48 protein-coding genes and 1 riboswitch (2 of these 49 running past the window's edge) are annotated in these 57,671 nt (G+C 72.3%); of the genes, 23 read left to right on the top strand and 25 right to left on the bottom strand.

All coding sequences use genetic code 11. The features are described from left to right. Positions 1-376, top strand: partial view of a hypothetical protein gene (locus JK364_RS25615; RefSeq protein WP_201853604.1) — the 3' portion only. It extends 335 nt beyond the left edge of the window; only the last 376 of its 711 coding nucleotides appear in the window; the start codon falls outside the window, past its left edge; its stop codon occupies positions 374-376. A 57-nt stretch (positions 377-433) separates the two neighbouring features. Here the strand turns inward: JK364_RS25615 and JK364_RS25610 are convergent, their stop codons facing one another. Together JK364_RS25610 and JK364_RS25605 are read right to left on the bottom strand one after the other, a co-directional pair. Continuing rightward, complete coding sequence (locus JK364_RS25610; protein ID WP_201853603.1) at positions 434-925, bottom strand: response regulator; 492 nt, start codon at positions 923-925, stop codon at positions 434-436. Beyond that, complete coding sequence (locus JK364_RS25605; RefSeq protein ID WP_201853602.1) at positions 922-5,322, bottom strand: HAMP domain-containing protein; 4,401 nt, start codon at positions 5,320-5,322, stop codon at positions 922-924. Before JK364_RS25605 ends, JK364_RS25610 begins: the two co-directional genes overlap by 4 nt. Before the next feature lie 93 nt (positions 5,323-5,415). On the opposite strand from JK364_RS25605, the gene JK364_RS25600 reads away from it, so the two are divergent. Continuing rightward, complete coding sequence (locus JK364_RS25600; RefSeq protein ID WP_201853601.1) at positions 5,416-7,317, top strand: ATP-binding SpoIIE family protein phosphatase; 1,902 nt, start codon at positions 5,416-5,418, stop codon at positions 7,315-7,317. Positions 7,318-7,453: 136 nt separating this feature from the next. On the opposite strand, the gene JK364_RS25595 is transcribed toward JK364_RS25600, so the two are convergent. From JK364_RS25595 to JK364_RS25570, 6 genes are all read right to left on the bottom strand, one after another. Continuing rightward, complete coding sequence (locus tag JK364_RS25595) at positions 7,454-8,233, bottom strand: enoyl-CoA hydratase/isomerase family protein (protein WP_201853599.1); 780 nt, start codon at positions 8,231-8,233, stop codon at positions 7,454-7,456. A gap of 122 nt (positions 8,234-8,355) precedes the next feature. Continuing rightward, on the bottom strand, positions 8,356-8,577 hold the full coding sequence (locus JK364_RS25590) for a helix-turn-helix domain-containing protein (RefSeq protein ID WP_020872291.1): 222 nt from the start codon (positions 8,575-8,577) through the stop codon (positions 8,356-8,358). Positions 8,578-9,000: 423 nt separating this feature from the next. After that, positions 9,001-10,599, bottom strand: coding sequence for an ABC-F family ATP-binding cassette domain-containing protein (locus tag JK364_RS25585; protein WP_201853597.1), 1,599 nt, complete (start codon positions 10,597-10,599; stop codon positions 9,001-9,003). Between the two features lie 147 nt (positions 10,600-10,746). After that, positions 10,747-12,243 (bottom strand): hypothetical protein, encoded by a 1,497-nt coding sequence (locus JK364_RS25580; protein ID WP_372461984.1) that lies wholly within the window; start codon positions 12,241-12,243, stop codon positions 10,747-10,749. Between the two features lie 197 nt (positions 12,244-12,440). Next, positions 12,441-13,568 (bottom strand): alpha/beta hydrolase, encoded by a 1,128-nt coding sequence (locus tag JK364_RS25575; protein WP_201853595.1) that lies wholly within the window; start codon positions 13,566-13,568, stop codon positions 12,441-12,443. A gap of 117 nt (positions 13,569-13,685) precedes the next feature. Next, positions 13,686-14,372 (bottom strand): class II aldolase/adducin family protein, encoded by a 687-nt coding sequence (locus tag JK364_RS25570; RefSeq protein ID WP_201853594.1) that lies wholly within the window; start codon positions 14,370-14,372, stop codon positions 13,686-13,688. Between the two features lie 351 nt (positions 14,373-14,723). On the opposite strand from JK364_RS25570, the gene JK364_RS25565 reads away from it, so the two are divergent. From JK364_RS25565 to cobC, 10 genes are all read left to right on the top strand, one after another. Beyond that, positions 14,724-15,980, top strand: coding sequence for an inorganic phosphate transporter (locus tag JK364_RS25565; protein WP_201853592.1), 1,257 nt, complete (start codon positions 14,724-14,726; stop codon positions 15,978-15,980). Positions 15,981-15,993: 13 nt separating this feature from the next. Further along, a complete protein-coding gene (locus tag JK364_RS25560; RefSeq protein ID WP_201853590.1) occupies positions 15,994-16,245 on the top strand; it encodes a hypothetical protein in 252 nt (83 codons plus the stop codon). 139 nt (positions 16,246-16,384) lie between these two features. Next, positions 16,385-16,604, top strand: a riboswitch (cobalamin riboswitch). Positions 16,605-16,750: 146 nt separating this feature from the next. After that, positions 16,751-17,734, top strand: a complete 984-nt coding sequence (locus tag JK364_RS25555; protein ID WP_201853589.1) for a cobalamin biosynthesis protein — start codon at positions 16,751-16,753, stop codon at positions 17,732-17,734. After that, on the top strand, positions 17,731-19,335 hold the full coding sequence (locus JK364_RS25550; RefSeq protein ID WP_201853588.1) for a cobyric acid synthase: 1,605 nt from the start codon (positions 17,731-17,733) through the stop codon (positions 19,333-19,335). The genes JK364_RS25555 and JK364_RS25550 overlap by 4 nt, the downstream gene beginning before the upstream one ends. Positions 19,336-19,393: 58 nt before the next feature. Continuing rightward, the gene (locus tag JK364_RS25545) at positions 19,394-21,532 is read left to right on the top strand and encodes a putative cobaltochelatase (RefSeq protein ID WP_201853587.1); all 2,139 of its coding nucleotides are present in this window, start codon (positions 19,394-19,396) and stop codon (positions 21,530-21,532) included. Beyond that, positions 21,532-22,128, top strand: coding sequence for a cob(I)yrinic acid a,c-diamide adenosyltransferase (gene cobO / locus JK364_RS25540; protein ID WP_201853586.1), 597 nt, complete (start codon positions 21,532-21,534; stop codon positions 22,126-22,128). Before JK364_RS25545 ends, cobO begins: the two co-directional genes overlap by 1 nt. Then, on the top strand, positions 22,122-23,573 hold the full coding sequence (locus JK364_RS25535) for a cobyrinic acid a,c-diamide synthase CobB (RefSeq protein WP_201853585.1): 1,452 nt from the start codon (positions 22,122-22,124) through the stop codon (positions 23,571-23,573). Before cobO ends, JK364_RS25535 begins: the two co-directional genes overlap by 7 nt. A gap of 19 nt (positions 23,574-23,592) precedes the next feature. Continuing rightward, positions 23,593-24,156, top strand: a complete 564-nt coding sequence (locus JK364_RS25530; protein ID WP_201853584.1) for a cobalamin biosynthesis protein — start codon at positions 23,593-23,595, stop codon at positions 24,154-24,156. Between the two features lie 69 nt (positions 24,157-24,225). Beyond that, complete coding sequence (locus JK364_RS25525) at positions 24,226-25,062, top strand: sirohydrochlorin chelatase (RefSeq protein ID WP_201853582.1); 837 nt, start codon at positions 24,226-24,228, stop codon at positions 25,060-25,062. Continuing rightward, positions 25,052-26,164 (top strand): Rv2231c family histidinol phosphate aminotransferase CobC, encoded by a 1,113-nt coding sequence (cobC, locus tag JK364_RS25520; RefSeq protein WP_201853693.1) that lies wholly within the window; start codon positions 25,052-25,054, stop codon positions 26,162-26,164. The genes JK364_RS25525 and cobC overlap by 11 nt, the downstream gene beginning before the upstream one ends. Before the next feature lie 350 nt (positions 26,165-26,514). On the opposite strand, the gene JK364_RS25515 is transcribed toward cobC, so the two are convergent. Beyond that, positions 26,515-27,414 carry an SCO1860 family LAETG-anchored protein gene (locus JK364_RS25515; protein WP_201853580.1) on the bottom strand — a complete coding sequence of 300 codons (900 nt, stop codon included), beginning with the start codon at positions 27,412-27,414 and terminating at the stop codon, positions 26,515-26,517. A gap of 261 nt (positions 27,415-27,675) precedes the next feature. After that, positions 27,676-28,785 (bottom strand): amidohydrolase family protein, encoded by a 1,110-nt coding sequence (locus tag JK364_RS25510; RefSeq protein ID WP_201853578.1) that lies wholly within the window; start codon positions 28,783-28,785, stop codon positions 27,676-27,678. A gap of 340 nt (positions 28,786-29,125) precedes the next feature. On the opposite strand from JK364_RS25510, the gene JK364_RS25505 reads away from it, so the two are divergent. The 6 genes from JK364_RS25505 (at position 29,126) to thpD (ending at position 34,251) form a co-directional block, all read left to right on the top strand. Then, on the top strand, positions 29,126-29,803 hold the full coding sequence (locus JK364_RS25505) for a SigE family RNA polymerase sigma factor (RefSeq protein WP_230992507.1): 678 nt from the start codon (positions 29,126-29,128) through the stop codon (positions 29,801-29,803). Continuing rightward, on the top strand, positions 29,803-30,708 hold the full coding sequence (locus tag JK364_RS25500) for a hypothetical protein (protein ID WP_230992451.1): 906 nt from the start codon (positions 29,803-29,805) through the stop codon (positions 30,706-30,708). The genes JK364_RS25505 and JK364_RS25500 overlap by 1 nt, the downstream gene beginning before the upstream one ends. A gap of 319 nt (positions 30,709-31,027) precedes the next feature. Continuing rightward, positions 31,028-31,579, top strand: a complete 552-nt coding sequence (gene ectA / locus JK364_RS25495) for a diaminobutyrate acetyltransferase (RefSeq protein WP_201853569.1) — start codon at positions 31,028-31,030, stop codon at positions 31,577-31,579. Positions 31,580-31,651: 72 nt separating this feature from the next. Next, complete coding sequence (ectB, locus tag JK364_RS25490; RefSeq protein ID WP_020872271.1) at positions 31,652-32,914, top strand: diaminobutyrate--2-oxoglutarate transaminase; 1,263 nt, start codon at positions 31,652-31,654, stop codon at positions 32,912-32,914. Between the two features lie 40 nt (positions 32,915-32,954). Continuing rightward, on the top strand, positions 32,955-33,359 hold the full coding sequence (locus tag JK364_RS25485; protein ID WP_201853568.1) for an ectoine synthase: 405 nt from the start codon (positions 32,955-32,957) through the stop codon (positions 33,357-33,359). A gap of 4 nt (positions 33,360-33,363) precedes the next feature. Next, positions 33,364-34,251 carry an ectoine hydroxylase gene (gene thpD, locus JK364_RS25480; protein ID WP_201853567.1) on the top strand — a complete coding sequence of 296 codons (888 nt, stop codon included), beginning with the start codon at positions 33,364-33,366 and terminating at the stop codon, positions 34,249-34,251. A gap of 125 nt (positions 34,252-34,376) precedes the next feature. On the opposite strand, the gene JK364_RS25475 is transcribed toward thpD, so the two are convergent. Together JK364_RS25475 and JK364_RS25470 are read right to left on the bottom strand one after the other, a co-directional pair. Continuing rightward, positions 34,377-35,423, bottom strand: a complete 1,047-nt coding sequence (locus JK364_RS25475) for an aminotransferase class V-fold PLP-dependent enzyme (protein ID WP_201853566.1) — start codon at positions 35,421-35,423, stop codon at positions 34,377-34,379. 201 nt (positions 35,424-35,624) lie between these two features. After that, entirely contained in the window at positions 35,625-37,208 is a 1,584-nt protein-coding gene (locus tag JK364_RS25470; RefSeq protein WP_201853565.1) for an aldehyde dehydrogenase (NADP(+)), read from the bottom strand. A gap of 87 nt (positions 37,209-37,295) precedes the next feature. On the opposite strand from JK364_RS25470, the gene JK364_RS25465 reads away from it, so the two are divergent. The 5 genes from JK364_RS25465 to JK364_RS25445 all read left to right on the top strand — a co-directional run bounded on the left by JK364_RS25465 (position 37,296) and on the right by JK364_RS25445 (position 42,176). Next, positions 37,296-38,066, top strand: a complete 771-nt coding sequence (locus JK364_RS25465) for an IclR family transcriptional regulator (protein ID WP_201853564.1) — start codon at positions 37,296-37,298, stop codon at positions 38,064-38,066. A gap of 93 nt (positions 38,067-38,159) precedes the next feature. After that, the gene (locus JK364_RS25460) at positions 38,160-39,194 is read left to right on the top strand and encodes a hypothetical protein (protein ID WP_230992450.1); all 1,035 of its coding nucleotides are present in this window, start codon (positions 38,160-38,162) and stop codon (positions 39,192-39,194) included. After that, on the top strand, positions 39,191-40,456 hold the full coding sequence (locus tag JK364_RS25455) for a sensor histidine kinase (protein WP_201853562.1): 1,266 nt from the start codon (positions 39,191-39,193) through the stop codon (positions 40,454-40,456). Before JK364_RS25460 ends, JK364_RS25455 begins: the two co-directional genes overlap by 4 nt. Further along, complete coding sequence (locus tag JK364_RS25450) at positions 40,453-41,133, top strand: response regulator transcription factor (RefSeq protein WP_307841380.1); 681 nt, start codon at positions 40,453-40,455, stop codon at positions 41,131-41,133. Before JK364_RS25455 ends, JK364_RS25450 begins: the two co-directional genes overlap by 4 nt. 62 nt (positions 41,134-41,195) lie before the next feature. Beyond that, complete coding sequence (locus JK364_RS25445) at positions 41,196-42,176, top strand: aldo/keto reductase (protein WP_201853561.1); 981 nt, start codon at positions 41,196-41,198, stop codon at positions 42,174-42,176. 31 nt (positions 42,177-42,207) lie between these two features. Here the strand turns inward: JK364_RS25445 and JK364_RS25440 are convergent, their stop codons facing one another. The 13 genes from JK364_RS25440 to JK364_RS25380 all read right to left on the bottom strand — a co-directional run. Beyond that, positions 42,208-43,653 (bottom strand): NCS2 family permease, encoded by a 1,446-nt coding sequence (locus tag JK364_RS25440; protein ID WP_201853559.1) that lies wholly within the window; start codon positions 43,651-43,653, stop codon positions 42,208-42,210. A gap of 94 nt (positions 43,654-43,747) precedes the next feature. Continuing rightward, positions 43,748-44,968 carry a right-handed parallel beta-helix repeat-containing protein gene (locus JK364_RS25435; protein WP_201853557.1) on the bottom strand — a complete coding sequence of 407 codons (1,221 nt, stop codon included), beginning with the start codon at positions 44,966-44,968 and terminating at the stop codon, positions 43,748-43,750. 213 nt (positions 44,969-45,181) lie between these two features. Further along, a complete protein-coding gene (locus JK364_RS25430) occupies positions 45,182-46,018 on the bottom strand; it encodes a polysaccharide deacetylase family protein (protein WP_201853556.1) in 837 nt (278 codons plus the stop codon). Positions 46,019-46,174: 156 nt separating this feature from the next. Continuing rightward, positions 46,175-47,542 carry an ABC transporter substrate-binding protein gene (locus JK364_RS25425; RefSeq protein WP_201853554.1) on the bottom strand — a complete coding sequence of 456 codons (1,368 nt, stop codon included), beginning with the start codon at positions 47,540-47,542 and terminating at the stop codon, positions 46,175-46,177. A gap of 137 nt (positions 47,543-47,679) precedes the next feature. Then, complete coding sequence (locus JK364_RS25420) at positions 47,680-48,528, bottom strand: DUF6807 domain-containing protein (protein WP_201853552.1); 849 nt, start codon at positions 48,526-48,528, stop codon at positions 47,680-47,682. Next, positions 48,525-49,736 (bottom strand): Gfo/Idh/MocA family protein, encoded by a 1,212-nt coding sequence (locus tag JK364_RS25415; protein ID WP_201853551.1) that lies wholly within the window; start codon positions 49,734-49,736, stop codon positions 48,525-48,527. The genes JK364_RS25420 and JK364_RS25415 overlap by 4 nt, the downstream gene beginning before the upstream one ends. Before the next feature lie 67 nt (positions 49,737-49,803). Next, entirely contained in the window at positions 49,804-50,703 is a 900-nt protein-coding gene (locus JK364_RS25410) for a carbohydrate ABC transporter permease (protein WP_201853550.1), read from the bottom strand. Further along, entirely contained in the window at positions 50,700-51,626 is a 927-nt protein-coding gene (locus JK364_RS25405; RefSeq protein WP_201853549.1) for a carbohydrate ABC transporter permease, read from the bottom strand. Before JK364_RS25405 ends, JK364_RS25410 begins: the two co-directional genes overlap by 4 nt. Before the next feature lie 110 nt (positions 51,627-51,736). Continuing rightward, positions 51,737-53,491, bottom strand: coding sequence for an L-arabinonate dehydratase (gene araD, locus JK364_RS25400; RefSeq protein ID WP_201853548.1), 1,755 nt, complete (start codon positions 53,489-53,491; stop codon positions 51,737-51,739). Then, complete coding sequence (locus tag JK364_RS25395; protein ID WP_201853547.1) at positions 53,488-54,390, bottom strand: dihydrodipicolinate synthase family protein; 903 nt, start codon at positions 54,388-54,390, stop codon at positions 53,488-53,490. Before JK364_RS25395 ends, araD begins: the two co-directional genes overlap by 4 nt. 150 nt (positions 54,391-54,540) lie before the next feature. Next, positions 54,541-55,179 carry a GntR family transcriptional regulator gene (locus tag JK364_RS25390; RefSeq protein WP_086885897.1) on the bottom strand — a complete coding sequence of 213 codons (639 nt, stop codon included), beginning with the start codon at positions 55,177-55,179 and terminating at the stop codon, positions 54,541-54,543. Between the two features lie 140 nt (positions 55,180-55,319). Continuing rightward, positions 55,320-56,489, bottom strand: a complete 1,170-nt coding sequence (locus JK364_RS25385; RefSeq protein WP_201853546.1) for an MFS transporter — start codon at positions 56,487-56,489, stop codon at positions 55,320-55,322. A 160-nt stretch (positions 56,490-56,649) separates the two neighbouring features. Next, a protein-coding gene (locus JK364_RS25380; protein WP_201853545.1) for a hypothetical protein crosses the window boundary here: on the bottom strand, positions 56,650-57,671 show its 3' portion. Its footprint extends 178 nt past the window's final position; 1,022 of the gene's 1,200 nt are visible here — the last part of the coding sequence; its start codon lies beyond the right edge, outside the window; the stop codon is at positions 56,650-56,652.

Genomic DNA, 57,671 nt, shown 5'->3' with positions numbered 1-57,671 from the left:
GGACCGGCTCGGCCTGCTGGTGGAGGCGGTGGACATACGGGTGACGGAGGTGCTGGACGAGCTCCCGGCCCCGCCCCCGGAGACCCCGCGGCCCCACCGGACCAAGAGCCCGGACCACGGCCCCGACCCCGCCACCGGGGCCGTCGCCCACGCCGCCGCCTCCGTGCCCGGCGTCGCCCGGCTCGCGCCGGTGCTGGGCTCGCCCCGGGCCGTGCGGATCGAGGGGGCGCACATCCTGATCGAGCTGGCCGTGGCGGCGGATCACCGGGCCGTGGAAGTGGCGAGGGCGGTACGAGCGGCGGTGGCGGATACCGCCCCGGCGCCGGGAGACCAGCCGCCCACGGTGGCCGTCCTCGTCACGGCCGTGGAGCCCTGACCGGTCCCCGGCCCCGTCACAGCCGTGGAGTCCTGACCGGTCCCCGGCCCCGGCCGGTCACTCCTCGACGTACTTCCGCAGCCCCTCGACCGTGCGCTCCAGCTCCTCGACCCGGTCGGACAGCTGCTCCGTCCGCGCCTCGAGCCGGCGGTTCTTGTGGTGCATCTCCAGGAACACATTGACCTTCGTCCGCAGCAGCCAGGGATCGAAGGGCTTGGTGAGGAAGTCGGCGGCGCCGATCGCATAGCCCCGGTAGGCGTAGTCGGAGTCGGCGTCGGTCCCGGTCAGCAGGATGATCGGGACGTCCTTGGTCTGGTCGAGCCGCTTGATGTTGGCGGCGGTCTCGAAGCCGTCCATGCCCGGCATCAGTACGTCGAGCAGAACGACGGCGAAGTCCTGCCGCAGCATCGCCTTCAGCGCCTCCTCGCCGGAGCGGGCGCGGACGAGCTGCTGATCGAGCGGGCCGAGGACGGCCTCCAGCGCGATCAGGTTCTCCTCCATGTCGTCGACGATGAGGATTCCGGCCTTCTCGGACACGCTCGTAGTCATCTCTCCCCCTGCCTCGGCCTCGGCGGACCGGTCTCAGCAGGCGCGGCGCCCTCTCCGGACACGCCTTCTCCGGACACGACGGTGTCACCGTCGGACCCGTCGGACCCGTCGGACCCGTCGGACCCGTCGGACGTGGTGTCATCGCTCCCGGACTCGCCCGACTCCCCCACCTCACCGTTCGGGTCGAGCAGGTCGAGGATCGCCGACATCAGCCGGTCGACGTCCACGGGCTTGGGGACATAGCCATTCGCGCCGCTGTCGATGGCCTTCTCCCGGTCGCCGGGCATGACCTTCGCGGTCAGGGCCAGAATCGGCACATCGGCGAGACGTGGCGTGCTCCGGATGGCCCGGATCGTCTCGTACCCGTCCATCTCCGGCATCATCACGTCCATCAGGACCAGCGAGACGTCCGGGTTGCGGTGCAGCACCTCCAGCCCCTCCCGGCCGTTCTCCGCGTACTTCACCGTCATGCCGACCCGGCCCAGCACATGCGTGAGCGCGAAGACGTTCCGGATGTCGTCGTCGACGATCAGGATGCGGCGACCGTTCAGCACCTGACCGGGGCGTCCGCGCTGCCACTCCTTGAGCCGGGTGGTCCCCGGCCAGCCGTCGTCGTGGTCCTCGCCCTCGGTCTCCCGCTCGCTCCCGGTCCCGGCCTCCGCCCCGCCGCCCGGGGCCCGAATGGCGAGCCGGCTGGCGACCAGGCTGTCCGCCTCGCCGAAGACCCCGCTCGGGGCGTGGTCGGCGGTGTCCGGCAGCGTCTCGTCCGGGGCGGGGGCGACCGCCGGGACGGTGGAGCCGGTGGCCCTGGGGTCCGAGGGGTCGGGCGCCGGGGCGACGCCGCTGTAGTGCGCGGGGACGTAGAGGGTGAAGCGGGAGCCGACGCCCAGTTCGCTCTTGGCCACGATCCGGCCGCCGAGCATTCCGGCGATCTCCCGGCTGATGGACAGGCCGAGGCCGGTCCCGCCGTACTTCCGGCTGGTGGTGCCGTCGGACTGCTGGAACGCCTCGAAGATCACCGGCAGCTTCTCCGGCGGGATGCCGATTCCGGTGTCGGTGACGGAGAACGCGATGACGGCGTCCGCGGCCCGCAGCGTCTCCTCCTCGAACTGCGCCACCGGGGTGCGCTCGACGCGCAGCGTCACCCCGCCCGAGGAGGTGAACTTCAGGGCGTTGGAGAGCAGATTGCGCAGGATCTGCTGGAGCCGCTGCTCGTCGGAGAACATCTCGCGCGGTACGTCCTCGCCGACCGCGATCTCGAACGACAGGCCCCGGTCGACGGCGAGCGGCCGGAAGGTGGCGTTCACATAGTCGAGGATCTTGACCAGCGGCAGCTTCTTCGGACGCACGTCCATCCGGCCCGCCTCGATCTTCGACAGATCCAGGATGTCGTTGATCAGCTGGAGCAGATCGGAGCCGGAGCGGTGGATGGTGGCGGCGAACTGCACCTCCTGGGGGGACAGCCGGTCCTCGGGGTTGTCGGCGAGCAGCCGGGCCAGGATGAGCAGCGAGTTCAGCGGGGTGCGCAGCTCATGCGACATATTGGCCAGGAACTCGGACTTGTACTGGGAGGCGGTCGCCAGCAGCGCGGCCTTCTCCTCCAGCTCCGCGTTGGAGCGCTGGAGCTCGTTCGAGCGCTGGCGCAGCTCGGTGGTGAGCCGCTGGGACTCGGAGAGCAGCGACTCGGTGCGGGCGTTGGCGATGATGGTGTTGATCGAGACGCCGATGGTGTTGACGAACTGGTCGATGAAGGCCAGGTGGACGTCGCTGAACCGGCTGAACGAGGCCAGCTCGATCACTCCGAGCACCTGGTCCTCGTAGAGGATCGGCAGGATGACCACGCTGGCGGGGAGCGCGGAGCCCAGCCCGGAGTTGATGGCGATGTAGTCGGGCGGGACGTCGTTGATGAGGATCCGCTTCTTCCCCACCGCCACCTGGGCGACCAGCCCGCGGTCCGGGTCGCCGCGCCGCAGCGTCTGGCCGTCACCCCCGACCGCGCCCTGATCGGTGCCGTATCCGGCGATGAACTCGAGCCCCTCACCGGGCTTGGCGCCGGCCGCGGTGAGGAAGAACGCCCCGAACTGCGCGTTCACCAGCGGGGTCAGCTCGCTCAGGATCAGATCGGCCACCTCGACCAGATCGCGGTGGCCCTGCATCAGGGCGGCGATACGGGCCAGGTTGGACTCCAGCCAGTCCTTCGCGCGGGTGGTCTCGCGGAGGTTGGCGACCATCAGATTGACGTTGTGCTTCAGCTCGGCGACCTCGCCCTGCGCCTCGACCGAGACGGACCCGGACATATCGCCCTGGGCGACGGCGGACGCGACCTCGGCGATCGCGCGCACCTGGGTGGTCAGATTGAGGGCGAGCTCATTGACGCCGGTGGTCAGCCGCTTCCAGGTGCCGTAGACGCCCTCGACCCGGGCCTGGCCGCCCAGCCGGCCCTCGCTGCCGACCTCGCGGGCCACCCGCGTCACCTCGTCGGAGAACGAGGAGAGCGTGTCGACCATGGTGTTGATGGTGGTCTTCAGCTCGAGGATCTCGCCGCGCGCGTCGACGTCGATCTTCTTGCTCAGATCGCCCTCCGCCACGGCGGTCGCGACCTGGGCGATGTTGCGGACCTGGGACGTCAGGTTGGACGCCATGAAGTTCACGTTGTCCGTAAGGTCCTTCCAGACCCCGGACACGCCCGGCACTCCGGCCCGGCCGCCCAGCTGGCCCTCGGTGCCGACCTCGCGGGCCACCCGGGTGACCTCGTCGGCGAACGAGCGCAGCTGCTGGACCATGGTGTTCACGGTGTCCTTGAGCTCCAGGATCTCGCCCCGGGCATCGACCGTGATCTTCTTCGACAGATCGCCGTTGGCGACCGCCGTGGTCACCTGGGCGATGTTGCGGACCTGGGAGGTCAGGTTCAGGGCCATGAAGTTGACGTTCTCGGTGAGATCCCGCCAGACCCCGGAGACGCCGCGCACCTGGGCCTGACCGCCGAGATTGCCCTCGGTGCCCACCTCGCGGGCCACCCGCGTCACCTCGTCGGCGAAGGACGACAGCCGGTCCACCATGGTGTTGATCGTCGACTTCAGCTCCAGGATCTCGCCCTTGGCCTCCACCGTGATCGTCTTGCTCAGATCGCCCTCCGCCACGGCGGTCGCGACCTGCGCGATGTTGCGGACCTGCGAGGTGAGGTTGTCCGCCATGAAGTTGACGTTCTCCGTAAGGTCCTTCCAGACCCCGGACACGCCGCGGACCTGGGCCCGGCCGCCCAGCTCGCCCTCGGTGCCCACCTCGCGGGCCACCCGCGTCACCTCGTCGGCGAACGCGGAGAGCTGGTCGACCATGGTGTTGATGGTCGACTTGAGCTGGAGGATCTCGCCCTTCGCATCCACGGTGATCTTCTGTGAGAGATCACCGGTGGCGACGGCCGTGGTGACCTGGGCGATGTTGCGGACCTGGGAGGTCAGGTTGGACGCCATGAAGTTGACGCTGTCCGTAAGGTCCTTCCAGACCCCGGACACGCCGCGGACCTGGGCCCGGCCGCCCAGCTCGCCCTCGGTGCCCACCTCGCGGGCCACCCGCGTCACCTCGTCGGCGAACGCGCCCAGCTGGTCGACCATGGTGTTCACGGTCAGCTTGAGCTCCAGCAGCTCACCGGTGGCCTCGACCGTCACCTGGCGGGTGAGGTCACCGCGGGCGACCGCCGTGGTCACCTCGGCGATGTCACGGACCTGCGCGGTGAGCCGGGAGGCCATGGTGTTGACGGCCTCCGTCACCATGCGCCAGTCGCCGGAGAGCCCCTGCACCTTGGCGCGGCCGCCCAGCCGGCCCTCGGTGCCGACCTCGCGGGCGATACGGGTCAGCTCGCCGGTGAACAGCGACAGCTGGTCCACCGTGCGGTTCACCCCGCGTCCCAGCCGCCGCAGATCGCCGCGGAGCTGGCGGTTGCCGTCGTGCAGATCCACCCGCTGGGTCAGATCGCCGGACGCGATCGCGTCGAGCACCCGCGTGGCGTTGGACACCGGGCCGACCAGGGCGTCCACCAGCTGATTGGCCGCGTCCACATTGGTGGCCCAGGCCCCCTGGCCGGGGCTCGCGGTGATCCGCTCGTCCAGCCTGCCCTGGCGCACCACCTCGCGGCGCATCCGGTGCAACTCCCCGGACAGATGCGCGTTGCGCACCACGAGCTGGTTGAAGACCCCGGCCATCTCGCCGACCAGGCCCGCGGCCGAGGCGTCCGCACGAACGGTGAAGTCACCGTCACACAGGGCGTTCATCGCCGCCAACAGCGACCGCAACTCGGCCGCGGTCTCCTCACCGCGCGCCGGGCCGGACGGCCGAGCGGATTCCGGACATTCCTCGGGCGGGGCCGGGGATGTGTCGGTGGTGATCGGGTCGAGAGCCATGGCGTCGTCCCTTAAAGATCATTCATATCCCTCTGTCTGTCATAATATGGCACCTAGATGGCCTAAATCGCCTGTATTGCCCTGGAGCCGCACGTGGGAGCCTTGTTTCCTCTCGCGCGTGAGTCCGTCTCGCGGACGACGTTGCCCGGAAGCGTCCGCGCGCCCGGCGCGGCACGCGCCTTCGTCCGTACGGCGCTCACGGGACGGAGCGCGGCGGAGGCGTTCGCCCCGATCACCCTCGACGAGCGGTCGATCGACGACGCGGTGCTGCTGGTGAGCGAGCTGGTCACCAATGCCGTGCTGCACGCGGGCACCCGGGTCGAGGTGGTCTGCCGGCTCCAGCCCGGCGACGGCGCCGCCGGGGAGGACTACGGGCCGGAGAGCGGCCCCTACCGGCCCGAGGGGACAAGCGGCCCGGACGATGTGCCGAGGAACGCGCCGAGGCGGCCGGGGATCGTCGTCGAGGTGGCCGACCTCCACCCCGCCAGCACCGTCTACGGAGGGCCGGAGACCCAGCGCCGGGGCCGCGGCCGCGGCCTCCAGCTGATCGGGGCGCTCGCCGAATCCTGGGGCGTGTCCTATCACCGCACCCGTAAGGCGGTCTGGTTCCGGCTGGACGCCGAGCGGGCGGGGACCGAGTACGACGCCGTCCCCACCAGCGCGCTCGGGCGCGAGCTGCGGTTCGCCGAGACCCTGGCCCCCATCGCGCCGCGTGAGCAGCGCGATCCGACCGCGGACTGGGTGGACCGCGGCGGACCGTCCTTCCTCGCCGAGGCCAGCGAACTCCTCACCGGTCAGCTTGACGAGAACATGGTGGCCGCCCTCGCCGGGCAGCTCCTGGTGCCCCGGCTGGCCGATTGGTGCGCGGTCTGGCTGACCACCGAGAGCGGCGGGCTGCAGCTCGCCCGCGTCTGGCACAGCAATGAGCACCGCATCGGCGAACTCCGCGTCTCGCTGGAGCGGCATCCGCCGCCGACCGGACTCGGCTCGGCGGGCACCTCCTGGCCCTGGCCCGGGGTCGCGGACAGCCAGGGGGCGGGCGGATCGGCGGTGTGCTTCCCGCTGATCGCACACGGCCGCAGCCATGGCGTCCTGCTGCTCGGCCGGGCGGGCGTGCCACGCATGGCGGAGGGCGTGGTGCGGCTCTCGGAGGACGTGGCGCGGCGGGTGGCCCAGGCGGTGGCCACGGCCCGGCAGTACACCCGTCAGGCGACGATCAGCCGGGCGCTCCAGCGCCGCCAGCTGCCCATGTCGCTCGCCCATATCCCGGGGGTGGACACGGCGATCGTCTACGAGCCGCACGGCGAGGGGCAGACCGTCGGCGGCGACTTCTACGACCTGTTCCCCATGGGCGACCGCCGCTGGTGCTTCCTGCTGGGCGACGTCCAGGGCAGCGACCCGGAGGCGATGTCGGTCACCGGGCTGGCCCGCCATCTGGTCCGGCTGCTGGCCCGCGAGGGCCATGGGGTGGAGTCGGTGCTCAACCGGCTGAACCAGGCACTGGTGGAGGAGGACGCGGAGGCGGCGGAGATCGACGGCGAGCAGTCCCGGCCGCGCTTCCTGAGCCTGCTCTACGGGGAGCTGGAGCCGGACCCGGCCGGGGGCGGCGCCCGCTGCACCCTGGCGAGCGCCGGCCATCCGCTGCCGCTGCGGCTGACCACCCGGGGCGCGGTGGCGCCCGCCGCCTCCCCACAGATGCTGCTCGGCATCGACGAGAACCCGGACTTCCACGCCGACACGCTGGCCCTGGAGCCCGGCGAGACGCTGCTGTGCGTCACCGACGGGGTGACCGAGCGGCGCAACGGCCTCCGTCAGCTGGATGACGACGACGGTCTGTCGGACATCCTGCGGGACTGCGTGGGGCTGGGCGCCAAGGCGGTCGCGGAGCGGGTGCGGCGCGCCACGCATGACTTCAGCCCCGAGCCGATCGACGACGACCTGGCGGTGCTGGTGCTGGAGGCGGTGCCGGCGGTGGAGCCGCAGCGGATGGCGTGACGGGGACGCCCGCGCCCCGAAGGGGCGCGGGGGCTGTATCAAGATGCGGCTCCGCCGCGGGGCGCGATCAGCCACCACGGCGCCGCAGACGATCGACAGCAGATCAGGGCAGATCAGCAGAGCTTCCGCGGAGCGCTCAGTCCGTGACCCCCGCCAGGTCGCGCAGCCGGCGGGCCTGGGCGGCGCGCTCGGCGGCACGCTGCTCCTCGTACGTGCGGTCCACGGCGCCCCGCAGCAGCGCCTTGGTCTCGACCACGGCGTCGCGGGGCGCGGCGAGCAGGGCCGCCGCCAGGTCCTGGACCGCGCCGTCGAGTTCGGCGGCGGGCACCACGAGATTGGCGAGCCCGGTCCGCTCGGCCTCCTCGGCGTGGACGAAGCGCCCGGTCGCGCAGATCTCCAGCGCACGGGCGTATCCCACCAGGCCGACCAGCGGCTGGGTGCCGGTGAGGTCCGGCACCAGCCCGAGGCTGGTCTCGCGCATGGCGAACTGTGCGTCGTCCGCGCAGACCCGCAGGTCACAGGCGAGCGCAAGCTGGAAACCGGCCCCGATGGCATGGCCCTGGACGGCGGCGATCGACACGATGTCGTTCCGCCGCCACCAGGTGAACGCGTCCTGGTACCCGGCGATGGTGGCATCCAGCTCGCTGTCGGAACCGCGCGCCATGTCGAGGAACGACGGCTCGCCGTCGAACCCCTCGGGCGTGAACGCCTGTCGGTCCAGACCCGCCGAGAAGGACTTGCCCTCGGCGCGCAGCACCACGATGCGCACGGTGCCCGGCACCAGCTTTCCGGCCTCGGCCAGCGCCCGCCACAAGGCGGGCGACTGGGCGTTGCGCTTCCCCGGGTTGTTCAGGGTCACCGTGGCGACCGTGTCATCGACGGTGAGCTGAACGCCGTCCTTGTCGAGCAGGGTCACAGGGGCCTCCGGTCGGGTGCGGTCAGTACAAGTGACTGCACAGTAACCACCCGGCCGAACCGACGATCAGCCGGGTGGCACCCCTGTCCCTGCCTGCTGATGGTGATGGAGCTTGCGGGCGATCAGGCCGAGGCGGTCTTCTTGCCTCGCGTCGCACCGCCACGTCCCCGTAGGGAAACTCCGGATTCGCTGAGCATCCGGTGAACGAATCCGTAGGAACGGCCGGTCTCCTCGGCCAGCGCCCGGATGCTCGCCCCGGAGTCGTACTTCTTCTTCAGGTCTGCCGCGAGCTTCTCGCGCGCGGCGCCGGTCACCCGGCTGCCCTTCTTCAGAGTCTCGGCCACCCGTGCCTCCTCATGGGAAGTGCGCTCTGGACTCTCATGATCACCCCTACAGGGCTTCCTGGCCACCCATTCGGCAAGGTCTGTGGATGAAGGATTGCGGGAAATCGCGGCACGACGACCTTCGGAAGCAAGGATTCCGGCGCTGTTCAACCTGACACTCTTTCGTGTTCATCGACGAAGAGGCAGGTCAGGGCATACGTGAGCTACGTCGCAGAGATGCGGACCGGCGCACGGCACGGGGTGTGCGCCGGTGGCCCGCGACGCGCCGCGATACCAGCCGTTCTCACTCAGATGATGGATCACGCCTAGGCCGAATGATCTACGAGAAGGGGATCGGACCGGAGGAACCGGACTCTTGGGGCGGCGTCCGGAACGCCACCCCCGGCCCTCCGCCGGGCCCGCCCCGCCCGCCGTCTGGCCTCGTCAGGCGAGCGCGACGAGGTCCGCGTAGTCCTGGCCCCACAGATCCTCGACACCGTCCGGAAGCAGAATGATCCGCTCCGGCTGCAGCGCCTCGACGGCGCCCTCGTCGTGGGTCACCAGGACCACCGCACCCGCGAAGGTGCGCAGCGCGCCGAGGATCTCCCCACGGCTGGCCAGGTCGAGGTTGTTGGTGGGCTCGTCCAGCAGCAGCACATTGGCCGAGGAGACCACCAGGGTGGCCAGCGCCAGCCGGGTCTTCTCACCACCGGAGAGCACCCGGGCCGGCTTGTCCACGTCGTCGCCGGAGAACAGGAAGGACCCGAGCGTCTTACGGATGTCGACGAGGTCGAGATCCGGGGCGGCGGAGCGCATGTTCTCCAGGACGGTGCGCTCCGGGTCGAGCGTCTCGTGCTCCTGCGCGTAGTAACCCAGCTTCAGCCCGTGTCCGGGGGTCACCTGGCCGGTGTCCGGCGTCTCGACCCCGGCCAGCAGCCGCAGCAAGGTCGTCTTACCGGCGCCGTTCAGCCCGAGGATGACGACCCGGGACCCCTTGTCGACGGCCAGGTTGACATCGGTGAAGATCTCCAGGGAGCCGTACGACTTCGACAGCCCCTCCGCGGTCAGCGGGGTCTTGCCGCACGGGGCCGGGTCGGGGAAGCGCAGCTTGGCGACCTTGTCGGACTGCCGGACGCCCTCCAGACCGGACAGCAGCTTCTCGGCGCGGCGGGCCATGTTCTGCGCGGCCACGGTCTTGGTCGCCTTGGCGCGCATCTTGTCGGCCTGCGCGTTGAGCGCCGCGGCCTTCTTCTCGGCGTTGGCGCGCTCGCGCTTGCGGCGCTTCTCGTCGGCCTCGCGCTGGGCCTGGTAGAGCTTCCAGCCCATGTTGTAGATGTCGATCATCGAGCGGTTGGCGTCGAGGTAGAAGACCTTGTTGACCACCGTCTCGACGAGGTCGACATCGTGGGAGATGACGATGAAGCCGCCGCTGTAGGTCTTGAGGTAGTCCCGAAGCCAGGTGATCGAGTCGGCGTCGAGGTGGTTGGTGGGCTCGTCCAGCAGCAGGATGTCGGAGTCCGAGAAGAGGATCCGGGCCAGCTCGACCCGGCGCCGCTGACCGCCGGAGAGCGTATGGAGCGGCTGGCCGAGCACCCGGTCCGGCAGGCCGAGGCTGGCGGCGATGGTCGCGGCCTCCGCCTCGGCGGCGTATCCGCCCTTGGTGAGGAACTCGGTCTCCAGGCGCTCGTACTTCTTCATCGCGCGCTCGCGGGTGGCGCCCTTGCCGTTGGCCATCCGGTCCTCGTTCTCGCGCATCTTACGGAGCACGGAGTCGAGGTCGCGGGCCGAGAGGATGCGGTCACGGGCGAGGACGTCGAGGTCGCCGGTGCGCGGGTCCTGCGGGAGGTAGCCGACCTGGCCGGAGCGGGTGATGGTGCCGCCGGCCGGGATGCCCTCACCGGCCAGGCACTTGGTGAGCGTGGTCTTGCCCGCGCCGTTGCGGCCGACGAGACCGATGCGGTCGCCTCTGGCGATGCGGAAGGAAGCGGACTCGATGAGGACGCGGGCGCCGGCACGCAGCTCGACGCCGGAGGCGGTGATCACGGGAATTACTCCTGGGCAGGGTGGACGGCGGACGGGACGGACGAGGGCGGCCGACGCCGTCTAATGCACGAGGAGAATTGCCATGGAGCTAGTTTAGCGGGGCGGGCAAGTCGATTTTCCCCCGGCTTGCCCCCGGCCGCCGCTCGCTCAGGCCCCGCCCGTGTGCACCTGGAAGGCCGCCCGGCGCACCGCCTTGGCCAGGGCCGGATCGGGGTGGGCCGCGGCCAGCGCCACCAGGACCTGCACGGTGCGGGGGTGCCCCACGGCCCGTACCTCCGCCAGCAGCGCGGGCACGGTGCCCTGGACGGCGGACTCCAGGTGGCGGACGAGCAGCGGGCTCTCCCCGTGGTCGGAGATGGCCGCGGCGGTGTCCACCCACAGCCAGGTGGCCTCCTCGCGGGTGAGCGCGTCCAGCGCCTCGTCCGGGTCGGCTCCCTCGTGCTCGGCGAGCCACAGAAGCGCGTACGGCCGCAGGCACGATTCGTCGACGACGGCCCGCACATTGGGCTCGGCGGGCGCCCCGACGACGCGCAGCGCCTCGAAGGCGAGCCCGCGCAGCAGCGCGTCGTCGCCGCGCGCCGCGTCGATGAGCTCGACGACGGCGCTGCCGACGGGGCGGGCGGCCAGCCAGGCGCGGTACTCGGCGCGGGCGGGGCCCGGGGTCAGACCCGCACAGCCGCGCAGCATGTCGGCGGCGTGCTGCTCGATGTTCCCGGCCGGGCTCTGGGCGGCGACGCAGATCTGCTCCAGCTTGACCCACACCGCCCAGTTGCCGAGCGCGGTCAGCTCGGCCTCCCGGCGGTCGCCCTTGGCGTCGTCGGCCGCGCTCCCGGCGCCCTCCGGCCCCTCCGGCCCGTCCTGGGGCTCCTCCCGCACCGTGAGCGCCCCGACGGACGAGAGGGCGTCCAGGGCCCAGTCGAGCAGCCCCTCCAGCGTGGCGGCGTCCTTGGCGTCCTCGGCGTCCTCCGCGTCCTTGAGATCGTCGGCGCTCGTGGCGCGCCCGGCGCCCTCCGCGGGCTCCCGCAGCTCCGTGACCTCCTGGGGGACCTCGCACCGCTCGGTGCGCAGCTCGGCGACCCGCTTCCGGAGCATGTCCAGCAGGGTGGAGATCGGCACGGGACCGGCCGAGAGCTGCAGCAGGGAGAGCAGCTGCGGTACGGCCTCGACGACCTCCGCGACCGCCGTCGGCTCGGCCGTCTCGGGGGCGGGGCAGGCCAGGGACCACGCGTCCAGGAGCGCGACCCAGCCCCGCAGCACGGCGCTGTCGTCCCGGTCCCACGCCTGGAGCCGCCAGCCGGGGCGGGTGGTGCCCGCGTGGTGCTCGATGAGGCCGATGAGGCGGGCGCGGTCCCAGTCGGTCCGCACCTCCCGCTCGCTCACCCCGAGTGCCTCGGTGGCGCGGGCGGCGGCCTCGTCGGACAGCGCGCCGGGCGCGCCGTGCTCGGCCGCGGCCCAGTGGGCGATCGCCACGGCCCCGGTGAGCCCCGCCCGGGCCCGCCGGGCCAGCTCCGACGGTGGTGGAGTGCCCTCCGGCGGACGGGGCGCCGGTCTTGAGCCGCGGTTCACCGCGGGCCGGCGGGCCGTGGCCATCGGCCGGTTGCGGACAAGTCGGAGCCGGGAGTCGCGCGGAGTACGGGACGTCACGGAAGCAGTCTCGCCGTTGACGGCCCGAAAGCCCAATCGGCACCCGTCCGGCGGTCGCCGCGAAGGGTTCACGCCATCTTACGGACGCTTCCGCCGCCGCCCCGCGAACGCTTCCCGCGCCGCCCCGCACGCGCTTTCGCGATCGCCTTACGAGCGCTACAGGAGGCCGGACGGCGCGGGAGATCGTCTTACGGGCGCTACAGGAGCGGTACCAGAAAGCGCCGCAGCGCCTCCTCGTACGCCTTGGGGTCCGCGTTCCACATCGCCGCGTGCGGGGCCTGCCGCACCGTGTGAAGGGTCACCAGATCCCGTCGGCGGTCGACGAGTTCACGCGAGACGTGCCAGGGCGCGAGGGTGTCGTCGGGGCCGTGGGCGACGAGCGTGGGCACGGACAGCCGCTCCGGGTCGGCCACCTCCGGGAGCCTGCTGTCGTGGAGTCCGGTGCGCCCCTCGGCGGCGCGCAGGGCCAGCGGGAGCAGCGGCGCGGGGATGCCGCGGGCCGCGGCGAGGGCGCGCAGGGTGGCCTGCCAGTCGAGCACCGGGGAGTCCAGGACGAGACCGATGACGCGGTGCCGCAGCGCGGAGTTCGCGGCGGCGTGGAGGGCCATCGAGGCGCCGATGGACCAGCCGTGCAGCACGACCCCGGTCGCCCCGTAGGCCACCGCGTAGCGGATGGCCGCGTCCAGGTCGCGCCACTCGGTGTCGCCGAGGTGGGATATGCCGTCCTCGGAGCGCGGGGCGCCGGGGTCGCCGCGGTAGGCGAGGTCGAGTACCGGCACCCGCAGCTGCCGCAGGAAGGGCATGACGACCATAGGGTGCTCACGGGTGGTGCCGAGGCCATGGGTGGTGATCACCCATGTGGAGCGTTCGCCGGGGATGAACCAGGCGGGCAGCGGACCGAGTTCGGCGGGCACGTCCACGTCGGCGTGGTCGATGCCGAGCGCGTCCCGCGGGTTGCCGATGTGCACCTGGGGGGTCAGCCGGACCCGGGTGCCGGGGGTGAGCTCGCCGTGGGTGACCCGCTCCAGGCGGCGCACGACGCAGTCGGCGGGGTGCGGGGCGTCCTCGATGACGGGGCCGACGACGGCGTGGCAGGAGCGGCCGGTGAGGCCGTAGGTGCCGGGGCGCAGCGAGGCGAGCGAGCGGGTCAGGGTGATCTGGCCGGCCGCGGTCGCGTGGACGGTCAGCGGCGCCTCGTTCGGCAGCGGACGGTCGGGTACCGGTTTCAGCGCAGCGCTGGTGGCGTACCGTCCGGCCGCCACCGCGGCCACGCCGACACTCAGCAGGGTGGTGGCGGCCGCGACCGCCGTTGTTCGCAGACGCATCCCTCCCAGTGTGGTCGGGGAGGCGGCCCCCGGCCAGCGGGCGTGCCCGGCCGGGTGACCGCCCGGCCGGGGCCCGGCAGCGTGCCGGCCGGGGCCCGGGGGGCGTGCCGAGCGCGCTCAGCCCTTCTGGCCGTAGCCGCTCAGCTTCTCGGCGGCGCGCCGCATCTCGTCCGGCGGGATCAGGGAGGGGGTGCGGCCGGGAACGGAGACCGCGGTGAGCCAGACCTGGCACATCCATTCGAGCTGGGCGGTGCGGTCGTACGCCTGGTCCAGGGTGGCGCCGTGGACGACGGTCCCGTGGTTGCGCAGCAGACAGCCGCTGCGGTCGCGCAGCGCCTCGAGCATGGCGTCGGCCAGTTCGTCCGTGCCGTAGAGCGCGTAGGGCGCGACGCGGACCGGGCCGCCGAGGGCGGCGGTCATGTAGTGGATCGCGGGGAGTTCGTCGACGAGCGTGGAGACGGCCGTGGCGTGGACGGCGTGGGTGTGGACCACGGCCTGGGCGTCGGTCTCGCGGTAGATCGCGAGGTGCATGGGCAGCTCGCTGGTGGGCTTCAGCATGCCGAGGACCTGCTGTCCGTCCAGGTCGACGGCGACGGCGTCCCTGGGGCCGAGGCGGTCGTAAGGGACGCCGCTCGGGGTCACCAGGACGGTGTCGCCGACCCGGGCCGAGACATTGCCCGAGGTGCCGACCACGAGGCCGTCGGCGGTGGTCCTGCGGGCCGTACTCACCACCTGCGTCCATGCCTGCCGCAGGGGATGCGTCAGCCGCGGCTGCGGCTGCCGCGTGGATCGCGACTGGGTCACCTGCCCTCACCTCCCGGGCCCGATCCTTCCAGGCGGCCGCCGGCCGCGCGGCGGCGGGACCGGAACGGGCGCGGCGGGCGACTACGACCGCGCCTCGTGGGCACTCGGCTCCGGGCGGGTGAACGCGGGGGGACCGCGGACGCCCGCGGGGCCGGTTCCGGGGCCCGCTCCAACGGCCCTCGATCGTGGCTCAACTCCCGTACGACATGGGAACGTAGGCTGAAATTCATCGGGTTTTAGCGGCACCGCAACCATGTCACTCCGATGCCCTACTCAGTTCATCTTCCGTTCACCCTGTTTCCTTACGTTCACCGTGCCCACTAACGACCTTCGAACTGATTGACCGGGTGTATGGAACACATCACGCTTCTCATCGGGATCGTGATCGTCACGGCCTTGGTGTTCGACTTCACGAACGGCTTCCACGACACGGCTAACGCCATGGCCACCACCATCTCCACGGGAGCACTCGGGCCCAGGGTGGCGGTGGCGATGTCGGCCGTCCTCAATCTCGTCGGCGCGTTCCTGTCCGTGGAGGTGGCCAAGACCATCTCCGGCGGGATCATCGACGAGGGTTCCGGTATCCAGCCAGAAGTGATCTTCGCGGGACTCGTCGGCGCGATCCTGTGGAATCTGGTGACGTGGCTCGCCGGACTCCCCTCCAGCTCCTCCCACGCCCTGTTCGGCGGTCTGATCGGCGCCACCGTGGTCTCCGTGGGCCTGGACGGGGTCAACGGCGACGCGATCGTCATGAAGGTCCTGATCCCCGCCGTCGCCGCGCCGATCGTGGCCGGCATCGCCACACTGGCCGCCACCCGGCTCACCTACCGGCTCGGCCGCGACCGTTCCCCGGAGGACACCGCGAAGGGCTACCGCGCGGGGCAGATCGCCTCGGCCGCCCTGGTCTCCCTGGCCCACGGCACCAACGACGCCCAGAAGACGATGGGCGTCATCACCCTGGCGCTGGTCACCGGGAACGTGGTGGCGCCCGACTCCGACCCGCCGCTGTGGGTCATCGTCTCGGCGGGCCTGGCCATCGCGCTCGGCACCTACCTGGGCGGCTGGCGCATCATCCGCACCATGGGCAAGGGCATCACCGACATCCAGCCGCCGCAGGGCTTCGCCGCCCAGACCGGCGCCGCGACCGTCATCCTCGCCTCCTCCCACATCGGCTTCGCGCTGTCCACCACCCAGGTCTGCTCCGGCGCCGTCATGGGCGCGGGTGTCGGCCGTAAGGGCGCCGTGGTGCGCTGGTCGACCGCGGGCCGGATGGTGGTCGCCTGGGTGCTGACCCTGCCGGCCGCCGGACTGGTGGCGGGCGCCGCCGCGCTCCTCGCCGACCAGGGGAACGCGGGAATCACGGCGGTGGCCGTGCTCGCCGTCCTGGCCTGCGGGGCGATCTGGATGCTGTCGCGCCGCAAGCCCGTGGACCACACCAACGTCAACGAGGTCGGCACCCAGGAGCCGGTGGGCGCCGTCACGGCCGCCCTGCGGTCCGTGGCCCCGCCGCCCGCCGGTGCGGTGAGCACCGCCCCCGAGGAGGGCACCTCGGAGTCCACACCCGAGCAGACCCCCACCCCCGCCGTCGCGAGCAGCACCACCCGCTAAGGAGCCAGGAAACATGAGCATCGACTGGGCGGCACTCGGCCAGGTCTTCGGCATCAGCCTCGCGGTGACGGTCGGCATGGTGGGCGTCTTCACCCTGGGCATCGTCGGCACCTCCCGTAAGCCGGCGCCGGATCAGGGCGGCACGGCCGCCGCCGTGCCCGGGGGCGCGGTGGGCGCCTCCCCGCTCGCGCGCACCGGCGCGTACGCCTGCTTCGCGGTGTGCGCCGCGGTCGTGGCGTACGGCATCTATCTGATCGTCGCCTGAGGACCCCGCTTCCCCGAACGCACCGGCCGCCGGATGGTCGCGCTGACCAGCGCCGACCGTCCGGCGGCCGTCCGGTGAGGGGCGGTTGTCTGTGGGGCTCGGCACACTCGGGCGTGATGGGTCATTTGCGAGTTGACGGCCATTCGCGGCCCATGGTGGACTTCCCGAGCCAAACGGCGGCAGGAGAGGAAGCCGGTGAGAATCCGGCGCGGTCCCGCCACTGTCACCGGGGAGCACCCTCCCATCGCCTGTAATTGGGGTCACGGCTCGTCCGTACGGTTCGTCGCGTACGCGGGGCTGGAAGACCGGGAGGGCCGCGGATCCGGGAGCCAGGAGACTCTCACCGCCGGTCACGTCGAACCAGGGCGCGGACCCTGAGTGAGGACATACCGCCATGCCCGGCATCGCCACGCCGCCAGCCCTCCCTGTCCGATTCGGCTCTTCCGGCCCCTCCGGCCCGTCTGGTTCCGTATCGCCGCGCCGAGGCGTGACGGCGGCCTGAGGGATGCCTGCCGACCACGCCTCGTTCGCGTGCGGCGCGGCCCTCGGCTTCCTCGGCGACCTCGCCACGGGTGATCCGCGCCGCGGCCATCCGGTGGCCGCGTTCGGGCGCGCCGCCGCGGCCGCCGAGCGCCGGCTGTGGCGCGACCACCGGGGCTACGGGGCCCTGCACACCGCGTTGTGCGCGGGCGGCGCGGCCGCCGGTGCCGCGCTGCTGACCCGCGCCGTAAGGGGCCTTGACGGCCGCCGTGGCGCGGAGGTCGCGCTGACCGCCGCCGCCACCTGGGCCGTGCTGGGCGGCACCAGCCTGGGCCGTGCGGCACGGGCCGTCGGCGGGGCGCTGGCCGCCGGGGACCTCGAGGTCGCCCGGGAGCGGCTGCCGCATCTGTGCGGCCGTGATCCGCAGGCGCTGGACGGGCCGCAGATCGCCCGCGCGGTCGTCGAATCGGTCGCCGAGAACACCTCCGACGCGGTCGTGGGCGCGCTGGTGTGGGGCGCCGTGGGCGGTGTGCCGGGGCTCATCGGCTTCCGCGCCGTCAACACCCTGGACGCCATGGTGGGCCACAAGTCGTCGCGCTACCGGCGGTTCGGCTGGGCGGCGGCCCGGCTGGACGATGTGGCCGGCTGGCCCGGTGCGCGCCTTACGGCGGCCCTGGCGACGCTCGCCGGCCCCGATCCGCGCGGTGCGTGGCGCGCCTGGCGGCACGACGGCCGACACCATCCGAGCCCCAACGCGGGCCCCGTGGAGGCGTCCTTCGCGGGCGCGCTCGGCGTCCGGCTGGGCGGCACCCTCGCGTACGGCGGCCGGGTCGAGCACCGGCCGGTGCTCAACTCCGGCGGGCGGCCGGTGGAGCCGGCCGACATCGAGCGGGCGATACGGCTGTCGCGGCGCGTCGGCGTCCTGGCGCTCGGGGTGTCCATAGCGGCCCGGCCGGTCCTGAGGGCGTTGACGGGACGGCCCCGGGCCTTGGGAAGGGGCGGCGGATGAGCGGGATACGCGGTAAGGGCGGCACGGACGGTTCCGGGGCGCGCGGTGGGGGGCTGCTCGTCGCGGGCACGACCTCCGACGCGGGCAAGAGCGTGGTGACGGCCGGGATCTGCCGGTGGCTCGCCCGTAAGGGCGTCAGCGTGGCGCCCTTCAAGGCACAGAACATGTCGCTCAACTCCTTCGTCACCCGGGAGGGGGCGGAGATCGGGCGGGCGCAGGCCATGCAGGCCGCCGCCGCGCGCGTCGAGCCCAGCGCGCTGATGAACCCGGTCCTGCTGAAGCCGGGCAGCGACCGCAGCAGCCAAGTGGTGCTGCTGGGCAAGCCGGTGGGCGAGCTGAGCGCGCGCGGGTACTTCGGCGGGCCCGGAGCCCCCTCGCCCGGCGGGAAGCTCTCAGCGGGGCGGGAGGCGCTGCTGGGGACCGTCACGGAGTGCCTGGAGGAGCTGCGGAGCGCCCATGACGCGGTGATCTGCGAGGGCGCGGGCAGCCCTGCCGAGATCAATCTGCGCCGCACCGACATCGTCAACATGGGGCTGGCGCGCGCCGCCGGGCTTCCGGTCGTGGTGGTCGGGGACATCGACCGCGGTGGCGTCTTCGCGTCCTTCTTCGGCACGACCGCGCTGCTGTCGGCGGCGGACCAACGGCATGTGGCCGCCTACTTGGTGAACAAGTTCCGCGGCGATGTGAGCCTTCTGGAGCCCGGTCTCGAGACGCTGCGCGACCTCACCGGGCGCCCGACCGTCGGAGTGCTCCCCTTCGCCCACGGGCTGGGGATCGACGAGGAGGACGGGCTGCGGGTGTCGCTGCGCGGCACGGTGCGGGAGAGCGTCGTGGCGCCCCCTTACGGCGCGGATGTCCTGCGGATCGCGGTGGCCGCCGTGCCGCTGATGTCCAACTTCACGGACGTGGACGCGCTGGCGGCGGAGCCGGGTGTGATCGTGCGGTTCGTGGACCGGCCCGAGGAGCTGGCCGACGCCGATCTGGTGGTGCTGCCGGGCACCCGGGGCACCGTAAGGGCGCTGGAGTGGCTGCGTGAGCGCGGGCTGGCCGACGCGATCGCCCGGCGGGCCGCCGAGGGCCGTCCGGTGCTGGGCGTCTGCGGCGGCTTCCAGGCGCTCGGGGAGCGCATCGAGGACGAGGTCGAGTCGAAGGCCGGGACGGTCGCCGGGCTCGGGCTGCTGCCGGTAAGGGTGCGGTTCGCGCCCGAGAAGACCCTGGCCCGGCCGGTGGGCGAGGCGCTCGGCGAGCGGGTGGAGGGCTACGAGATCCACCACGGAGTCGCCGAGCTGCTGGACGGGGCCGAGGAGCCCTTCCTGGACGGCTGCCGGGTGGGCTCGGTGTGGGGCACGCACTGGCACGGCTCGCTGGAGAGCGACGGCTTCCGGCGGGCGTTTCTGCGGCGGGTGGCCGCCGCGGCGGGCCGGGCGTTCGTACCGGCGCCGGACACCCGCTTCGGCGAGCTGCGCGAGGAGCAGCTCGACCGCCTCGGCGACCTGATCGAGGAGCACGCCGACACGGACGCGCTGCTGCGGCTCATCGAGGAGGGCGTCCCGGAGGGCCTGCCGTTCGTCCCGCCGGGGGTGCCAGGGGGAACGACATGACGAACTCCCGCCCCCACACCGGACCGTTGTGCCCACGCACCCCAGGAGGTATCGCCGCGTGACCACCACCTACCCCTTCAGCGCGATCGTCGGCATGGACGGCCTGCGGCTCGCCCTGCTCCTCAACGCCGTCTCACCCGCCGTGGGCGGCGTCCTGGTGCGCGGCGAGAAGGGCACGGCCAAGAGCACCGCCGTAAGAGCGATCGCCGCGCTGCTGCCCGAGGTGGACGTGGTGGCCGGGTGCCGGTTCTCCTGCGATCCGGCCGCGCCCGACCCGTCCTGCCCCGACGGGCCCCATGAGGCGGGCACGGGCGAGGCGCGCCCCGCGCGGATGGTCGAACTGCCCGTGGGCGCCTCCGAGGACCGGCTGGTGGGCGCGCTCGACATCGAGCGGGCGCTGTCGGACGGCGTGAAGGCGTTCGAGCCCGGGCTGCTCGCGGACGCCCACCGCGGGGTGCTCTACGTCGACGAGGTCAATCTGCTGCACGACCATCTGATCGACCTGCTGCTCGACGCGGCCGCCATGGGCGCCTCCTACGTGGAGCGCGAGGGGGTGTCCGTACGGCATGCGGCGCGCTTCCTCCTGGTGGGCACCATGAACCCCGAAGAGGGCGAGCTGCGGCCGCAGCTGCTGGACCGCTTCGGCCTCACGGTGGAGGTCGCGGCGTCCCGGGACACCGAGGAGCGGGTCGAGGTGGTGCGGCGGCGGCTGGCGTACGACGAGCACCCCGAGGGGTTCGCGGCGCGCTGGGCGGCGGACGAGGAGGCCCTGCGGGAGCGCATCGCGGCGGCGCGCGCGCTGCTGCCGCGGGTGGCTCTCGGCGACCGCGCGCTGCGGCAGATCGCGGCGGTGTGCGCCGGGTTCGAGGTGGACGGGATGCGCGCGGACATCGTGACGGCCCGCACGGCGACCGCGCTGGCCGCCTGGGCGGGGCGCACCGACGTCCGGACCGAGGACGTACGGGGGGCGGCGCTGCTGTCGCTCCCCCACCGGCGGCGGCGGGCGCCGTTCGACGCGCCGGGGCTCGACGAGAACAAACTCGACGAGATCCTGCGGCAGTTCGAGGAGGACGACCCGGAGCCGGATCCGGACCCGGGTCCCGAGGACGGACCGGGCGGTTCCGGGCCGGATGACGCGGGCGACCCCGAGGGCGGACCGCGGGAGGGCACGGGCGACGGGGCACGGGAGCAGGCGCCGCCCGCCGAACCCGAGCCGTCCGTCCCCGACCAGCGCACGGGTGAGCACGAGACGGCCGACCGCGAGACCGACTCCGCCCCGGCCGATCAGGACGGCGGGGCGGACGAAGCGGACGGCGGGGCGGGCGGGGCCGGCGGTGAGCGGGCGGCCGTGGGCGCCGCCGAACCGTTCCGGACCCGGCGGCTCGACGTCCCCGGCCTGGGCGAGGGCGCGGCAGGCCGTCGCTCGCGCGCCCGCAGCGCGCACGGCCGCACCACCGGCGCGCGCCGCCCGCGGGGCACGCTCTCCGCGCTGCATCTGTCGGCGACCGTCCGGGCGGCCGCCCCGCATCAGCTGGCGCGCGGACGGCGCGGGCCCGGGCTGCTGGTGCGCCGGGACGATCTGCGCGAGGCGGTGCGCGAGGGCCGGGAGGGCAATCTCGTCCTGTTCGTGGTGGACGCGTCGGGCTCGATGGCCGCGCGCAAGCGGATGAGCGCGATCAAGGGCGCGGTGCTGTCGCTGCTGCTGGACGCCTACCAGCGGCGGGACAAGGTAGGGCTGATCACCTTCCGGGGCGCGGACGCCGAGCTGGCGCTGCCGCCCACCTCGTCGGTGGACACGGCCGCCGCACGGCTGGAGCGGCTGCCGACGGGCGGCCGTACGCCGCTGGCGGCCGGGCTGTTGAAGGCCCGGGAGGTGCTGCGGGTGGAGCGGCTGCGGGATCCCGCACGCCGTCCGCTGCTGGTCGTGGTGACCGACGGGCGGGCCACGGAGGCGCGGCGGTCCGGCGGGCCCACACCGGTCGAGCGGGCCGGGCGCGCGGCCCGGATGCTCGCGGGTGACGGGGTCGCCTCGGTGGTCGTGGACTGCGAGTCGGGGCCGGTGCGGCTGGGACTCGCGGGCGCGCTCGCCCGCGAACTGCGGGGCACACCGGTGACACTCGACGAGCTGCGCGCGGACAGCGTGACCGCGCTGGTGCGCGATGTACGAACCGTTTCGAACCCTCGGAGGGCCGCCTGATGCCGCAAGGACAACCGACCGTCGTGCCGGACGACGGGCTGACCACCCGCCAGCGCCGCAACCGTCCGCTGGTGCTCGTCCACACCGGTCAGGGCAAGGGCAAGTCGACCGCGGCGTTCGGGCTGGCGCTGCGGGCGTGGAACCAAAACTGGCCGGTCGGTGTATTCCAATTTGTAAAGTCCGCGAAATGGCGGGTCGGTGAGGAGCGTGCGCTGCGCGTCCTCGGCGACTCGGGCGAAGGGGGGACCGTCGCATGGCACAAGATGGGCGAGGGCTGGTCGTGGGTCCAGCGCGACATGGCTTCCAGCGAGGAGGCCGCACGCGAGGGCTGGGAGCAGGTCAAGCGCGATCTCGCGGCGGAGACATACCGGCTCTATGTGCTGGACGAGTTCGCGTATCCGATGCACTGGGGCTGGGTGGACCCCGACGAGGTGGTGGCGGTGCTGCGGGACCGGCCCGGGACGCAGCACGTGGTCATCACGGGGCGTAACGCACCGGCGCAGCTCCTGGACTTCGCCGACCTGGTCACCGACATGTCCAAGGTCAAGCATCCGATGGACACCGGTCAGAAGGGCCAGCGGGGCATCGAGTGGTGAGTGTCCCGCGCCTGGTGATCGCGGCGCCCGCCTCCGGCAGCGGGAAGACGACGGTCACGGCGGGGCTGATGGCCGCCTTCGCGGAGCGCGGTCTGGATGTGTCCCCGCACAAGGTCGGCCCGGACTACATCGACCCTGGCTATCACGCGCTGGCGATCTCCTCGGCCGCCTCTTCGGGCGCCTCGGGAGCCGGCCGGTCGCGGGCCGGGGGCGCGCGACCGGGCCGGAATCTGGACGCCTATCTGTGCGGTCCGGACCGGATCGCGCCGCTGTTCCTGCATGGGGCGGCGGGCTGCGATCTGGCCCTGGTCGAGGGGGTGATGGGCCTGTTCGACGGGGCGGCCGGGCAGGGCGAGCTGGCCTCGACGGCGCATGTGGCCAAGCTGCTGCGGGCACCGGTGGTGCTGGTGGTGGACGCGTCGTCGCAGTCGCGGTCGGTGGCCGCGCTGGTGCATGGCTTCGCCTCCTGGGACCCCGAGGTGCGGGTCGCGGGGGTGATCCTCAACAAGGTCGCTTCGGACCGTCACGAGGCGATGCTGCGCGAGGCGCTGGAGGGGTGCGGGGTGCCGGTGTTCGGCGCGCTGCGCCGGACGCGGGCGGTGCGGGCCCCGAGCCGCCATCTGGGTCTGGTGCCGGTGGCCGAGCGCCATGCGGAGGCGGTCGATTCGGCGGCCGCGCTGGCGGCGCGGGTGCGGGAGGGCTGCGATCTCGACGGGCTGCTGGCGCTGGCGCGCAGCGCACCGCCGCTGTCCGGGCGGGCCTGGGATCCGGAGGAGGAGATACACCGGGCGATGGCCGCCGTCCCCGGTGCCGTGGTCCGGGGCGACCGGGCGGCGCGGCCGGTGGTCGCCGTGGCGGGCGGGGCTGCGTTCACCTTCTCGTACGCGGAGCACGCCGAGCTGCTCACGGCGGCCGGGGCGCGGGTCGTCCCCTTCGACCCGCTGCGGGACGAGCGCCTCCCGGAGGGCACCGGCGGTCTGGTGATCGGCGGTGGCTTCCCGGAGGTCTACGCCCCCGAGCTGTCCGCGAACGAGCCGCTGCGCACGGCAGTCGCCGGACTCGCCGCGTCCGGCGCGCCCATCGCCGCCGAATGTGCCGGACTGCTGTATCTGGCGCATTCGCTGGACGGGGAGCCGATGTGCGGGGTGCTGGCCGCGAAAGCACGGATGTCGGAACGTCTGACGCTGGGCTACCGTGAGGCCGTGGCCGTCTCCGACACCTCACTCGCCGCCGCGGGGACACGGGTGCGCGGCCATGAGTTCCACCGCACCACCATCGTGCCCGGAGCGGGGCCGGAGCCCGCTTGGGGGCTCGTCCACCCGGAGCGTCGTACCGAAGGGTTCGCACAGGGAGATGTGCATGCTTCCTATCTGCATGTGCACTGGGCCTCGGTCCCAGGGGCGGCGGCCCGGTTCGTCGACAGATGTGCGCCCCCTGCCGGTTGAGCCGGGGCGGTGAGCTGACGTGGAGGTCATCGGCCGGGGCACGGCGTCTCCCCCGCCCGCGGCACCGCTTGTCGTCGGGGTCGGGGCCGGCCGGGGCGTATCCGCCGGCGAGGTGCTCGCGCTGGTCGAGGCCACCCTGGCGGAGGCGGGCCTTTCGCCGCGCGGTGTCGCCGAGTTGGCCACGGTCGAGGCCAAGGCCGGGGAGGCCGGACTGCTGACGGCGGCCGAACGGCTTGGCGTGCCGCTGTGCGGATACCCCGCCGAGGCGCTGGCCGCGGTGGAGGTCCCGAACCCGTCCGAGGCGCCGCTCACCGCCGTGGGCACGGCCGGGGTCGCCGAAGCGGCCGCGCTGCTGGCCGCCGGTCCGGGGAGCCAACTGCTCGTCGCCAAGCGGAAGTCCACGCCACACGGCCGCCCGGGGAAGGCCACCTGCGCCGTCGCTAGGGTCCTTCTGACGGATCTCCGTGGACGCCGTGACGCCGCGGAGATCCATCAGAAGGACCCTGGCCGCCCGGCGGCGGTCAAATCCGGGCAGGGCGGGCAGCGAAGACCTGCCGTAGACCGCCCCGACGCAGGTCAGTAACGTCTCGGGGCGGAACAGCCCGCCCCTCGCCGACCGTGACACCCGCACCACTTGCACCAAGGAGACCTCGTGACGACCCCGCCCGCCCTGCTCATCGCAGGTATCGGCACGCGAGACGAAAGGCATGCCGCCGCCTTCCAGGCATTCGTCAGGGAGTTGGCCGCACGCCACCCGGACCTGCCCGTGGCGGGTGGCCTCACCGGACCGGGCAGCCACCCGCTGTCCGACGCGGTCACCCGGCTCGTCGGGGAAGGGGTGACCCGCTTCGCGGTCGTCCCGATGACGCTGATCCCGGCGGCTCCCCCGAGAGACGGCATCGCCGCCGCACTGGCCCAGCAGGCCGAGCGGCACGCCGACGCCTCGTTCGCCTCCGCCCGGCCGCTCGGCCCGCACCGCACACTGCTGAGCCTGCTGGAGCGGCGGCTCGACGAGGCGCTGGGCAATCGGCCCCGGCTGCCCTCGGACCGCGCCGAGACGACCGTGCTGCTGGTGGGCGACGGTTCGCCGCTCCCCGAGGCCAACGCCGAGGTGCACCGCGCGGCCCGGCTGCTGTGGGAGGGCCGTGGCTTCGCGGGCGTCGAGGCCGCCTTCGCCTCGCTCGCCGCCCCGGATGTGGCCTCCGGCCTGGACCGCTGCGCCATGCTGGGGGCGCGGCGGGTCGTGGTGCTGCCGTACTTCCTGTTCGAGGGTGACGCCCTGGAGCGGGTGCGGCAGCAGGCGGAGGGCTGGGGGCTGGCCCACCCCGAGGTCGAGGTGGTCTCGGCCGATGTCATCGGCCCGGCGCGGGAGTTGGCCGACCTGGTCATGGATCGCTATGAGGAGGTGGCCGACACCAGCGAGCGCGCCGGGTTCAGCGATGAGGCCCATGCCTTCGCGCATCCGGATGCCCACGCCGATGTCCGCTGAGCCGTTGGCGGACCCGCCCGCTGCCCCGCCCGACGATCGCGAATCCGCCGGGTTCGATCTGCGGCACCACGGGGACGCGGAGGTGCGGGGTGCCGATGCCACTCTGACGGACCTCGCGGTCAATGTCCGGGCCGGTACGCCTCCGGACTGGCTCAAGGCCCATATCGCCGCGTCCCTCGACGCGTTGGCCGCCTATCCGGACGGGCGGGTGGCGCGGGAGGCGGTCGCCGCGCGCCATGGGCTTCCGGTCGGCCGGGTGCTGCTGACGGCGGGCGCCGCGGAAGCGTTCGTCCTGCTCGCCCGTGCCATACCGGCCCGACGGCCGGTGGTGGTGCATCCGCAGTTCACCGAGCCGGAGGCGGCACTGCGGGACGCGGGACACAACGTGGAGCGTGTGGTCCTCGATGAGCGGGACGGCTTCCGGCTGGGCCCGGCGGCCGTGCCGGAGGACGCCGATCTGGTGGTGATCGGCAACCCCACCAACCCCACATCCGTGCTGCACCCGGCCGACGCCGTGGCCGGGCTCGCCCGGCCGGGGCGGACGCTGGTGGTGGACGAGGCGTTCATGGACGCCGTACCGGATGAGTCGGAGTCGCTGGCGGCCCGCACCGATGTGCCGGGGCTCGTGGTGCTGCGCAGCCTCACCAAGACCTGGGGCCTTGCGGGGCTGCGGATCGGCTATGTACTGGCGGAGCCGGACACCGTCACGGCGCTGGAGCGGGTCCAGCCGCTGTGGCCGGTGTCCAGCCCGGCGCTGGCGGCGGCCGAGGCGTGCTGCACCCCGTCCGCCCTCGCCGAGGCCGCGCGGGCCGCCGATCGTACGGCCGCCGACCGGGCCCATCTGGCCGACCGGCTGGCGGAGTTGGCGGAGTCGGCCGGGGTGCGGGTGTGCGGCCCGGCGGCCGGGCCGTTTCTGCTGATCCGGGTGGAGGGCGCGGCGGCGATCCGCACCCGGCTGCGGGAGCTGGGCTTCGCCGTCCGCCGCGGTGACACGTTCCCGGGCCTCGGCCCGGAGTGGCTCCGGCTCGCCGTCCGCGACCGCGCCACGACCGATCGCTTCGTCATCGCCTTGACGAAGGCGATAGCGGACACGACCGCGTAAGCGCTCCGCGAGGAGTGGCACGAGGTGCGGTCGTTCATCCGCGGCAGCGTCGTGGCTGGTCGCGCCCACGCGGCGGAGCCGCACATCGACACAGCCCCGCGCCCCTCCGGGGCGCAACCGAACCGCACCGGACTTCAGCGGGGCCGCTCAGCGCACACTGCCGCCCAGCGGACACCGCCGCCTGACCGCGCCCCGCTTGCGAGGCGACACACGGTCAACTACGGCTCGCCCGCGCCTTCGTGCCCCGTGCGCGTATCCGCCCCGCACCGGCACCGGCACCCACCCCGGTCCCGGCACCGGCGCCGGCCCCCGCGCCGGGTGGCGCGGGGGCCGGGACCAACGGACCAGCGTCAGGCGGCGTCGCCGCGGGTGGTGGCGGCACGACGGCGGCGGGCCAGGACGACGGCGCCGCCGCCCACGGCCAGCAGGAGGGCACCACCGGCCATCAGGTACGGCGTGGCCGAGCTGCCGCCGGTCTCGGCCAGGTGCTCCGGCTTGGGCTCGGGCTTGGTCTGGGAGCCCACGCTCGGACTGGGCTCGACCGCCGCGGCCACGGGCGACTCACAGGTCGCCCGGGCGAGGGTGACCTGCCCCTCGACCTCCGAGACGTTCAGCTTGAGCGGGTTCACGGAGACCTTCAGGTTGAGGGCCGTGGCCGCCGCCGTGCGCGAGGTGGTGGCCGTCCGCGACAGGTCGAGCCGGACCTGGCCGAGCGCCGGCACATCGACCGTGGTGGTGCCGCTCGTGCGCAGGGTGACCTTCTGACCGAGCACGCTGACGCCGCCGAGCAGGTTGGAGTGGGCGGTCGGCCGCTTCCCGACGGCACACACCGCCTTCGAGGTCACCTGCTCGACCGTGATCAGCGGCACCGCGGCCAGGCCCGGGACATGCACCTGGGCGTTGACGAGGTTGGAGTACCCCTCGGCGCGCTGCTTGTCCGCGGCGGCCCGGGCGGTGGCCACATCGGCCCGCAGGACACTGAACGGCCGGCCCCCGTCCACGCCGTCCAGGGTCGCGCTGAGCGCCGTCTTGCTGGCGGTCGCGGGCGCGTGCACATCGTTCAGCACAACCGAGAGCGGAGCCCTGAGGGTCTTGTTGAGCAGGGAGACATCGAGATCGGTGCGGAGCACGACCGCACCCGCCTTACCGGTGGTCGCACCGGTGTCGGCCTGCGCGGTCGTCGCGGGCAGCAGGCCCAGGACGGAGACCGCGGCAGCGGCGGTGGCGGCCGCCAGACGGTGGGTGGGCATGCCGAAGTAGGTGTTACTTGAACAGGACACGTGAGTGGACCCCCACAGGAGACATGGAGCCGCCGGCGCCTGCCGCGGGGGACTCCACGGGCGCCGACGGCCTCGACCACGCCATATTTGCGCACCGACGGTAAACAGGCAGACACATGATGTCCGTTCATCCCAAAGGGTGTGGTTCGCCGCCCAGTTCGAACCACGTTCCCTTCCGGCACCCCTCGCCCCACCTGTCCCCGCCCGTATCGGCCCCGCGTACCCCGTCGGTCAGCCGACGACCCGCCCCCGCAGTACCACCCGCCGCGGAGTCGTCAGCACCCGCACATCGGCGCGCGGATCCGCGTCGTAGACGACGAGATCGGCGGAGGCACCCTCGGTCAGCCCCGGCCGTCCGAGCCAGTCCCGCGCCTTCCAGGTCGCCGCCGAGAGCGCGTCCCGCACCGGGATGCCCGCCTTCACCAGCTCGGCGACCTCCTGCCCGACCAGCCCATGGGCCAGGCCGCCGCCCGCATCGGTGCCGGTGTAGATCGGGATGCCCGCGTCGTAGGCCGCGCGCACCGTCTCGTAGCGGCGGGCGTGCAGCCGCCGCATATGGTCGGCCCAGCGCGGGAACCTCGCCTCGCCGCCCAGCGCCAGCCGGGGAAAGGTGGCGATGTTGACCAGGGTCGGCACGATCGCGACGCCCCGCTCGGCGAACAGCGGGATGGTCTCCTCGGTGAGCCCGGTGGCGTGCTCGACGCAGTCGATCCCCGCCTCGACCAGCGGGGCGAGGCTCTCCTCGGCGAAACAGTGCGCCGTGACCCGCGCGCCCAGCCGGTGCGCCTCCGCGATGGCCTCCTCGACCGCGCCGCGCGGCCAGCAGAACCCCAGGTCGCCGGTCTCCCGGTCGATCCAGTCGCCGACCAGCTTGACCCAGCCGTCGCCGCGCCGCGCCTCCGCGGCCACATAGGCGACCAGGTCCTCGGGCTCGATCTCATGCGCGTAGTTGCGGATGTAGCGCTTGGTGCGGGCGATATGGCGGCCGGCCCGGATGATGCGGGGCAGGTCCTCGCGGTCGTCGATCCAGCGGGTGTCGGCCGGCGATCCGGCGTCCCGCAGCAGCAGCGCCCCGGCGTCCCGGTCGGTCAGCGCCTGTTTCTCGCTCGTCGAGTCGTCCACCGCCCCATGGGCGTCGAGTCCGACATGGCAGTGGGCGTCGACGAGGCCGGGCAGCACCCAGCCCTCGATCAGCCTGATGTCCCTGGCCCCGGACGGCCGCTCGAAGGTGATCCTGCCGTCGACCACCCACAGCTCGTCCGGTACGTCCCCGGCAGCGTCGCCGGTGTCCGGTCCGACCAGGACCCGGCCCTTGATGTGGAGCACCGCGCTATCCCTCATGCAACGCACTGTACGAGACCGGGGCAGGGCGTTGACCGGCCAATTCCCATCAGCGCGAACGGCGCCACTCGAACAACACGCAGAGCGCTGCTACGCTCACGCAACCCACCGGACGAGCCGCAGTGAGGAGGTCCTCGTGAGCGCTCCCGCCGATGACGCGGCCGCCTCGGGCACCGCGCGAGCCGTACGGATGGACGCGGCGCGCATGACGGACCCGGCACGGGATCCGGGGGACCCGGGGGACCCGGGGGACGTCTCCCCGCGGGCTCCCGACGCACCGGAGGGCCCCGACGGCTTACCGGCCGACGCCTTGTCCGCTGACGCCTCACCGGCCGGCGTTATGTCCTCCGACGCCCTACCGGCCGACCCACAGGCCGAGTTCCGGGATTTCTTCGAGCGGCACCACGCCGAGCTGGCCCGCCTCGCCCATCTGCTGCTCGGCAGCTCCGACGGGGCGGATGACCTCGCGGCCGACGCGCTGGTGGCGGTCTGGCACCAGTGGGACCGGGTGCGGGCCGCCGACCACCCGGCCGCCTACGCCCGGGGTGTGGTCGCCAACCTGGCCCGTTCCCGGATCCGCAGCCTGGTGCGCGAGCGGCGCCGCGTGGCGCTCTTCTCCTCGCAGCGCCCCGACCGCGTGGACGACCCGGATGTGTCCGCCGTGGTGGATGTGCAAGCCGCCCTGGTACGGCTGCCGTTCCGCAAGCGCGCGTGTGTGGTGCTGCGCCACGCCTTTGACCTCTCCGAGCGGGAGACGGCCCGTACGCTGGGCATTTCGGTGGGCACGGTCAAGAGCCAGACCTCACGCGGCATCGCCGAGCTGGAGCGGCTGCTCGGCCCTCCGGACGGCGAGGACGAGGAGGATCTGTCCGCGGCGGCCGAGGCAGAACGGACAGGACGGACGGTACGAACGCTCCGCACCGGAAACGCGGGCCACACAGGCCACACGAGCCACACAGGACCTGCCCGCCACTCCGGTCACATGGGCCACGCCGGGCACGCAGGAGGGGGCAGTTGATGATCGAGCATCGCGAGCGCCCCGAGAGCCACGGCCGCTCCGAGGGCCGCGGCCGCCCCGAGGGCCACGGCCACTCCGAAGGCCGCGGCCGCCCCGAGGGCCGTGATGTCGTCGCCGAGCTGCGTACGGCCGCCGCCTCCCATGAACCGGACCGGATCCGGATGCTGGCCAGGGTCACGGCGGGCATGGCGGCCGACGACCGGCGCCGCGCCCCGCGGACGAGCCCGCGCTGGACCCGGGTGGTGAGCCCGGTCGCCGGGCTGGCCGCCGCGGTGGCCGCGACGGGGATCGCGGTGGTGGCCACGGACGGTGCCGAGCGACCGCAGACGGTGCGCACCTCGAGCGAGCCCGCCGCGCCCCCGGCGGGCGCGGGCGCCAGCGCGGGCAGCGCGAGCGCGGACGCGGACCGGCGGCCCGGGGACGAGCCGGACGCCGGGTCGCAGAGCGATGCTGAGCGGCACACTCCGAGCGCCTATCCCACCGCGGCCGGTCCAAACCACCTCGCCGAACCGACCGTGCGGTCCAAGGGCGCCATCAACACCCATTCCAATCCGTACTGGGCGCAGAGCGACATCACGCTCACCACCGGCAGGCCGCTGACCTCGCTGACGGTGGAGCTGCGAGTGGCGGACACCGGGGGTGTGCGCTCCACCGGGTCCTGGAGCTCGCTGCCGACCGGCGATGTGACCACCGCCACCCATGTCGAGGACGGCGTGCTGGTCTACCGCTGGACGCTCCGGAAGGGCGCGACCGTGCCCGCGGGCCGGTATGTCCTCGCGGGGCAGTACAACCACGCCGAGGGCGACCGGGACACCGGCCGGGACGCGTACGCGGCCTCGGGCAACGGCGCCTCCGGGGCCTTCGCGGTGCGGGGCGACTTCCCTCAGTTCACCGTGGGAGATTGAATTCATGGCAGCTTGGCCAGAAATTCCCCGCGTTTTTCCGCTACTGCTTCCACATTCGTCTGCCCGCTTTTGTGATTCCTAAACGCAAAATTTTTCACGGGATCCTGCCACCAAAATTCAAGCCGGTCACCAGCCAGTTACGCACATGTGACAGACTCCACACGCGATCCGCTATGACCCAGTAACTCCCCCACAAATCAAGGCCTTTCGGCCAACGGCCGCGCGCGCACACGCTCCCGCGTGATAACACAGCGACCCCCCTCCACGTAACCCCCCACCGCGATGCATTTTCTGATTCTGCTAGGTAAATTGAATTTGCATGACCGCCGCACAAGCAGACCTAGTCCGTAGCGAATTGGATTTGCCGGAGGGCCTGTCTCTCGACACCCCGCGCGTCGAGGACGGAGCCGCGATCTGGCGAATCGCCCGCGACTCCAAAACCCTGGACCTCAACTCCTCCTACAGCTACCTCCTGTGGTGCCGCGACTTCGCCGCCACATCCGTAGTGGCGCGCGACGCCGACGGCGGACCGGTCGGCTTCATCACCGGCTACGTCCGCCCGGAGCGCCCCGAGACCCTGGTCGTCTGGCAGGTCGCCGTCGACCACGCCTGGCGTGGCCGCGGACTGGCCGCCACCCTGCTGGACGGGCTGGTCGAGCGGGTCGCCGCGGCGGGCGTCCGCGGCATCGAGACGACGATCACCCCGGACAACACCGCCTCGAAGCGGCTGTTCACCTCGTTCGCGGAACGGCACGAAGCCCCGCTCGAGAGTGAGGTCCTCTTCCACGGCGGTCTGTTCCCCGACGGTGCGCACGAGCCCGAGGTGCTCTACCGCATCGGTCCGTTCGGCCCGCGCGCCGACCGGACCTGACCCCGACCTCGCCTCACCCCGATCTCTCACCCCCTCCTCACCCCCCTCACACCCCTCTCCCAGGAGAACGCTGTGACCATCACCCCGCCCGCCCTGAGCGTCTTCGAGGCCCTGGAGTCGGAGGTGCGCAGCTACTGCCGCGGTTGGCCTGCTGTCTTCGACCGCGCGCAGGGCAGCCACATGTACGACGAGGACGGCCACACCTACCTCGACTTCTTCGCCGGGGCCGGATCGCTCAACTACGGCCACAACAACCCGGTGCTGAAACGGGCGCTGATCGACTACATCGAGCGTGACGGCGTCACCCACGGCCTGGACATGTCCACCACGGCCAAGCGCGCGTTCCTCGAGTCGTTCCAGAACAACATCCTGCGGCCGCGCGACCTGCCCTACAAGGTCATGTTCCCGGGCCCGACCGGCACCAACGCCGTCGAGGCCGCGCTCAAACTGGCCCGTAAGGTCAAGGGCCGCGAGTCGATCGTCTCCTTCACCAACGCCTTCCACGGCATGTCGCTGGGCTCGCTGGCCGTGACCGGCAACGCCTTCAAGCGCGCCGGTGCGGGCATCCCGCTGGTCCACGGCACCCCGATGCCGTTCGACAACTACTTCGACGGCACGGTCGAGGACTTCCTGTGGTTCGAGCGGCTGCTGGAGGACCAGGGCTCCGGGCTCAACAAGCCCGCCGCCGTGATCGTCGAGACCGTGCAGGGCGAGGGCGGCATCAACGTGGCCCGGCCCGAGTGGCTGCGCGCCCTGGCCGAGCTGTGCGAGCGCCAGGACATGCTGCTGATCGTCGACGACATCCAGATGGGCTGCGGCCGTACCGGCGCCTTCTTCTCCTTCGAGGAGGCGGGCATCACCCCGGACATCGTGACCGTCTCCAAGTCCATCAGCGGCTACGGCATGCCGATGTCGCTCGCCCTGTTCAAGCCCGAGCTGGACATCTGGGAGCCCGGCGAGCACAACGGCACGTTCCGCGGCAACAACCCCGCGTTCGTCACCGCCGCCGCCACCCTGGACACCTACTGGGCGGACGGCCAGATGGAGAAGCAGACCCTCGCCCGCGGCGAGCAGGTCGAGCAGGCCCTGCGCGCCCTCTGCGAGGAGCAGTCCGGCACCCACTTCCGCGGCCGTGGCCTGGTGTGGGGCATCGAGTTCGAGGACAAGCCGCGCGCCTCGGCCGTCTGCAAGCGCGCCTTCGAACTCGGCCTGCTGGTCGAGACCTCCGGCCCCGAGAGCGAGGTCGTCAAGCTGCTGCCCGCGCTGACGATCTCCCCCGAAGACCTGGACGAGGGGCTGCGGACCCTCGCCCGCGCGGTCCGCGAGACCGCATAACCCTCCCGCACCGCAGAGAAGAGAAAGGCAAGTACTCACCGTGATCGTCCGATCCTTCAAGGACATCGAGGACACCGAGAGGCACGTCAAGTCCAAGTCCGGCACCTGGGAGAGCAAGCGCATCGTGCTCGCCCGGGAGGGCGTCGGCTTCTCGCTCCACGAGACCATCCTCTACGCGGGCACCGAGACCTCGATGTGGTACGCCAACCACATCGAGGCGGTGCTGTGCGTCGAGGGTGAGGCCGAGCTGACCAACGACGAGACCGGTGAGAAACACTGGATCACGCCCGGCACCATGTACTTGCTGAACGGGCACGAGAAGCACACAATGCGCCCCAAGACGGACTTCCGGTGCGTTTGTGTCTTCAACCCGCCGATCACCGGACGGGAGGACCATGATGAGAACGGCGTATACCCGCTGATTACTGAGACCGAGGAGGCATGATCCGATGACCACGGTCACTGACCTGTACCCGACCCGTGGGGCCATGGAGGTGGCCACACCACGCGTGGACCCGGTGGTGTGGTCCGAGCCCGGGGCTCCGGGGCCGCTGCAACCGTCCGAGCTGAGCGATTTCGATCGCGACGGCTTCCTGGCGATCGACCAGCTGATCACTCCGGATGAGGTCGCGGTGTACCGCGCCGAACTGGACCGGCTGGTCACCGACCCGGACGTGCGCGCCGACGAACGCTCGATCATCGAGCCGAAGTCCAGGGACGTACGGTCGGTGTTCGAGGTGCATCGGATCAGCGAGGTCTTCGCGAACCTGGTGCGCGACCCACGAGTGGTGGGTCGCGCACGGCAGATCCTGGGCTCGGACGTCTATGTCCACCAGAGCCGGATCAACGTCAAGCCGGGTTTCGGGGCCTCGGGCTTCTACTGGCACTCGGACTTCGAGACATGGCATGCCGAGGACGGCCTGCCGAACATGCGGACGGTGTCGGTCTCGGTCGCCCTGACCGAGAACTTCGACACCAACGGCGGCCTGATGATCATGCCGGGCTCGCACCGCACCTTCCTCGGCTGTGAGGGAGCCACGCCGAAGGACAACTACAAGCGGTCGCTGCAGATGCAGGACGCCGGCATCCCGTCGGACGAGGCCCTCACCGGTTTCGCCGACAAGCACGGCATCAAGCTGTTCACCGGCCTGGCCGGGTCGGCGACGTGGTTCGACTGCAACTGCATGCACGGGTCCGGCGACAACATCACGCCGTACTCCCGCAGCAATGTGTTCATCGTGTTCAACAGCGTGGAGAACACGGCGGTGAAGCCGTTCTCCGCGCCGGTCCCCCGGCCGGAGTTCATCGGCGCGAGGGACTTCACGCCCGTACGGTGATGACCGCCGTGCGATGACGTGACGTCCGTGCGTGATCTGAGGGAAGCCGGAGTGTCCCGGCTTCCCTCAGATCTTCCGTGCCGCGAAGATCTTCTGTGCCGCGGATCCCCCGTACCGGGGCCCGCTCAGCCGGACAGCAGCTCCAGCAGCCGGTCCACATCGGCCGCGGTGTTGTACAGGTGGAAGGAGGCGCGGAGGTTGCCGGCCCGCGCCGAGACATGCACCTCCGCCTCCGCCAGCCGGGACGCGGCGCCGCCCAGGCCCGGTACGGAGACGATGGCCGAGCCGGGGGCGGCCACGGGCCGGTGGCCGAGCGCGACGGCCCCGTCCCGGAAGCGGTCGGCGAGCGCGCGGTCATGCGCGGCGATGGCCTCGGTGCCCAGCTCCTCGATCAGCCCGAGGGAGTGCCGGGCCGCGACGTACGCGTACACGCTCGGGCTCTCGTCGAAGCGCCGTGCGGAGTGGGCGAGTTCCTCCACCGGGCCGTAGCAGCTGTCCCAGGGCTTCTCGCCCGCGACCCAGCCCGCGAAGACGGGGGTGAGTTCGCCGAGGTCCTCGGGCACGGTCAGGAACGCGGCCCCGCGCGGGCACATCAGCCACTTGTAGGCCACGCAGACCGTGTAGTCGGCCTCGGCGGCGTTCGCCGGGAACCAGCCCGCCGCCTGGCTGAGGTCCACCAGCGTGCGGACCCCGTGGGTCCGGGCGGCCTCCCGGATGGCGTCGAGGTCGGCGATCCGCCCGTCCGCCGACTGGACCGCGCTCACGGCCACCAGCGCCGTACCGGGCCGCACCGCCTCGGCGATCTCCTCCAGCGGCACGCTGCGCAGCTTGAGGTCGCCGCGGACGGCGAAGGGGTTGACCAGGGAACTGAAGTCGCCGTCGGCCACCAGGACTTCGGCCCCGGGCGGCAGCGAGGTCGCGATCATCCCCGCGTACACGGCGACCGAGCTGCCGGCCGCGACGCGCCGGGGCGGTACGCCGACGAGCCGGGCGTAGGCGGCGCGGCTCGCCTCGACCGCCTCGAAGGACACGTCGATGATGGGCTGTCCGGCGGCCGAGCCGTCGAGGACCGCCTTCACGGCGGCTACGGAGCGTGCGGGGATCAGACCGCTGGACGCGGTGGTGAGATACGTCGTATGTGGCGCGAATTCGGCGCCCGCCAGGCTCTCCATGTCCATCAACTATGGGACGGGCGCACCCCCGCGTCCATCGCGTTTCCGTGTCGGATGCCTTCAAGCGATCCTTATACATACCCGCTGACCAGCGGCGATTCCGATGGCATGGGCAGCGCCCGGGTGGACACCGACGCGAATCGGCCGCCGGACGCGCGGGTCAGATCCGCGGGTCCGGCGGCCGAGTCGCGGTTCCGGGGGTCAGCCGCGCTGCTCCCGGACGCCGTTGATCCGCCGCGGCAGCTCCAGCGGGTTCTCGTCGCGCAGCTCCGGCGGCAGCAGGGCGGCCGGGGTGTCCTGGTACGCGACCGGCCGCAGCCAGCGCTCGACGGCGGTGCCGCCGACCGAGGTGGAGGTGGAGGTGGTGGCCGGGTAGGGGCCGCCGTGGTGCTGGGCCGGGGCGACCGCGACACCGGTCGGCCAGCCGTTGACCAGCACCCGGCCGGCCAGCGGGGTGAGCTCGGCGATCAGCTCACCGGCCCGGCCCTCGACGCCCTCGCCCTCGGCGGCGGAGAGGTGGACGGTGGCGGTGAGGTTGCCCGGGAGCCGCCCGAGCACCGCGCTGATCTCGTCGTCGCTCTCGTAGCGCGCCACGACGGTCACCGGGCCGAAGCACTCCTCCAGCAGCACATCGTGCGGGCCGCCCTCGGTGAGCCGCCGCGCCGGGACCGTCAGGAAGCCCGCGCTCACCGTGTGCTCACCGCCGGAGCCGGGGGTGACCGGGGCCTCCACGTCCGCCAGCTCGGCGCGCTCCTTGATCCCGGCGACGAAGTTGTCCCGCATCCGGTGGTCGAGCAGAACTCCGGCGTCGGTGTTGCTGACCGCGTCGGTCAGGGACTTCAGCAGGCCGTCGCCCGCCGGTCCGGCCGGGGCCAGTACGAAGCCGGGCTTGGTGCAGAACTGGCCGACGCCCAGCGTCATGGAGCCCGCGAGCCCCGCGCCGATCTGGTCGCCGCGCTCGCTTGCCGCGGCCTCGGTGACCACGACCGGGTTGAGGCTGCCCAGTTCCCCGTGGAAGGGGATCGGCACCGGCCGGGAGGCCGCCGCGTCGTGCAGGGCGCGGCCGCCGCGGACCGAGCCGGTGAACCCGGCGCCGGCGATCAGCGGATGCTTGACCAGCTCAAGACCGGCGTCGAAGCCGTGCACCACCGCGATCACATCGGCGGGCACCCCGACCCGCTCGGCGGCGCGGCGCAGCGCGGAGGCGGCCACCTCGGAGGTGGCGGGGTGGTCGGGGTGGGCCTTGACGATCACCGGGCAGCCCGCGGCGAGCGCGCTCGCGGTGTCCCCGCCGGGCACGGAGAAGGCGAGCGGGAAGTTGCTGGCGGCGTAGACGGCGACGACGCCGAGCGGCAGCTTGTAGCGGCGCAGATCGGGCCAGGGCGGGGTCTGGGTGGCGTCGGCGTGGTCGATGCGGACGTCGAGGAAGGCGCCCTCGTCCACGATGGTCGCGAACGACCGCAGCTGGTAGGTGGTGCGGGCGAGTTCGCCGGTGAGCCGGGCCGGGCCGAGGGCGGTCTCCGCGTCGGCGGCCTCGACCAGCTGGTCGCGGGCCTCGTCGAGCAGATCGGCGGCGGTGCGCAGCAGGGCGGCGCGCACCTCGCGGTCGGCCAGGGAGCCGCGGGCGGCGTGGGCCGCGTGCACCACGCGGTCGACCTCCTCCGCCGTGGCTTCGACCGCTACCTGCTCGCGCTGCTTTCCGGTTCGGGGGTCGACGCTCCACACTGGTGCTGACACCGCGGATTCCTCCTGCTGTGGTGTTACCGCTGCTTGCGTCACACACATCGACGGTGTTCGATATGCTGAACGCTGTCCCGGGTGATGAATTTCCCCTCGGGACTCTATGGCTGGTCGAACAGAGGGGTCAAGGCGATGTCAGCTGCCGAGACAGGCGGGGCCCAGGTCAAATCGGCAGTCCGCACGGTCGAACTGCTGGAGTTCTTCGCCGGGCGGCCCGGGATGCACAGCCTCGCCGCGGTCCAGGAGGCCGTGGGCTATCCCAAGTCGAGTCTCTACATGCTGCTGCGCACCCTGGTGGAGCTCGGCTGGGTGGAGACGGACGCCACCGGCACCCGCTACGGGATCGGGGTGCGCGCCCTCCTCGTCGGCACCTCCTACATCGACGGCGACGAGGTCGTGGCCGCCGCCCGCCCCACCCTGGACCGGCTCTCGGACGACACCACCGAGACCATCCACCTCGCCCGGCTCGACGGCACCAATGTCGTCTACCTCGCCACCCGGCAGTCGCAGCACTATCTGCGCCCCTTCACCCGTGTCGGCCGCCGGCTGCCCGCCCACTCCACCTCGCTGGGCAAGGCGCTGCTGGCGACGTACTCCGACGAGCAGGTGCGCAAGCTGCTGCCGGAGACACTCGGCCAGCTGACCGAGCACACCATCACCGACCGCGAGAAGCTGATCGAGGAGCTGCACCTCATCCGGGAGCAGGGGTACGCGGTGGACCGCGAGGAGAACACCCTGGGCCTGCGCTGCTTCGGCATCGCCATCCCGTACCGCACCCCCTCGCGCGACGCCATCAGCTGCTCGGTGCCGGTGGCCCGGCTCACCCCCGCCCATGAGCAGATGATCAAGGACGCCCTGTTCGACGCCCGGGACCGGCTCACCCTCGCGACGCGCCGCCTCTGACCCACGGGAGGACGGTCCCCTCCACCGCGCGGCGGAGGGGGATCGTCGGGCGGGGTGACGCGCCCCCGCCACCGCGCCGGGAGGCTGGTGGCCATGACCCAGACCCTCCCCGGCGCGCGCTCCGCCCCCGCCCGCGTCCCCGGTGACTCCACCGCGCGGATCCTGCGGGCCGTCGCGATCCTCGCCTGTCTCCCCTACATCGGCCTCAAGGTCGCCTGGGTGGCGGGCAGTCATATCGGCATCCCCGAGGGCAGCGAGCTGCGCGACCCGAGCAGGCAGACGCTGATGGCCGTGGTCAACGGGGTGTCGGTGCTCATGGACGCCGCCGTGGTCGTCCTCGCCCTGCTGCTCACCCGCCCCTGGGGGCTGCGGGCACCGGCCTGGCTGACGGCCCTGCCCGCATGGGCGGCCTGCGGTCTGCTCGCGCCCATCATGGCCGGATTCCCGGCCCAGTTGGCGGCCAGGGCGCTGGGCCTCGACGGCGGGGACGGGGGCGGGTCGTCCGGATCGGGCGGGACGTTCCTCGCCGAGTGGGTCTTCGGGATGGTCTACGGGGGGTTCATCGTGCAGGGGCTGGCCCTGGGCGGCCTGTTCGTGCGGTACGCGCGCCGCCGCTGGGGCCATCTGTGGCGCGGCCGGATCGCCGATCTGCCCGCCCAGGGCCCGGACCGTGCCCTCCGGCGCCCGGTCGCCGTCGTCATCGCCCTGCTCGCCGCGGTGCCCGCCGCCGTCCATCTGCTGTGGGCCGCCGGTTCGGACACCGGGCTGAGCCAGGAGCGGGCCCGGGACCGCGGCGGCGACTTCGCCGTCCTGGAGGGCGTGTACGTCCTCTTCGCGCTGGTCACCGTCGTCGGCGTGCTCATGGTCGCCTTCCGCGCCGGGCGCCCGGTGCGCCTCGCCCTGCCGCTGGGCCTGGCCTGGGTCGGCTCGGCGGCGCTGGCCTGCTGGGGCGGCTGGCTCCTGATGACCGGGCTGACCGCCCGGAGCGCCGCCAAGGAGCCGACCGCGCTGATGAATCTGACCTACGCTGTGCAGATGACCGTCGGATTGCTCGTCCTCACGGCCGGCGGGCGCTTCTTCCGCGAGCGCGGCTCCGCCGGTCGCGCGGCGGAACGCCCCACCCGGTGACCGGGGCGTGGTGGCGGCGGGCGGTCCGGGCGGTGGTCGGCCGCCGGGCCCAGCTGCGCTGGGTCCATCTGGTGCTCGGCGGTGCCCTGCTGATGCCGTACTACCTGCTGACCGCCGTGGTCTTCGCGATGCTGGTCCGGGGCGCCGATCCCTTCACCTCGCTGCGCTGGCAGCTGGTCACCTTCGCCTCGGCCCTGCCGCTGGCCGCGCCGACCGCGCTGCTGCCGCTCGTACGCCCTCTGGAGGCCACCGCCGCGCGCTCGCTGTGCGGGCTGCCGGAGTCCGCCGAGCTCGCGGCCGGGCCCGCCGGGTCGTGGGACGCACGCGCCCGCACCTCGCTCTGGTACGGGCTGCACCTGGCCATCGGCGGGCTGGTCAGCGGGCTCATCCTGGCCCTGCTGCCCGCCTCGGCGCTGCTGGTCGCGCTCCCGTTCACCGACGACTCGTACGCCGACGGGCTGAGCTGGCCGCACGCCTTCGCCTCGGCTCCCGCCGCGCTGGCGCCCCTGGCCGGGGTGGCGCTGCTGGCCCTGCTCATGGGGACCGCCGCGGCCGCCGGGGCGCTGCTGGCCCGCTGTGCGCCCGCGCTGCTCGGCCCGGCCCCCGCCGAACGGCTCGCCGCCGCCGAACGGCGGGCCGCCCGGCTGGCCTCCCGCAACCGGCTCGCCCGCGAGCTGCACGACTCGGTCGGCCATGCGCTGAGCGCGGTGACCCTCCAGGCGAGCGCGGCCCGTAAGGTCCTCGACTCCGATCCGGACTTCGCCCGGGAGGCGCTGGCGGCCATCGAGGAGACCACCCGGGACGCGGTCGGCGAACTCGACAGCGTGCTGGGCCTGTTACGGGAAGGGGAGGCCGCCCCGGCCCCCGCCCCCTCCCCCACCCTCATGGACCTGGACGGGCTGCTCGCCCGCACCCGGGCCGCGGGCGTCGCCGTCGAGCTGACGGCCCCGGGCACGCTGGACCGGCTGCCGTCCGTGGTCTCCCGCGAGGCGTACCGCATCGTCCAGGAGGGGCTCAGCAACGCGCTGCGCCACGCGGGCCGGGTGCCGGTGCGGCTCCGGATCGCCGAGGACCGGAAGAAGGTGGAGATCACGATGGAGAACCCGGTGGACGGAACGACCCGGGCACGGACCGCCGGCGGCGGCCGCGGGCTGCGCGGCATCGCCGAGCGGGTCACCCTGCTGCGCGGCACCTGCGCCTGGGACACCGTGGACGGCGTCTGGCGGCTGACGGTCCGGCTCCCGGTGGAGGCGTCCCGGTGAGCACCCCGCCGTCCCCCTTGCGCATCGTGCTCGTCGACGACGAGCGGATGGTGCGCACCGCGCTGCGCGCGATCCTCTCCAGCGAACCGGACCTGGAGGTCGTGGGCGAGGCCGGAAGCGGCGCCGAGGCCGTGCCGATCGTCCGTGAACTGCGCCCGGACGTGGTGCTGATGGACGTCCGGATGCCCGAGGTGGACGGCATCCGCGCCACCGAGCGGATCCTGGGCACCGTACCGGACCCGCCGCGCGTCATCGTGGTGACGACGTTCGAGAACGACAGCTATGTGTACGACGCGCTGCGCGCCGGGGCCAGCGGCTTCCTGCTCAAGCGGGCCCGTGCGGAGGAGCTGGTGCAGGCGGTGCGGGTGGTGGCGCGCAGCGATTCGCTGCTGTTCCCGGCCGCGGTGCGGGCGCTGGCCGCCGAGCACGCCGCCGCCCGCGGCCCGGACCGCGAGGCGATGGCGCGGGCGCTGCGCGAGCGGCTCTCCGAGCGGGAGGCCGTGGTGCTGCGGCTGATGACCGACGGCCTGTCCAACTCCGAGATCGCGGCCCGGATGGCGGTGGGACCGGCCACCGTCAAGACGCATGTGGGGGCGGTGCTCACCAAGCTGGGCGTCCGGGACCGCACCCAGGCGGTGATCGCCGCGTACGAAAGCGGTTTCGTCACACCGGGCTGACATCCGGCGGCCGGGGTGGTCTGCTGTGACGGGTCGGGCGGACGAGCAGGAGGAGCAGACGCATGGAGTACGTACGGCTGGGCGCGTCGGGCGTCAAGGTGTCGCGGATCTGCCTGGGCATGATGAGCTACGGCAACCCCGAGCACCGGCCCTGGCAGCTGGACATCGACGACGCGCGGCCGATCGTGCGGCGCGCGGCCGAGGAGGGGGTGACCTTCTTCGACACCGCCGACATGTACTCGGTGGGCCGCAGCGAGGAGATCACCGGTGAGCTGCTGCGGGAGCTCTTCCCCAGCCGCGACGACTACGTCCTGGCCACGAAGGTCTACAACCCGATGGGCGAGGGCCCCAACGACCGCGGGCTCTCCCGCAAGCACATCATGGCGGGCATCGACGCCTCGCTGCGGCGGCTGGGCACCGACCATGTGGATCTCTACCAGATCCACCGCTTCGACCACGAGACGCCGCTCGAGGAGACGATGGAGGCGCTGCACGATGTGGTACGGGCCGGAAAGGCCCGGTACATCGGCGCGTCCTCCATGTACGCCTGGCAGTTCGCCAAGGCCCAGCACATCGCCGAGGCGCACGGCTGGACCCGGTTCGTCTCGATGCAGAACCACTACAACCTGCTCTACCGCGAGGAGGAGCGGGAGATGAACCCGCTCTGCCTGGACCAGGGTGTGGGCGTCATCCCGTGGAGCCCGCTGGCGCGCGGGCTGCTGGCGGGCACCCGCGACCGGGACCGCACCGGGCAGACCGTCCGGGCGGGCAACGATCCGCTGGTGGAGAGGTGGTACGCGGACGCGGACTTCTCCATCGTGGACGCCACCCGCGCGATCGCCGAGGAGCGCGGGGTGTCCCCGGCGCAGGTCGCGCTGGGGTGGCTGCTCAGCAGGCCCGCGGTCACCGCGCCGATCGTCGGCGCCACCAAGACCCGCCACCTCGAGGACGCGGTCGCGGCGGTCGGGCTGACGCTCGACGAGAAGGAGGTGGCCCGCCTGGAGGCCCCTTACCGCCCGCGCCCCATCATGGGCCACAGCTGACGGGGCGGGGCGGCTCCGGCGCTGAGGCGGCTCAGGTGAGCAGCTGCTCCAGGGGGTCGATCGCGAAGTAGACCACGAACAGCGCGGCCGTCCCCCACAGCAGCCAGTGCACCTCCCGCGCCTTGCCCAGCACCGTCTTGATCACCACATACGAGATGAACCCGGCGCCGATCCCGTTGGAGATGGAGTAGCTGAACGGCATCAGCGCGATGGTGAGGAACGCCGGGACGGCGATGTCGATCCGCTCCCAGTCGATGGACCGCACCTGGCTCATCAGCAGGAAGCCGACCGCGACCAGCGCCGGGGCGGCGGCCTGGGCGGGCACCACGGTGGCCAGCGGGGTCAGGAAGAGCGCGAGCCCGAACAGCGCTCCGGTGACCACGCTGGCGAACCCGGTGCGCGCGCCCTCGCCGACCCCGGCCGCGGACTCGATGTAGCTGGTGTTGGACGAGGCGGACGCGGCGCCGCCGAGTGCGGCCGCCGCGCCGTCGATGAGCAGCACCCGCCCCAGCCCCGGCACCCTGCCCTCGGCGTCCAGCAGCCCGGCCTCGTTGCTCACCCCGACGACCGTGCCCATGGTGTCGAAGAAGTCGGACAGGATGAGGGTGAAGATCAGCAGGACGATGGTGACCACACCGACCTGCTGGAACGCCCCGAAGAGGCTGAAGGAGCCGAGCAGCCCGAAGTCCGGGGTGTCGACGACGCTGTCGGGGAGGGTGGGCACGGTCAGCCCCCATGCCTCCGGCCGGATGTCGGCGATCTCGTTGATGACGATCGCGAGCACGGTCGAGACGACGATGCTGATCAGAAGCGCGCCCTTGGCCTTGCGCGCCATCAGCGCGATGGTCAGCAGCACCCCTACGCAGAAGACCACCACCGGCCAGCCGGTGAGCCGCCCGTCCGAGCCGAGTTGCACGGGTGTGGAGCCGGTGGGGCCGGGGATGCGGGAGACGAACCCGGCGTCGATGAAGCCGATGAAGGCGATGAACAGCCCGATCCCCACGCTGATGGCCTGCTTCAGCGGCTGTGGGATGGCGTGCATCACCGCCTCGCGCAGCCCGGTCATCACCAGCGCGCAGATGATCAGGCCCTCCAGGACCACCAGACCCATGGCGTCGGCCCAGCTCATCTGCGGGGCGATCTGGAAGGCGACGACCGCGTTGAGCCCGAGGCCCGCGGCGAGGGCGAGCGGCAGATTGCCGCCGATGCCCATGAGGACGGTCATCACGGCGGCCACCAGCGCGGTGGCGGTGGCGAGTTGGGTGCCGGAGAGCTGCTCGCCGAACTTGTCCTTCGCCCCGCCCAGGATGATCGGGTTCAGGACGAGGATGTACGCCATCGTGAAGAAGGTGGCGAACCCGCCCCGGACCTCCCGGCCGAGGGTGGAGCCCCGCTCCGATATCCGGAAGTAGCGGTCGAGCAGAGGGAATCCAAGCCCTGGTGGGACCGGGGCCTTGTCCGTGATCTGTCTCGCCATGGTCACGCTCCTCGGGGGACGGCGGGCGGGTCGGCGGCGTGCCGGATCAGGGGATTGTGCCCGCCAGGAGCGCGATTCAGGTTTTCCCGGGGTTTCAGTTCATCGGCGAACCGATCTCGGTGCGGTCCATGACCACGAGGAAGCCGGTGAGCGGCAGCGAGCCGTTCGGCCGCCGGGGTCCGAAGGCCGTGGTGGGTTCGGTGGTGACCAGTGGCGGGGTGGCCCGGCCGCCCGGCGCCCAGTTGTTGTCCCGCGAGACGGCGAGGAGGCCGGTGTCGGCGCTGCCGCGGCCGTTGGAGAGCGCGAGGTTGCGGGTCAGCTGGGCGCGGGAACCGGCGACGGCGTAGCCCTTGCCCCAGTTGTCGAAGGAGGTGGTGCGCTGGAGCCGGAGGGCCCCGGTGTTGCCGCCCGCGTCGAAGCCGCTCTTGGTGTTGGCCCAGGCGGCGGAGGACCGTACGACATGGGCGGGCGAGGGGGCGTCCCGGCGGTCGGCGCCGAGCTGGAAGCCGCTGCCGTCGCCCTTGAAGTAGGGGATGTGCCAGCGGTTCCGGCCGTTTCCGAAGGCCCAGGAGTGCTCGATGGTGACGGGGCTGGCCCACATCCACAGGTCGACGCCGTCGTCGCTGTTGTGGAACAGCCGGGATCCGGTGACCACGTTGCCGGTGCCGGAGCCGTGGGTGATGGCTATGCCGTCGGCCCGCTGGCCGCCGCTGGCGTCGTCGTGGTTGGCGTAGGAGTCCAGGTTCCGGATGAGGTTGCCGTTGGTGTCGTCGCCGCGGAGGGTGAGTCCGGTGTCGCCGTTGCCGTGGGTGCTGAGGTCCTGGAAGACGTTGCGCGCGCAGGAGGTGCAGACCAGGCCGCCGCCCGGGGCGTTGCGCAGTTCGATCCCCGAGACCGTCCAGTAGTCGGCGGTGAGGGAGACCAGGGAGGAGCCCCGGCCCAGCCGGGAGCCGTCGAGCCGGACCTTCTCCGCCCGGTACGAGCGCAGTTGGACCCGCTCGCGGGGGGTGCCGCTGATGGAGCTGCGCAGGGTCCTGGAGGGGTAGTACGTGCCGCCGCGGACCTCGATGGTGGTGCCGGCCTTGGCGGTGGAGAACGCCTTCTCCAGGCTTCGGTAGGGGGACTTGAGGGTGCCGGTGTTGCCGTCGCTGCCGTTGGTGGCCACATACAGGGTGGTGGGCACGGCGCTCGCGCCCTCCGGCGAAGCCGTCAGATACACCCCGGCCACGGCCGACGCCACGATCACGGCGCTGCCCAACGGCAGCGTGCGATCCTTGCGCCGGCGGTGACGGCCCCGTTTGCGTCTCAACCCCATGGCAACTCCTGTTCCGCGTCGAGAGAACGGGCCGGAGGATCCGGGCCGGCCCGCTCCATGTCGTAGTTGCCGCCACTCCAGATTAGGTTGCCGGGCTCCCGAGGATTCTTAGATTACGAAATCCCCAACGCATCGCGATAGCTTGCGACAACTCTTGATCATTTTGTGGCCGAGGATGTTCGAACACGACGGAGATCGTGTCGGTCTGTTGCCTCATGGGCGATAGACCTTGCCCGCTTCCGGGACGGCCGGGGCCATCAGCTGGGAGACCGTCACCACCGTGTAGCCCTCCTTCTTCAGCTTCGCCAGTATCCCCGGCACGGCGGGCACCGTGCCCTTGTAGATGTCGTGCAGCAGGATGATCCCGTCGCGCTTCGTCTGGTCCAGCACCCGCTTCTCGATCAGCGCGGAGTCGTTCGTCTGGTAATCCTTCGCCGTCACGCTCCACAGCACCTGCGCCACGCCCAGCTCACGGCAGATCTTGGAGACCCGCTCGTCCGTACGCCCCTGCGGCGGGCGCATCAGCAGCGGCGTACGGCCGGTGAGCTTCTTGACGGCGGTCTGGACGCGGCTGATCTCCGAGCGGACCTCGTCGGAGTCGGTCTTGGTCAGGATCTTGTGCGACCAGGTGTGGTTGGCCAGTTCATGTCCCTCGTCGGCGATACGGCGCACCAGGTCGGGGCGTTTCTCGATGTGCTTCTTGCCGAGCATGAAGAAGGTCGCGTGGACCTTCTCGTGCTTGAGGATCTTCAGCAGCCGGGGCGTGTTGCCGCTGGGGCCCGCGTCGAAGGTGAGGGCGACGCACTTGGCGACGGCGCAGTCGACGGAGCCGTCCTTACCGTTCGCCCCGGTCGCCCCGTCGCCCTTCTTGAGCACGTCCGGCTTGGAGGCGGCCGGTGTCGAGTGCTTGGCGTCCGACGCCGCGTGCTCCCGGGCGCTGCGCGGCGAGGTGGTGTCGTACGACGCGCCACAGCCGCTGAGGCCCAGCGTCAGGCAGACGGCACCGACGAGACTGACGCCCAGCCCGGATATTCGACCTTTTCGCCCCATTGATATCCCCGAAGTCCTCTTGTGGCCAATAGTGGTCGCCATGCCACCAACGTCCGGCCAAATACGTAAAGTTGGCAGCACAAACTGCGAGCACTATACATCGCAGGTATACATGGAGTTCATAGAGGGTTCGAGGGGCCGAGGGCCCATGGGTGGCTAGCTCCGGTGCTTCTTCCAGTCCGCCTGTGCCGCGTTGAGCTCCTTCGCGACCTTGTCGCAGAACGCCTTGGCGGTCATCTTGCCGAGGAGCACCTTCTGGAAGCTGGGCTCGTTGTCGGCCTTGCTGATGTTGTTCCAGTCCGGGAGGTAGTACGGCAGCTGGACGACCTTGGTCCGCGGATCGTTGAGCGACTCCAGCGCGGCCTTGGTCGGCGGGGCCTTCGCGATCCAGTCGTCGTCCGCGGCGCCGACGTTGGCGGGGATCGCGCCGACGTCCTCGTTCCAGAGGCTGTTCATCTCCGGGGAGGCCGCGAACTCGATGAACTTCCAGGCCGCCGCCTTGTTCTTGCTCGCCTTGAACAGCCCGAGGCCGTCGACCGGGTTCGAGACGATGGTGCGCGCCGCGCCCGGCCGGGACGGCGGCAGCGGTATGCCCGCGATCTTGTCCTTGCCGAGCAGCCGTACGTGGTCCACATAGCTGCCGAGGTTGTGCTGGAGCATCCCGATGTCGCCCTGGTCGAACTGGGCGACCATCTTGGCGAAGTCGTTGTTGAGGTCGGCGGCGGGGGTGACCTTCTTGAAGAGGGCGATGTACTTCTCGAGCGCCGTGACGTTCTTCGGGTCGTTGAGGGTGGTCTTGTCGCCGTCCCCGCCGTCTCCGCCGTCCCCGCCGTTCCAGAAGGACGCGATGCCGGACTGGGCGTACATCATGTCCAGCGCCTGGGCGATCGAGCCCGCGCCGCCGCGCAGGGTGAAGCCGAACTTGTTCCGGCCCTTGTCGGTCAGCTCGTCGGCGGCCTTGTAGAAGTTCTCCCAGCTGTCGGGCGCGGGCAGCTTCGCCGCCTTGAAGAGGTCGGTGCGGTACCAGAGGGTGCCCTGGTTGGCGGAGGTCGGGACGGAGTACAGCTCCTTGTCGTCACCTCCGGCCGCGCGGACGCTCTCGACCATGTTCTTGATCAGCTTGCCCTTGAGGGCGCTGTCGCCGATGCGGTCGGTCACGGGGTCGAGGGCGCCCTGGGCGACCAGATTGGCCAGATACGCGGTGCCCACGCCGCCGACGTCGGGCAGGCTGTCGCCGCCGCTCTGGATGGCGGTGTCGTACTTCGACTGCACGTTGGCGATCGGGATCGGGACGTACTTGACCGTGATGTCGGGGTTCTTGTCCTCGAACTTGGCGATGATCTGCTTCCAGATCTTGGTGCGGGGGCCGCCATTGTTGTCCCAGAAGGTGATGGTGCCCTTGCCGGAGCCCTCCTCGCCGGAGGTTGAGCCGTCGTCTCCGCAAGCGGATGCTGTCAGGGCGAGGGTGAGGGTTGTGGCCAGGGCGGCTGCGGTGCGGGTCGCTCTGCGGCGCGTTGGTTTCATGGTGTTCGTCTCCTGTGGGTCAGCTTGCGGTTTCCGGTCGTTGCGGGTCGCGCCGTTGTGGCTGGGGGCGGTGGCCATCTGCGGGTCGGTTGTGCCCACCCGTTCCGCCCCGCGGAACGATTGCCCACAACCTGTTTTCATACCGCCGCGCCCTTGTCTGAGAGGTGGGCTGCTAGGCGGGCTGCTGCCGGGTGGCTCAGGTGGGTGTCGGCTATCGCTGTGACGATGCGGCGGGTGACCGTGTCGGCTGGGGGCATGGACAGGGGGTGCTGCCAGGTGAGGGCCGAGCCGATGCCCGGGTGGTCGCCGGTGCGGACCCACCACGGGTCGGCCCGGGTGTCGCCGGTCGCGCCGACGAAGACCAGCGTCCAGTCGTCGGTGGCCAGCGCCAGCCAGTCCGCGGGCCGTCCGTGCACCGCCGCCTCGCCCTCGCCGTCGGCGCTGAAGACATGCGCGGGCTCGGGGCGCCGGGGGACGCGCCAGAAGAAGCCGCCCCCGTGATCCGCCCCGCCGAGGGCGATCTCCTCGCCCGTCACATTGGTGAGGGCGGAGGTGAAGTCCAGCGCCCAGCACTCCGTTCCGAGGGACCGTACGGCCACCGTGCGCCGTTCCAGCAGCAGTTGCCGCCCACCGGCCGTCCACGACAGCTCTTCCACGAACCCGTCGGGGTCGCGCAGCAGCCAGCTGAGGTGACGCTGGCGGCCGTGGTGCTCCCGTCGGCCGGGACCGCCCCGGAAGTTCCATCCGGCCACCTCCGGGATGGCCATGGACACCCCCAGGTGGGCCGTGACGGTGGCACCGCCGAGGGTGCGCACGGGGTGCAGATACGGGCGCGGCGCGACCGTGCCCGGCAGTTCGGGGCGGTGCACATACGTCCCGACGACCCGGTGCTCATGGCGCAGCAGGGTGCACGGGGGACGACGGGTGAGGGAGGGAGTGAGCGGGGTGAACGGGGTCAGAGGGCTGGAGGGGGTCAGGGGTGTCATGGGTGCGGGACCTCCGTGGGGGGAGCGGCCCAGGGGGCGCGCAGTTCGGAGTACAGGGCGAGGCGCTCGGCTCCGGCGGTGACCAGTCGGTCGATGCCGGTCACCACGCGCCGCTCGGCCGCTCGCGCGGTGACGCCCGCACCGGGCTCGGTGCGCCAGGCGTCGGCGGGCAGCGGGACCGGTGCGGGGGCGATGCGGACCGCCTCGACGACGTGCATGAACGCGCCGGTGCGGGCCGGGGGAACGAGCAGTTCGGTGCCGTCGCGCAGATGCGCGACGAGGTTGTCCAGCAGATCGGTGCGCGCGTGGCCGGTGGTCTCGGGCGGCGCTCCGTCGCGTTCGATACGGACCCGGTCCAGCTTGTACCAGAAGGTGATCCGGCCCCGGTCGCCGTGGACGACCACATACGGCTCACCGGGCTCCTCCGCGCACAGGGTGACGGCGGCGGCCACGGTGGTGCCGCGGGTGGTCCGGATCCGTACGCAGGAGGTGTCGTCGGCCTCGATGGCGTTGGCCCGGTACAGCTCCAGCTCGATACCGGCCACGTCCTCGGCCCGGTCGGCGTCGGCGAGGTGCAGGCCGGTGGCGATGGCGTGGGCGAGGGGGTTGGTGAGGACGCCGTCCACGACGTCGCGGCCGTCGAGCGCGCGGTGTCCGGCCCAGGGGGCGCGGGTGTAGTAGTCCTCGTCGCGGGCCCATGCCCCGGCCGCGCCGATGCCGCGGACCGCCCCGATGCGGCCGTCGGCGACGAGCTTCCGGATGGCGGGCAGGGCATGGGAGCCGAGCGACTGGAAGCCGATCTGGCAGGCGGTTCCGTATCCGCGTAGTCCTTCGCTCAACCGGGTGAATTCGGCGTACGAGGGTGTGGGCGGCTTCTCCAGCAGAAGGTGCGCACCGCGTTCGGCGGCGGCGAGGGCGAGGTCGGCGTGGGTGTGGATCGGGGTGCAGATGACGGCGATTCGGGCGCCGGTGCGGGTCACGAGCGCGGCGAGGTCGGCGGATTGCTCGGGCTCGCCGAGCCCGTCGCCCAGCTCCTCCCGGGTGAGCGGCGCGAGTTCGCACACCCCGGCGAGGCGGACCTTTCCCTCGGCGGTCAGCCGCCGGATGTTGTCCAGATGCCGGCGGCCGTGGCCGCGGGCGCCCGCGAGGACGAGGGGTATCGGTTCCTGCGGTTCCGTCGGCTGCTTCGGTTCCGGGGCCGTGCCCATGCTCGGACCTCCTTGTCCGGCTCGTTCGCGAATGCTCGTTCCACCGACCCGACGGGTCCGGTTTCGGTCAGCCCTTGACCGCCCCCGCGCTGAAGCCGGTGATCAGCCACTTCTGGATGAAGGCGAAGACGATGACGACGGGCACCGCGGCGATCACCCCGCCCGCCGCGAGCGCGCCCAGGTCGACGCTGTCCGCCCCGATGAGGGTGTTGAGGCCGACCGGGATCGTCTGTTTGTCCTGGGAGCTGAGGAACATCAGCGCGAACAGGAAGTGGTTCCAGCTGTGGACGAAGGCGAAGGAGCCGACCGCGATCAGCCCCGGGCGCAGCAGCGGCAGCACCACCGCGCAGAAGGCCCGGAAGCGGCCGCAGCCGTCCACCCATGCCTGCTCCTCGAGCGACACCGGCACGTTCTTGATGAAGCCGCTGATGAGGATGATCGACAGGGGCAGTTGGAAGACCGTCTCCGCGATGACCACGCTCCCCAGCGAGTTGATCATCTGCAGGTTCTTGAAGATCTCGAAGAGCGGCACCAGCATCAGCGCGCCCGGGATGAACTGCGAGGCCAGCAGCGCCAGCATGAAGCCCTTTTTGATCCGGAACTCGAAGCGGGCGAGGGCGTAGCCACCGGCCAGCGCGACCGCCGTCGTCATCACCAGCGAGGCGACTCCGACGATCATGCTGTTCTGGAAGAAGATCCCGAAGCTGCGCTCGTTCCAGACCTTCCGGAAGTGCTCACCGGTGATCGGCCAGGGCACCAGCGCGTTCGAGCCCGCGGGGCGCAGCGCGAACAGCAGCATCCAGTAGAAGGGGACGAGGGTGAACAGCAGATACAGGCCCAGCGGCAGATAGATCTGCCAGCGCGGGACGTCCTGGTCGGACCCGCGCCGGCGCCTTCCGCGGGCGGTGGGCGGCGGGGTGGCCGCGGCGGCGGGCAGGGTGCCCTTCTCGGCGAGTGCGGCGGTCACTTGGTCTCGCCTCCGAACTTGCTCAGGCGCAGATAGAGGATCGAGCAGAAGAGGAGGATCACGAAGGCGACGGTGGTCAGCGCGGAGGCGTAGCCGAAGTCATGGCCGTTGATCCCGGTGTTGGCGACGTAGAGCGGAAGGGTGGTGGTCTGCCCGGCCGGTCCGCCGCCGGTGAGGGTGTAGAGCAGATCGACGTTGTTGAACTCCCAGACGCCGCGCAGCAGCGTGGAGAGGACGATCGCGTCCTTCAGATGCGGCAGGGTGATGTGGAGGAACCGCCGCACCCGGCCCGCGCCGTCGACCGAGGCCGCCTCGTAGAGGTCCCTGGGGATGGACTGGAGGTCGGCGAGGAGGAGGATCGCGAAGAACGGGACGCCGCGCCAGAGTTCGGCGACGACGGCGGCCCAGAAGACGGTCCCGGTGTCGGAGAGCACCGAGGTGCCGTAGGTGCCGATGCCCGCGTCCGCGAGATAGCGGCTGACGCCGGTCGAGGGGTTGTAGAGCAGCATCCAGATGGTGGTGGTGAGCACCCCGGACACGGCCCAGGGCGAGAAGACCAGGGCGCGGGCGAGGCCGCGGCCGAGGAAGGTCTGGTTCACCAGCAGGGCGAGCGCGAGGCCGAGCAGGAGCTGCAGCAGCACCTCGGTGACGACCCATTTGCCGCTGAAGACGAGCGTGTCCCAGAACTGCGGGTCGTCCGTGAAGATCCGGGTGAAGTTGTCCAGGCCCGCGTAGCCGTTCCGCCAGGGCTTGGTGACGTTGTAGTTCCGCAGGCTGTAGTAGAGGACGCTGAGCATCGGATAGGCGATGAAGCCCAGCATCAGCAGCCCGGCGGGGGCGATCAGCAGATACGGGAGGCGGCGGGCCGGTCCTCCCGTACGGCGCCGGGTGACCCGGGGTGGTTTCGCCACGGCGTGGGCCATGACTGCTTCTCCGTTCTCAGGGGTGCGGGGTCTGGTGAAGCGCTTCCGTGAAGCGCTTACCGAATGTTGTTCGGGATCTCGTACAAAATTTTTTGCGCTGGGAGGTGGCGTCAGCCCGCGTAGGGTTCGGGCACCGCCCCTGGGCGGGCCAGGAAGCGGAAGTCGCAGCCGGTGTCGGCCTGGGTCATCTGCTCCTGGTAGAGCGCGCCGTAGCCGCGCTCGTAGCGGGGCGGCGGGGCCGTCCACCGCGCCCGGCGCCGTTCCAGCTCGGCGTCGTCCACCTCCAGCCGCAGCACCCGCGCCGCGACATCGAGGGTGATCGGATCGCCGTCGCGGACGAGGGCGAGCGGGCCGCCCACATACGACTCGGGCGCGATGTGCAGCACACAGGCCCCGTAACTGGTGCCGCTCATCCGGGCGTCGGAGATCCGCACCATGTCCCGCACCCCCTGCTTCAGCAGATGGTCGGGGATGGGCAGCATGCCGTACTCGGGCATTCCGGGGCCGCCCAGCGGACCCGCGTTGCGCAGCACCAGCACGCTGTCCTCGGTGATGCCGAGACCGGGGTCGTTGATGGTGGCCTGCATCGTCCTGTAGTCGTCGAAGACCACGGCGCGGCCGGTGTGTCTCAGCAGCCGGGGCTCGGCCGCGATGTGCTTGATGACGGCGCCGTCGGGGCACAGATTGCCGCGCAGCACCGCCACTCCGCCCTCCTCGGCCAGCGGGCGGTCGCGGTCCCGGATCACCTCGGCGTTGTGCACCAGGGCGCCGTCGAGCTGTTCGCGCAGGGTGGGATGGGCGACGGTGGGGCGGTCCAGGTGCAGGACGTCCGTCAGCCGGGAGAGGAAGCCCGGGAGCCCGCCCGCGAAGTGGAAGTCCTCCATCAAGTACCGGCCGCCGGGCCGCAGATCGGCCAGCACGGGGACGGTGCGGGCGATCCGGTCGAAGTCGTCGAGGGTGAGCCGCACCCCGGACCGGCCCGCCATCGCGATCAGATGGATCACCGCGTTGGTGGAACCGCCGAGGGCGAGCACGGTCGCGACCGCGTCCTCGTACGCCTCCCGGGTGAGGAGTTCCGAGAGCCTGAGGTCCTGCCAGGCCAGCTCGACCACGCGTAACCCGGAGGCGGCGGCCATCCGGTCGTGCCCGGAGTCCACGGCCGGGATGGACGAGGCGCCGGGCACGGTCACGCCCAGCGCCTCGGCGGCGGCCGTCAGCGTGGAGGCGGTGCCCATCGTCATGCAGTGACCGGGCGAACGGGCCAGCCCCCGCTCCAGCTCGGAGATCTCGCAGTCGCCGATCAGCCCGGCCCGCTTGTCGTCCCAGTACTTCCACATGTCGGTGCCCGAGCCCAGCACCTCGTCGCGCCAGTGCCCCGGCAGCATCGGCCCGGCCGGGACGAAGACCGCCGGGAGGTCGGCGCTGGCCGCGCCCATCAGCAGCGCCGGGGTGGACTTGTCGCAGCCGCCCAGCAGCACGGCGCCGTCGACCGGGTACGAGCGGAGCAGTTCCTCGGTCTCCATGGCGAGGAGGTTGCGGTAGAGCATGGGGGTGGGCTTCTGGAAGGTCTCGGAGAGCGTGGAGACCGGGAACTCCAGCGGGAAGCCGCCCGCCTGCCAGACCCCCCGCTTGACCGCCTGGGCACGGTCGCGCAGGTGCGCATGGCAGGGGTTGATGTCGCTCCAGGTGTTGAGGATCGCGATGACCGGCTTGCCCAGGTGCTCCTCGGGGAGATAGCCGAGCTGGCGGGTGCGGGCCCGGTGGCTGAAGGAGCGCAGGCCGTCGGTGCCGTACCACTGGTGACTGCGCAGCTCGTCGGGGCGCTTGCGCGTTCTGGGCGGGGCACCGGTGGGCCGGGCACTCATACCGACCACCCCTCGACGATCGCGGCGACTTCCGCGCGCCTCGGCTCGGGCAGCGGCCTGCTCGGGGCGCGGACGTCGCGCCGGCACAGGCCCATCGCGGCAAGCGCTTCCTTGACCACCGTGACGTTGTTGGCGGACTGCCGCTCGGCCCTGAGGTCCTCGAACCGCCGGATCTGCTCCCACACCTTCATCGCGCCCGGGTAGTCCCCCGCGCGCAGCGCGCCCAGCATGTTGAGCGAGACGTTGGGGGCGACGTTGACCAGGCCCGAGGTGAAGCCGGTGGCGCCGACCGCCCAGTACGAGGGCGCGTACAGCTCGGCGAGCCCGGCCACCCAGACGAACCGGTCCAGCCCGGCGTCGCGCGCCACGGCGGCGAAGCGGGTGGCGTCGTGGACCGCGTACTTGACCCCGATGGCGTTGGGGCACTCCTCGCCGAGCCGGGCGATCGCCGCGCCCTCGATGAGCGGATTACGCAGATACGGCACCACGCCCAGCTCGGGGACGGCCTCGGCGATGGCGCGGTGGTAGTCGATCCAGCCGTCCTGGGCGACGTACGGATGCACCGGCTGATGGACCATCACCATGTCGGCCCCGGCGGCGCGGGCGTGGCGGGCGGCCTCGACCGCGGTGGCCGCGTCATGGCCGACCCCGACGAGCACGGCGGCCCGCCCGGCGGCCTCCTCGACGGTCAGCTCGGTGACCAGCCGCCGCTCTTCGAGGGTGAGGGCGTAGAACTCCCCGGTGTTGCCGTTCGGGGTGACGGCCTTGACCCCGCCGTCGAGCAGCCGGCGGAGCAGGGTCCGGTAGGCGGCGCGGTCCACGGCGCCCTCGGCGTCGTACGGGGTCACCGGGATCGCCACGACGTCCGCGAGCGCCGTCCTCAGCGGTGAGTAGTCCATACGAACCCTTTCTCTCGATGGTCGGCATCGGGACGAGCTGTTCGGATGGTGCTGAGTGCTTGGTGCTGCGTGCTGCGTGCTGCGTGCTGCGTGCTGCGTGCTTGGTGCTGCGTGCTGAGTGCTGGGGTCGGCGGCCGGGGCCGCCGGGCGCTACTCCCCGTCCGGGAAGGCGCGCCGGACGAAGGAGGCGATGTGCTCGTGCAGTGCGCGGGCGGCCCCGTCGGCGTCGCCGTCGAGCGCGCGGGCGAGGATCTCCCGGTGCTCACGGGCCTCCTGCTCCCAGGAGGGCACCGCCTGCCAGGCGATGGCGGACACCAGCGCGGCCTGGTCGCGCAGTTCGTCGAGCATCCGGGTCAGCAGGGGGTTGCCGCAGGGCAGATAGAGCGCCCGGTGGAAGTCGCGGTTGGCGAGCGACCGCCCGGCCGGATCGGCGGCCGCGTCCGACCGCTCCAGCGCGGCCCCGGCGTCCTCCAGCCCGGCCCGCGCGGCCACGGTCCGGCGCAGCGCCTCGGGCTCCAGGAGCAGCCGCACATCGTAGACGGCGTGCGCCATCGCGGTGTCCACGGTCCTGACCGTGGCCCCCTTGTACTCGCTCATCACCACGAGCCCCCGCCCCGCGAGCGTCTTGAGCGCCTCCCGCACGGGCGTCTTGGACACCCCGAACTGCGCGGCCAACTCGGCCTCCACCAACGCCTGTCCGGGCCGCAGCCCCCCGGTGAGGATCGCGTGCTTGACCGCCTCCAGCACGTACTGGGTGCGGGAGGGGATCGGGCTCGGGGCGATGTCCATGGATGCTCTCAGATCTCACATATCGCGTCTCATATATGACATACGAAGTACGACGCGATGAAGTTAGGGCGGCCCCAGGAGTTCGTCAACGGTTCTGACAAAAACGGGCCGAGGGTGCCGATGCCGGGCCCGTCCCGCCCTTACGCCCGCTCAGGAGCGTCGGCCGGGTGGGGGTGTTGGGTGATGGCTTCGGGGAGGGCGGGTTCGTCGAGGGGGCGGAGGAGGAGGCAGCCGAGGGCGGGGAGGGCTATCAGGGGGGCCAGGGCGGTTTGGAGGGTGGTGGCGTCGGCCAGGGCGCCGATGAGGGGGCTGGCCAGGCCGCCGACGCTGACCGTCAGGCCCAGGGTGACCCCGCTGGCGGTGCCCACGCGGCGGGGCAGGTAGTCCTGGCCGAGGGTGACGTGCAGGGAGAACGGCACGTAGAGCCCGGCCGAGGCGAGGGCCACGCAGAGGTAGAGCGCCGGGCCGGGGACGAGGACGACGCCCGCGACGGCGAGGACGGTCAGGGCGTACGACCACTGGACGACCGGGACGCGGCCGTGGCGGGCGGCGAGCGCGCCCCCGGCCACCGTGCCCACCGCGCCGCCGGCGTAGAGCACGAACAGGGCGGCGGTACCGGCCAGTTCGCCTCCGCCCGCGCGCTCGCGCACGTACAGGGAGATGAACGCGCTCAGCCCGACGAAGACGATCGAGCGGCACATGATGGCGCCGGACAGCCGGAGGAAGGAGGGCCAGTCGTCCCGCCCCTCTCCCCTGCGGCTCGCCCGCGCGGGCCCGGCCGCCGCGTCCGGGGCCCTGAGCGCCCGTAGCGCGGCCGCGCACAGGGCGGCTCCGGCGACGGCGGGGACGGCCAGCAGTGGGGAGGCGCGCAGACCGCCGGTGGCGATGACGGCGGCGACCGCGAGGGGCGCGGCGGCGAAGCCGATGTTGCCGCCGAGGGAGAACCAGCTCATCGCGGTGTGGCTGCCCCGGCTGGCGAGCCGGGCCACCCGGGCGGACTCGGGGTGGTAGGCGGCCACGCCGATACCGGAGACGGCGACCACCGCCAGGGTCGCCGCGTAGGAGCCGGTGACCCCGCTCAGCGCCACACCCGCGCCGCCCACCAGCGTGCTCACCGGCAGCAGCCACGGCATGGCCCACCGGTCGGTGAGCGCCCCGAACAGCGGCTGTACGACGGACGACAGCAGCGAGGCGGCCAGGACGACACCGGAGGCGGCGGCGTAGCCGTAGGCCCGTTCCGAGACGAGGAACGGCACCAGCGCGGCCACCGCTCCCTGGTAGATGTCCACGCAGGCGTGTCCCAGGGACATCAGCGCGATGGGTCTGCGGTGTGCGGGGGTCCGTTTCCGAGAGGTGGTCCGTTTCGTCGACACCCCTCGATCGTGGCGATGCCACCGGGTGTCGCGCTTCCGATAATCCGCCGGGCCGTCCCGGAAACCCGCCAAAGGGTGACGGGTCCCCGGGCTCGCTTCAGCCCAGCTCGGCCAGGGCCGTGCGGACGGCCGTCAGATCCTGGTCCGAGGCGAGACCGGCGTGGTACAGGCGGAGTTCGTCCGCACCCAGCTCCACCGCGTGGGCCGCGTCCCGGGCCAGCGTCGCCGGGCTGCCACCCATTCCCGCCACCACCGTGAAGTTGGCGGCGAGGACGGTCCGTTCGGTCCGGTACGGGACGAACGGGGGCAGGACCCCGGTGCGCGCTGCCTCGCCCCCCGTGCAGGGCAGTACGACCCCGTCGGCCTGGGCCAGCACATCGGCCGGGTCCACGCCCACGTTGGCGCCGAGCCGGTGCGGGGCCGGGTCGGCGTGCAGCAGGACCTGGAAGTCCTTGTCCGCCGCGGCCCTTACGGCGGCCACGGCCTCGCCCCGCAGACCGCTCGCGACCCGGTCGCGCCAGGCCGCGAAGAGCGCGGCGTGGTCGGCGCCGAGCAGCTTCTCGACCTCGGCCCACTCCCCCGCGCGGTCACCGCCGTCCGCGGTGGTCTCGCCCGTCCACACCGGCCGCAGGGCGCGCACGACGAGCTCGCGCAGCTCCTCGGGGTCGGCGCCCAGCCCGGCGTAGCCCGCCTCGCAGCTCTCGCAGAAGCACAGCGACATCAGGTACTGGCCGGCGCCGCCCAGCGGCACCCCGCCGATCTTGTCGTGGGCGTGCAGATGGGCGAGCCCGTACCAGCCGCAGGACTCCAGCTCGGTGCCGCGGGCGCCGGGCCGTACGGCGGCCTCGGCGGCCAGGTCCACCAGATAGGCGCGCACCTCGGGGCGGGCGATGCACGGCGCCCATGGGTAGCGGTCGCCATAGGCGTTGCGCACGGTGATCCGCGGGTGCTCCTCGCCCAGCCGGGTGTTGTGCGCGAGCACCACCCAGGCGTGGACCTCGAGACCGGCGTCGGCCAGCGCGGCGGCCGCCTCCCCGTACGGGTCGTCGCCGGGCACCCAGGACTGCTCGTACGGCCGCAGCTCGCGCCCCTGCCAGCGCTCCGCGCTCGGCGGGTAGA

It is taken from the genome of Streptomyces endocoffeicus (assembly GCF_016741935.1).
In the GTDB taxonomy this organism is placed as follows: domain Bacteria; phylum Actinomycetota; class Actinomycetes; order Streptomycetales; family Streptomycetaceae; genus Streptomyces; species Streptomyces endocoffeicus.
This window is presented reverse-complemented; position numbering and strand designations above follow the sequence as displayed.

What these genes read in the sequence shown, in the direction of transcription:
- JK364_RS25440 (WP_201853559.1), bottom strand. Translation starts at nt 43,653, where the DNA reads ATGGCGAGACAGATCACGGACAAGGCCCCGGTCCCACCAGGGCTTGGA.
- JK364_RS25460 (WP_230992450.1), top strand. Translation starts at nt 38,160, where the DNA reads ATGACCCAGACCCTCCCCGGCGCGCGCTCCGCCCCCGCCCGCGTCCCC.
- JK364_RS25505 (WP_230992507.1), top strand. Translation starts at nt 29,126, where the DNA reads ATGTCCTCCGACGCCCTACCGGCCGACCCACAGGCCGAGTTCCGGGAT.
- JK364_RS25465 (WP_201853564.1), top strand. Translation starts at nt 37,296, where the DNA reads ATGTCAGCTGCCGAGACAGGCGGGGCCCAGGTCAAATCGGCAGTCCGC.
- JK364_RS25385 (WP_201853546.1), bottom strand. Translation starts at nt 56,489, where the DNA reads ATGTCCCTGGGACACGCCTGCGTGGACATCTACCAGGGAGCGGTGGCC.
- JK364_RS25430 (WP_201853556.1), bottom strand. Translation starts at nt 46,018, where the DNA reads ATGGGGCGAAAAGGTCGAATATCCGGGCTGGGCGTCAGTCTCGTCGGT.
- JK364_RS25475 (WP_201853566.1), bottom strand. Translation starts at nt 35,423, where the DNA reads ATGGAGAGCCTGGCGGGCGCCGAATTCGCGCCACATACGACGTATCTC.
- JK364_RS25560 (WP_201853590.1), top strand. Translation starts at nt 15,994, where the DNA reads ATGAGCATCGACTGGGCGGCACTCGGCCAGGTCTTCGGCATCAGCCTC.
- JK364_RS25510 (WP_201853578.1), bottom strand. Translation starts at nt 28,785, where the DNA reads ATGAGGGATAGCGCGGTGCTCCACATCAAGGGCCGGGTCCTGGTCGGA.
- JK364_RS25555 (WP_201853589.1), top strand. Translation starts at nt 16,751, where the DNA reads ATGCCTGCCGACCACGCCTCGTTCGCGTGCGGCGCGGCCCTCGGCTTC.
- JK364_RS25445 (WP_201853561.1), top strand. Translation starts at nt 41,196, where the DNA reads ATGGAGTACGTACGGCTGGGCGCGTCGGGCGTCAAGGTGTCGCGGATC.
- cobC (WP_201853693.1), top strand. Translation starts at nt 25,052, where the DNA reads ATGTCCGCTGAGCCGTTGGCGGACCCGCCCGCTGCCCCGCCCGACGAT.
- JK364_RS25515 (WP_201853580.1), bottom strand. Translation starts at nt 27,414, where the DNA reads ATGCCCACCCACCGTCTGGCGGCCGCCACCGCCGCTGCCGCGGTCTCC.
- JK364_RS25470 (WP_201853565.1), bottom strand. Translation starts at nt 37,208, where the DNA reads ATGTGTGTGACGCAAGCAGCGGTAACACCACAGCAGGAGGAATCCGCG.
- JK364_RS25420 (WP_201853552.1), bottom strand. Translation starts at nt 48,528, where the DNA reads ATGACACCCCTGACCCCCTCCAGCCCTCTGACCCCGTTCACCCCGCTC.
- JK364_RS25565 (WP_201853592.1), top strand. Translation starts at nt 14,724, where the DNA reads ATGGAACACATCACGCTTCTCATCGGGATCGTGATCGTCACGGCCTTG.
- ectA (WP_201853569.1), top strand. Translation starts at nt 31,028, where the DNA reads ATGACCGCCGCACAAGCAGACCTAGTCCGTAGCGAATTGGATTTGCCG.
- JK364_RS25610 (WP_201853603.1), bottom strand. Translation starts at nt 925, where the DNA reads ATGACTACGAGCGTGTCCGAGAAGGCCGGAATCCTCATCGTCGACGAC.
- JK364_RS25405 (WP_201853549.1), bottom strand. Translation starts at nt 51,626, where the DNA reads ATGGCCCACGCCGTGGCGAAACCACCCCGGGTCACCCGGCGCCGTACG.
- JK364_RS25575 (WP_201853595.1), bottom strand. Translation starts at nt 13,568, where the DNA reads ATGCGTCTGCGAACAACGGCGGTCGCGGCCGCCACCACCCTGCTGAGT.
- JK364_RS25390 (WP_086885897.1), bottom strand. Translation starts at nt 55,179, where the DNA reads ATGGACATCGCCCCGAGCCCGATCCCCTCCCGCACCCAGTACGTGCTG.
- thpD (WP_201853567.1), top strand. Translation starts at nt 33,364, where the DNA reads ATGACCACGGTCACTGACCTGTACCCGACCCGTGGGGCCATGGAGGTG.
- JK364_RS25415 (WP_201853551.1), bottom strand. Translation starts at nt 49,736, where the DNA reads ATGGGCACGGCCCCGGAACCGAAGCAGCCGACGGAACCGCAGGAACCG.
- JK364_RS25425 (WP_201853554.1), bottom strand. Translation starts at nt 47,542, where the DNA reads ATGAAACCAACGCGCCGCAGAGCGACCCGCACCGCAGCCGCCCTGGCC.
- JK364_RS25395 (WP_201853547.1), bottom strand. Translation starts at nt 54,390, where the DNA reads ATGGACTACTCACCGCTGAGGACGGCGCTCGCGGACGTCGTGGCGATC.
- cobO (WP_201853586.1), top strand. Translation starts at nt 21,532, where the DNA reads ATGCCGCAAGGACAACCGACCGTCGTGCCGGACGACGGGCTGACCACC.
- araD (WP_201853548.1), bottom strand. Translation starts at nt 53,491, where the DNA reads ATGAGTGCCCGGCCCACCGGTGCCCCGCCCAGAACGCGCAAGCGCCCC.
- JK364_RS25605 (WP_201853602.1), bottom strand. Translation starts at nt 5,322, where the DNA reads ATGGCTCTCGACCCGATCACCACCGACACATCCCCGGCCCCGCCCGAG.
- JK364_RS25500 (WP_230992451.1), top strand. Translation starts at nt 29,803, where the DNA reads ATGATCGAGCATCGCGAGCGCCCCGAGAGCCACGGCCGCTCCGAGGGC.
- JK364_RS25550 (WP_201853588.1), top strand. Translation starts at nt 17,731, where the DNA reads ATGAGCGGGATACGCGGTAAGGGCGGCACGGACGGTTCCGGGGCGCGC.
- JK364_RS25435 (WP_201853557.1), bottom strand. Translation starts at nt 44,968, where the DNA reads ATGGGGTTGAGACGCAAACGGGGCCGTCACCGCCGGCGCAAGGATCGC.